This is a genomic window from Bacillus sp. AFS029533 (genome assembly GCF_002585125.1).
Lineage (GTDB): Bacteria > Bacillota > Bacilli > Bacillales > Bacillaceae_G > Gottfriedia > Gottfriedia luciferensis_B.
The window spans coordinates 57,672-115,039 of record NZ_NUQC01000017.1; the positions used below are offsets into that span (position 1 = coordinate 57,672).

General features: G+C 35.1%; 50 protein-coding genes (1 of these 50 only partly in view). 41 read left to right on the forward strand and 9 right to left on the reverse strand.

Annotation, left to right across the window (positions count from 1 at the left end; all coding sequences use genetic code 11):
- A protein-coding gene (locus tag COE53_RS09220) for an amino acid permease (RefSeq protein ID WP_098947876.1) crosses the window boundary here: on the reverse strand, window positions 1-116 show its start. The gene continues 1,306 nt to the left of window position 1, outside the view; the window shows 116 of its 1,422 coding nt (coding positions 1-116); it begins with the start codon at window positions 114-116; its stop codon lies beyond the left edge, outside the window.
- 658 nt (window positions 117-774) lie between these two features.
- Here COE53_RS09220 and COE53_RS09225 point away from each other — a divergent pair.
- The gene (locus COE53_RS09225; protein WP_098947878.1) at window positions 775-2,046 is read left to right on the forward strand and encodes an efflux RND transporter periplasmic adaptor subunit; all 1,272 of its coding nucleotides are present in this window, start codon (window positions 775-777) and stop codon (window positions 2,044-2,046) included.
- Window positions 2,047-2,229: 183 nt separating this feature from the next.
- On the opposite strand, the gene COE53_RS09230 is transcribed toward COE53_RS09225, so the two are convergent.
- Window positions 2,230-3,525: an MFS transporter gene (locus tag COE53_RS09230; RefSeq protein ID WP_098947880.1), complete on the reverse strand. Its 1,296-nt coding sequence runs from the start codon at window positions 3,523-3,525 to the stop codon at window positions 2,230-2,232.
- A gap of 461 nt (window positions 3,526-3,986) precedes the next feature.
- Here COE53_RS09230 and COE53_RS09235 point away from each other — a divergent pair, with 461 nt between their 5' ends.
- From COE53_RS09235 to COE53_RS09310, 16 genes are all read left to right on the forward strand, one after another.
- Entirely contained in the window at window positions 3,987-4,793 is an 807-nt protein-coding gene (locus COE53_RS09235) for an alpha/beta fold hydrolase (RefSeq protein WP_069032672.1), read from the forward strand.
- A gap of 33 nt (window positions 4,794-4,826) precedes the next feature.
- Window positions 4,827-5,630 carry an IclR family transcriptional regulator gene (locus tag COE53_RS09240; RefSeq protein WP_069032673.1) on the forward strand — a complete coding sequence of 268 codons (804 nt, stop codon included), beginning with the start codon at window positions 4,827-4,829 and terminating at the stop codon, window positions 5,628-5,630.
- Between the two features lie 270 nt (window positions 5,631-5,900).
- Window positions 5,901-6,434 carry a cupin domain-containing protein gene (locus COE53_RS09245; RefSeq protein ID WP_091024698.1) on the forward strand — a complete coding sequence of 178 codons (534 nt, stop codon included), beginning with the start codon at window positions 5,901-5,903 and terminating at the stop codon, window positions 6,432-6,434.
- A gap of 110 nt (window positions 6,435-6,544) precedes the next feature.
- Entirely contained in the window at window positions 6,545-7,465 is a 921-nt protein-coding gene (locus COE53_RS09250; RefSeq protein ID WP_069032675.1) for a VOC family protein, read from the forward strand.
- A 63-nt stretch (window positions 7,466-7,528) separates the two neighbouring features.
- A complete protein-coding gene (locus COE53_RS09255) occupies window positions 7,529-8,320 on the forward strand; it encodes an SDR family oxidoreductase (protein WP_069032676.1) in 792 nt (263 codons plus the stop codon).
- A gap of 31 nt (window positions 8,321-8,351) precedes the next feature.
- Entirely contained in the window at window positions 8,352-10,040 is a 1,689-nt protein-coding gene (locus COE53_RS09260) for a thiamine pyrophosphate-binding protein (RefSeq protein WP_091024697.1), read from the forward strand.
- A 12-nt stretch (window positions 10,041-10,052) separates the two neighbouring features.
- Window positions 10,053-11,498 carry an aldehyde dehydrogenase family protein gene (locus tag COE53_RS09265; protein WP_069032678.1) on the forward strand — a complete coding sequence of 482 codons (1,446 nt, stop codon included), beginning with the start codon at window positions 10,053-10,055 and terminating at the stop codon, window positions 11,496-11,498.
- Window positions 11,499-11,513: 15 nt separating this feature from the next.
- Window positions 11,514-12,296: an aspartate dehydrogenase gene (gene nadX, locus COE53_RS09270; RefSeq protein ID WP_069032679.1), complete on the forward strand. Its 783-nt coding sequence runs from the start codon at window positions 11,514-11,516 to the stop codon at window positions 12,294-12,296.
- Between the two features lie 31 nt (window positions 12,297-12,327).
- Window positions 12,328-13,629, forward strand: coding sequence for an aromatic ring-hydroxylating oxygenase subunit alpha (locus COE53_RS09275; protein ID WP_091024695.1), 1,302 nt, complete (start codon window positions 12,328-12,330; stop codon window positions 13,627-13,629).
- Between the two features lie 20 nt (window positions 13,630-13,649).
- On the forward strand, window positions 13,650-14,159 hold the full coding sequence (locus COE53_RS09280; RefSeq protein WP_069032680.1) for an aromatic-ring-hydroxylating dioxygenase subunit beta: 510 nt from the start codon (window positions 13,650-13,652) through the stop codon (window positions 14,157-14,159).
- A gap of 23 nt (window positions 14,160-14,182) precedes the next feature.
- Window positions 14,183-14,965 (forward strand): SDR family NAD(P)-dependent oxidoreductase, encoded by a 783-nt coding sequence (locus tag COE53_RS09285; protein ID WP_069032681.1) that lies wholly within the window; start codon window positions 14,183-14,185, stop codon window positions 14,963-14,965.
- 979 nt (window positions 14,966-15,944) lie between these two features.
- Window positions 15,945-16,190, forward strand: coding sequence for a spore gernimation protein GerQ (locus COE53_RS09290; protein ID WP_069032682.1), 246 nt, complete (start codon window positions 15,945-15,947; stop codon window positions 16,188-16,190).
- A 15-nt stretch (window positions 16,191-16,205) separates the two neighbouring features.
- Window positions 16,206-16,574: a spore coat protein gene (locus COE53_RS09295; protein ID WP_069032683.1), complete on the forward strand. Its 369-nt coding sequence runs from the start codon at window positions 16,206-16,208 to the stop codon at window positions 16,572-16,574.
- 19 nt (window positions 16,575-16,593) lie between these two features.
- A complete protein-coding gene (locus tag COE53_RS09300) occupies window positions 16,594-17,730 on the forward strand; it encodes a zinc-dependent alcohol dehydrogenase (protein ID WP_069032684.1) in 1,137 nt (378 codons plus the stop codon).
- Window positions 17,731-17,746: 16 nt separating this feature from the next.
- On the forward strand, window positions 17,747-17,941 hold the full coding sequence (locus COE53_RS09305; RefSeq protein WP_069032685.1) for a hypothetical protein: 195 nt from the start codon (window positions 17,747-17,749) through the stop codon (window positions 17,939-17,941).
- An 18-nt stretch (window positions 17,942-17,959) separates the two neighbouring features.
- The gene (locus COE53_RS09310) at window positions 17,960-18,259 is read left to right on the forward strand and encodes a spore coat protein (protein WP_069032686.1); all 300 of its coding nucleotides are present in this window, start codon (window positions 17,960-17,962) and stop codon (window positions 18,257-18,259) included.
- Between the two features lie 137 nt (window positions 18,260-18,396).
- On the opposite strand, the gene COE53_RS09315 is transcribed toward COE53_RS09310, so the two are convergent.
- The gene (locus tag COE53_RS09315; protein WP_091024688.1) at window positions 18,397-19,494 is read right to left on the reverse strand and encodes an L-dopachrome tautomerase-related protein; all 1,098 of its coding nucleotides are present in this window, start codon (window positions 19,492-19,494) and stop codon (window positions 18,397-18,399) included.
- A gap of 191 nt (window positions 19,495-19,685) precedes the next feature.
- Window positions 19,686-20,471 carry an alpha/beta fold hydrolase gene (locus COE53_RS09320; RefSeq protein WP_069032688.1) on the reverse strand — a complete coding sequence of 262 codons (786 nt, stop codon included), beginning with the start codon at window positions 20,469-20,471 and terminating at the stop codon, window positions 19,686-19,688.
- A 564-nt stretch (window positions 20,472-21,035) separates the two neighbouring features.
- Between COE53_RS09320 and nfsA the strand changes: the two genes are divergently transcribed.
- Complete coding sequence (nfsA, locus tag COE53_RS09325) at window positions 21,036-21,785, forward strand: oxygen-insensitive NADPH nitroreductase (RefSeq protein WP_069032689.1); 750 nt, start codon at window positions 21,036-21,038, stop codon at window positions 21,783-21,785.
- A gap of 197 nt (window positions 21,786-21,982) precedes the next feature.
- Here the strand turns inward: nfsA and COE53_RS09330 are convergent, their stop codons facing one another.
- The 3 genes from COE53_RS09330 to COE53_RS09340 form a co-directional block, all read right to left on the reverse strand.
- Complete coding sequence (locus tag COE53_RS09330) at window positions 21,983-22,249, reverse strand: zinc ribbon domain-containing protein (protein ID WP_069032788.1); 267 nt, start codon at window positions 22,247-22,249, stop codon at window positions 21,983-21,985.
- A gap of 361 nt (window positions 22,250-22,610) precedes the next feature.
- A complete protein-coding gene (locus tag COE53_RS09335; protein WP_069032690.1) occupies window positions 22,611-22,910 on the reverse strand; it encodes a hypothetical protein in 300 nt (99 codons plus the stop codon).
- A 122-nt stretch (window positions 22,911-23,032) separates the two neighbouring features.
- Window positions 23,033-24,874, reverse strand: coding sequence for a terpene cyclase/mutase family protein (locus COE53_RS09340; RefSeq protein WP_069032691.1), 1,842 nt, complete (start codon window positions 24,872-24,874; stop codon window positions 23,033-23,035).
- Window positions 24,875-25,272: 398 nt separating this feature from the next.
- Between COE53_RS09340 and COE53_RS09345 the strand changes: the two genes are divergently transcribed.
- From COE53_RS09345 to COE53_RS09400, 12 genes are all read left to right on the forward strand, one after another.
- Window positions 25,273-26,607: an aspartate aminotransferase family protein gene (locus COE53_RS09345; RefSeq protein ID WP_084006772.1), complete on the forward strand. Its 1,335-nt coding sequence runs from the start codon at window positions 25,273-25,275 to the stop codon at window positions 26,605-26,607.
- A complete protein-coding gene (locus COE53_RS09350; RefSeq protein ID WP_069032692.1) occupies window positions 26,604-27,302 on the forward strand; it encodes a CoA transferase subunit A in 699 nt (232 codons plus the stop codon). Before COE53_RS09345 ends, COE53_RS09350 begins: the two co-directional genes overlap by 4 nt.
- Window positions 27,287-27,949 carry a 3-oxoacid CoA-transferase subunit B gene (locus tag COE53_RS09355; RefSeq protein WP_069032693.1) on the forward strand — a complete coding sequence of 221 codons (663 nt, stop codon included), beginning with the start codon at window positions 27,287-27,289 and terminating at the stop codon, window positions 27,947-27,949. The genes COE53_RS09350 and COE53_RS09355 overlap by 16 nt, the downstream gene beginning before the upstream one ends.
- Window positions 27,950-27,964: 15 nt before the next feature.
- The gene (locus COE53_RS09360; RefSeq protein ID WP_069032694.1) at window positions 27,965-29,278 is read left to right on the forward strand and encodes a peptidase; all 1,314 of its coding nucleotides are present in this window, start codon (window positions 27,965-27,967) and stop codon (window positions 29,276-29,278) included.
- The gene (gene ablB / locus COE53_RS09365; protein ID WP_069032695.1) at window positions 29,256-30,119 is read left to right on the forward strand and encodes a putative beta-lysine N-acetyltransferase; all 864 of its coding nucleotides are present in this window, start codon (window positions 29,256-29,258) and stop codon (window positions 30,117-30,119) included. Before COE53_RS09360 ends, ablB begins: the two co-directional genes overlap by 23 nt.
- A gap of 65 nt (window positions 30,120-30,184) precedes the next feature.
- On the forward strand, window positions 30,185-31,573 hold the full coding sequence (locus COE53_RS09370) for a sigma-54 interaction domain-containing protein (RefSeq protein ID WP_098947882.1): 1,389 nt from the start codon (window positions 30,185-30,187) through the stop codon (window positions 31,571-31,573).
- Between the two features lie 254 nt (window positions 31,574-31,827).
- Window positions 31,828-33,258 carry a lysine 2,3-aminomutase gene (gene kamA, locus COE53_RS09375; protein WP_069032697.1) on the forward strand — a complete coding sequence of 477 codons (1,431 nt, stop codon included), beginning with the start codon at window positions 31,828-31,830 and terminating at the stop codon, window positions 33,256-33,258.
- Window positions 33,258-33,536, forward strand: coding sequence for a YokU family protein (locus tag COE53_RS09380; RefSeq protein WP_069032790.1), 279 nt, complete (start codon window positions 33,258-33,260; stop codon window positions 33,534-33,536). Before kamA ends, COE53_RS09380 begins: the two co-directional genes overlap by 1 nt.
- 184 nt (window positions 33,537-33,720) lie before the next feature.
- The gene (locus tag COE53_RS09385) at window positions 33,721-35,148 is read left to right on the forward strand and encodes an amino acid permease (protein ID WP_069032791.1); all 1,428 of its coding nucleotides are present in this window, start codon (window positions 33,721-33,723) and stop codon (window positions 35,146-35,148) included.
- A gap of 514 nt (window positions 35,149-35,662) precedes the next feature.
- On the forward strand, window positions 35,663-36,496 hold the full coding sequence (licT, locus tag COE53_RS09390) for a BglG family transcription antiterminator LicT (protein WP_069032698.1): 834 nt from the start codon (window positions 35,663-35,665) through the stop codon (window positions 36,494-36,496).
- Window positions 36,497-36,903: 407 nt separating this feature from the next.
- Window positions 36,904-38,766, forward strand: a complete 1,863-nt coding sequence (locus tag COE53_RS09395; protein WP_069032699.1) for a beta-glucoside-specific PTS transporter subunit IIABC — start codon at window positions 36,904-36,906, stop codon at window positions 38,764-38,766.
- 77 nt (window positions 38,767-38,843) lie between these two features.
- The gene (locus COE53_RS09400) at window positions 38,844-40,286 is read left to right on the forward strand and encodes a glycoside hydrolase family 1 protein (RefSeq protein ID WP_069032700.1); all 1,443 of its coding nucleotides are present in this window, start codon (window positions 38,844-38,846) and stop codon (window positions 40,284-40,286) included.
- 88 nt (window positions 40,287-40,374) lie between these two features.
- Here the strand turns inward: COE53_RS09400 and COE53_RS09405 are convergent, their stop codons facing one another.
- A complete protein-coding gene (locus COE53_RS09405; RefSeq protein WP_069032701.1) occupies window positions 40,375-41,808 on the reverse strand; it encodes an APC family permease in 1,434 nt (477 codons plus the stop codon).
- A 528-nt stretch (window positions 41,809-42,336) separates the two neighbouring features.
- On the opposite strand from COE53_RS09405, the gene COE53_RS09410 reads away from it, so the two are divergent.
- The 5 genes from COE53_RS09410 (at window position 42,337) to COE53_RS09430 (ending at window position 48,421) form a co-directional block, all read left to right on the forward strand.
- Complete coding sequence (locus COE53_RS09410) at window positions 42,337-43,674, forward strand: APC family permease (RefSeq protein ID WP_069032702.1); 1,338 nt, start codon at window positions 42,337-42,339, stop codon at window positions 43,672-43,674.
- A 362-nt stretch (window positions 43,675-44,036) separates the two neighbouring features.
- Window positions 44,037-45,335: a Glu/Leu/Phe/Val family dehydrogenase gene (locus tag COE53_RS09415; protein ID WP_069032703.1), complete on the forward strand. Its 1,299-nt coding sequence runs from the start codon at window positions 44,037-44,039 to the stop codon at window positions 45,333-45,335.
- 20 nt (window positions 45,336-45,355) lie between these two features.
- The gene (locus COE53_RS09420; protein ID WP_069032704.1) at window positions 45,356-45,640 is read left to right on the forward strand and encodes an SAV0927 family protein; all 285 of its coding nucleotides are present in this window, start codon (window positions 45,356-45,358) and stop codon (window positions 45,638-45,640) included.
- Window positions 45,641-45,805: 165 nt separating this feature from the next.
- On the forward strand, window positions 45,806-46,054 hold the full coding sequence (locus tag COE53_RS09425) for a biotin/lipoyl attachment domain-containing protein (RefSeq protein ID WP_069032705.1): 249 nt from the start codon (window positions 45,806-45,808) through the stop codon (window positions 46,052-46,054).
- Between the two features lie 234 nt (window positions 46,055-46,288).
- Complete coding sequence (locus COE53_RS09430) at window positions 46,289-48,421, forward strand: sigma 54-interacting transcriptional regulator (RefSeq protein WP_069032706.1); 2,133 nt, start codon at window positions 46,289-46,291, stop codon at window positions 48,419-48,421.
- Window positions 48,422-48,444: 23 nt separating this feature from the next.
- Here the strand turns inward: COE53_RS09430 and COE53_RS24300 are convergent, their stop codons facing one another.
- Window positions 48,445-48,579 carry a hypothetical protein gene (locus COE53_RS24300; protein WP_286143741.1) on the reverse strand — a complete coding sequence of 45 codons (135 nt, stop codon included), beginning with the start codon at window positions 48,577-48,579 and terminating at the stop codon, window positions 48,445-48,447.
- 263 nt (window positions 48,580-48,842) lie between these two features.
- On the opposite strand from COE53_RS24300, the gene COE53_RS09435 reads away from it, so the two are divergent.
- The 6 genes from COE53_RS09435 (at window position 48,843) to COE53_RS09460 (ending at window position 57,212) form a co-directional block, all read left to right on the forward strand.
- Window positions 48,843-50,336: an aldehyde dehydrogenase family protein gene (locus COE53_RS09435; protein WP_069032707.1), complete on the forward strand. Its 1,494-nt coding sequence runs from the start codon at window positions 48,843-48,845 to the stop codon at window positions 50,334-50,336.
- Between the two features lie 71 nt (window positions 50,337-50,407).
- Window positions 50,408-51,778 (forward strand): putrescine aminotransferase, encoded by a 1,371-nt coding sequence (locus COE53_RS09440; protein ID WP_069032708.1) that lies wholly within the window; start codon window positions 50,408-50,410, stop codon window positions 51,776-51,778.
- Window positions 51,779-51,860: 82 nt separating this feature from the next.
- Entirely contained in the window at window positions 51,861-53,231 is a 1,371-nt protein-coding gene (gabT, locus tag COE53_RS09445) for a 4-aminobutyrate--2-oxoglutarate transaminase (protein WP_098947884.1), read from the forward strand.
- Window positions 53,228-54,685, forward strand: a complete 1,458-nt coding sequence (locus COE53_RS09450) for an NAD-dependent succinate-semialdehyde dehydrogenase (RefSeq protein WP_069032710.1) — start codon at window positions 53,228-53,230, stop codon at window positions 54,683-54,685. The genes gabT and COE53_RS09450 overlap by 4 nt, the downstream gene beginning before the upstream one ends.
- Window positions 54,686-54,796: 111 nt before the next feature.
- On the forward strand, window positions 54,797-55,981 hold the full coding sequence (locus COE53_RS09455; RefSeq protein WP_069032711.1) for a CaiB/BaiF CoA transferase family protein: 1,185 nt from the start codon (window positions 54,797-54,799) through the stop codon (window positions 55,979-55,981).
- Between the two features lie 13 nt (window positions 55,982-55,994).
- The gene (locus tag COE53_RS09460) at window positions 55,995-57,212 is read left to right on the forward strand and encodes an acyl-CoA dehydrogenase family protein (protein ID WP_069032712.1); all 1,218 of its coding nucleotides are present in this window, start codon (window positions 55,995-55,997) and stop codon (window positions 57,210-57,212) included.
- Window positions 57,213-57,368: the final 156 nt, after the last annotated feature.

The window sequence follows — 57,368 nt, forward strand, 5'->3', positions numbered from 1 at the left end:
CCGCCTAAACCAATGGCAGTCAGTTGCCATAAACCTAGAACGCGATTAAGTCCGGTATTTTTAGCCCCATCCTGTTGAAGCTGTTCAATCGACTTTTTCCTGAAAAAAGCATTCATCCAAAGACTCCCCCTTTTTATGAATAATCTGTATTTTTAGTAAATAAATACACACTGCTTAAAAGAGTGCGTAGTAACTAATCAATTTGTAACGGGAGAGTTGTATCAATTCCCATAATTGAAAGAAAAAGACTTTTAATTCCTCGAAATTATCGTAAGCGTTTTCCAATGCGTATAAGAAATACTTTTAGTAGAAGAAAAATCCTTTTCTACAAAGATATTTTTTGTATTGTAACATAGTTCAATAATACTACGCAATAATAGTATGAATGTTTTAAATTTTATACTTTAATCTAATAAAATCTAAATTTTAATTAAATTAATGAAAGTATGTGCGAAAATACATAGATTTATCAAAGGGTTCTGTGACTTTTTTAGTAGACACTAATTATTCGTTTTTTCGGGTAAAAATTAAAATATTAACAATAAAATTATTTTTTTAAAATTAAAATTTGAATATTCTGAAATAATATAAATCTGCCCAAATCAACCTAATAATCCATTCAAAAGGACAAATAGATTGTTTATTAAAAAAAACATATCAAATATTTATCATTTTCTAAAAAATCTCCTTGAAACGCTTTTTAAAACAATAGACAATAGATATAGGAGAAGTCGTATTAAGTTTTTGGCAAGATAAGGAAGGGGCAAGAGTTTTATGGAAACGGCGAAAAGAATTGACGAAGAAAAAGAACAAGTAAAAGTAATTACGCCACGTCAGAAGAAATTTATTTTAATGGGGATCATTGTTCTTTTAATCGTTTCTGTGGTTCTTAGCGTAGCGGTAGTAGAAATTAAAAAAAGTAAATCTAAAACATTACAGTTTATCAGTCCAACGGTAAAAAGTTTTACGAAAACTGAAACTGTGTCTGGTCGTGTAGTACAAAGCCATACTGAAACTATTTACGTTAATCCAACTAAAGGTTCTATAAATGAGATATTTGTTAAAGAAGGAGATACTGTCACTAAAGGGCAAAAACTTTTTTCTTATGAAGATACAACTATAGCAGCTGAAATAGGACAAGCAGAAGTAAATAAGAAGCTAGCGGAAACAACTGTTACGCAGAAAAACGACCAAATAGCATCAATAGAGAAAGACATTCAAAATGTTATTTCAGCGTCAACACCAACACCTAATACAACAGATGCAAATAATACAGATAAAAATACAACAAATACAACAAGGACAACAAGTACTCCGGAGATTCAATCCCTGCAAGCTGAACTTAATACTGCAAAGGAAGAGCTTAATGCTGCACAGCTAAAAGTAGAACAATATACTCTAGAAGCTGAAAAGTTGAAAGCACAACAAGAATCATTAACTGTTAACAGTAATAATGATGGGGTAGTTCTTAATTTGAACAAAAGTATCGGTCAAGGTTATAAAGCTACAGATAAACAGCAAATCTCAATTATGCAAATTGCTTCAAATGAACCGTTTCAAATTGAAGGAAAGCTAACAGAAGAAGAGAAAGCAAAAGTAGAGCCAGGGCAAGCAATTAAAGTCACTTCAAAGGTTGTTACCGATAAGAGCTGGAAAGGAAGCGTTTCAGAGGTAAGTAACTATCCTATGAGTGATCAATCTACCAACCAAGCTAAGAATTCCAAAAAAGAAGCTATACCATATTACACTTTTAGAGCAACTTTAGATTCACAAGAGAATCTATATCCTGGCTATGAAACAAATCTTGAAGTAGTAGTACAATCAAAGGAATTGTTAGCAATACCTGAGACGAGCGTTAAAGGATCAGGAAAATCAAAATATGTGTATGTACTTAAAAAAGGAACTATTTATAAACAAAGTGTAAAAACTGGCCAAAAACAAGGGAAATATATTGCCATTCTTAAAGGAGTAAAAGAAGGGGATAAAGTAGGGAAAAATCCATCCTGGACTGTCCGCCCTGGAACTAAAATTGATTTAGATAAGTAATAAGAATAGACGATCACTGTAGAAAATTCATTTTACTATAGTGATCGTCTATTTATTTTCTTAAATTGTTGAAAGGCGCTGCAATCAATCTAAAAATCGAGCTTTTAGTACTTTGTCTACACAAAGAGAGAGCCCATTATAAGCTCTCTCTTCCTTTTTATAAAAGCGTTTTCAAAAAATAGATTAAGCATTTATTTTTTGTGGAGGTAGGGGAACTGCGCGTAGTTCGGTTGCTTCTTCTTTTATAGAAAATAAATAAGCAATCAAACCTAAAAGAGCCGTAATGATTAACATAATAATTGAGGAAGTGAAATTACCTCCTGATGAATCACGTAACCAGCCCATAATATAGCTAGAAAAGCCACCCATTAAGTTTGTAAATCCAATTAAACCTGCTGCACGACCAGCCGTCTCTTGGGTTGAATATTTTACTAAAAACATATTACTAAGATGGAAGACACCACCTTGACATCCCATTGCAAGTCCCATACATATCCCTGCTAATACTGGATTTGGAACAAGAACCGCCGTTGTTAAAAATATAGCAGTCAGTGAAAATAATATGGATGCCATTAAACTTGGGCGTCTTGTTTTATCGGCAAGAAAACCACATACGAGAACAAACCCAAGTGCAAATAACCACGATAGAGAAGTTATGCTTGTCATTCCTTCACGATTAAACCCTTTTGCTTCAATCAAGTACGTTGGCAACCAAATGCTTATTCCGAAGAAAAGGAAAGAACAAACTAACATACCAAACCATACAATCCAGAAACGATAATCTTGAATAAAATTTTTATTCTCATTTGTACTACTTACTTGTTGTGCTACTGAGTCCACTGGACTTTGAATGAGAGCCAACTCTTCCTTGCTAACCCACGGATGCTCCTCAGGTTTATTTCTAGTAAGAAAAATAAACATTGGGATATTGATTAAAAAGTTAAATCCAGCGAGCAAAAAGAAAGCAGCTTGCCAATGAAGTGATGAGATAACAAGTACTAATATGACTGCCCCAATTGCTGGACCTAAATAATTACCCGTAAGCCAAGAAGCTTGAGCGCGTCCTAATTCTCGTTTGTTGAACCAAGCAGAAATAAATTTCCCTGAAACAGGAATCATCATCCCTTCACCAAATCCAAGAATAATTCGACTAATAATAAATGCTTCATATGTAGTAGAGAGGCCAGACGAAAACATAGTAAGAGACCAAACAAATAATCCAGCTATAGCGGTTTTTCTCGCACCAAATTTATCAATAATGAATCCCCAAAATAGATTCGAAACTCCATAAGCAATTGTAAAAACAAATGAAAGAAGACCAATTTTTGCATTTTTGTCAACGCCAGTCATTCCGAGTGCTTTCAAAAACTCTGGATCCGTTTGAATGACAGAAATTCCAACTTTATCAATTTGTCCGAAGAACCAAAAGAAAAAGATCGGTAAAGCAATTAAAATCCATCTTTTTTGTCTATGTAGCATTAAAATTCTCTCTCCTTTTAAAATCAAGTAATTGCGTTTAAAATTTGGAAGGAAAAAGCAGAAACTACGTTTACCTAATAGACATGAAGATCAAAAAAATGTTTTGATACTTCACGTTTTAATTTTGCATGAGATTGTTCGACCACTCCTTTCAAAAAAGCGTAAATGTTTTAAATATAAAACGGTGTTTCATATTTTAACAATGAAACTCTTTTAAAGATAAAATAATTAGAAAAGTTTGTCAATTGTGATTTTACAGAAAAATTTTCCAGTTTAATATTCAAATGCAATTATCTATATTTGTCTATCCATTGAAAAATAGAGTTGTTGACAATAAATTCTGACAAATCTATAATTCAAGTTGAAAAACTGTTTTTTATATGAAACACGATGTTTTTGAAGCATTGTGTGATAGTCAGGTTTGTAGATTTTGTGTAAAAAATGGAGTGGAGGTACTATGGATGCCAATTAGTCATTTAAAAGAGTTATCGATTCATTTTCAAGAATCTGGTGAAGGACAAGCCCTTGTCATTCTACATGGATTGGGAAACAATTCTCAGTCATGGAAGCATCAATTAAATGAATTGAAGGAACAGTATAGAGTAATCGTTTGGGATGCTCCAGGTTATGGTGGAAGTTCCGATCTAAAAGAGGAGTTTCGGGATTTTTCTGAGTTTGCTAATGTTCTTAAAGAGTTTTTAGATAGTCTAGGGCTAGATTCTATCTATTTACTAGGTCATTCAATGGGATCGGCAATTGCAATTGATTTTACGAGTCGTTTTCCACATATGGTCGATGCGTTAATTATTTCAGATGCAACACGTGGAGCAGCTGGATTAAGTAGAGAAGAAAACGAGAAAAAACTTCAAAATAGATTAAACTCCATTGAAAATCTACATCCAACTGAACTAGCAAGAAAAAGAGTCAAAGCATTACTTGCTCCGAATGCATCGGCTGAGGTTATAAAAGAGGCTGAACGGATTATGTCACAAGTACGTCTATCTGGTTACCGTTCTGTTTCCTACTCATTATCGAACTTAAACCAAATGGAGATACTGTCTTCATTATCTGTTCCAACACTTGTTATGTGTGGGGAGTTAGATCAAGTAACTCCAGTAAGTGAATCCCAAATATTTCACGAGTTGATTCCAAATTCGGAATTTGTTATCGTTCCAAATACAGGACATCTATGCTATCAAGAAGATCCTAAACTATTTAATCAATCCGTGTTAAACTTTTTAAAGAACCAACCGATAAGTCAAAAGTAGAATTGAATCTATGTATTAGGAGAGGTTTGCTCGATGGATAATGTAGAAAAAGAAAAATATAGCGCCAATTCTTTAGTTAGGGGTTTAGAAATTATTAAGCTTTTTAATGAGGAACATCCTAGTTTGTCACTTTCCGAGATTGCAAAAAAGTTAGGGGTAAGCAGAACAGTACCTTATCGATTACTTTATACATTGCAGTCAATCGGGTATTTAACACAGGATGAAAATACAAAACAATATTCGTTAACTCCGAAAGTTCTTGAATTAGGTTTTAGTTATATAAATAGCTTGAAAATACCTGAAATTGCGCAGCCTTATATGGAATCATTACGTGATGAAATAGGTGCTTCTTGTCATTTGTCAATTTTAGATGGACATGAAGTAGTTTATGTAGGGAGTGCTCCAGTTAGAGGAGTATCAGCAGTTAATGTCAATATTGGTTTAAGACTACCAGCTCATGCAACTGCAAATGGAAAGCTACTGCTTGCATACGAGCCAAAGGATAGTCTTATGCAGCTGTTCCAAGTTACAAATTTAACACCTTATACAGATAAAACGTTAACGACGCCTGGAGAGTTTTTGGATCAATTAGAAAAAATACGTCAAAATGGCTATTCAATGACTAGTGGAGAATTTCACCAAGGTATTCATTCAATCGCTGCACCTATTTATGGTAGAACAGGAAAAGTATTGGCAGCACTGAATATCGTAGCGACTGAATTATCTTATCAGGAAGACTTCATGAATAAAGTTGCATTGCCTAAACTTCTAGATGTCTCTGTTTTACTATCGAACTATATGGGTTACAATGGCAGAGTTTCAAATCAAGTAAAATAGTCTAAGTTAAAAATATGGGTTCCCAAACTAAGGGAATCCATATTTTTTTTTGCAAAAAAAACTAGTTATAAACCTTGAAAATACAATGTTTTTTTATATTTAACTTTTATGACATATCAAAATTTTCTAAAAACTATGTTGACACAAAGAACAATCCGTCCTAGAATTATTTTATAGATAAAACACTGTTTTGTATATAAAACGCATTCGACGGTAAATACAAAACATTTTGTTTAAAAAAAGAAAACCAATACAGGGAGGATTTTTAAAATGACAAATGAAACTTTTTCAGTTAAAGAATTTGAAAAAAAATACGTGGCTCGCTTAGAAGACCGTACGCTAGATTGGAATGTATTAAAGTTTCAAGAGGAAATTGATCCGAGATATAAACGTGCTCAAATGCGTTATATTGGACGCGGTGCGACAGCGAATAATGATTCAAATGTAATTACAGCAGAACATTTTACATTAAGTACAATGGTTCTACCTCCTGGCTGTATTGGACCTTTACATCTACACGATGATGTAGAAGAAGTATTTTTTATTCTTGAGGGAGAAGTTACTGCTTTAATTCAAGAAGTTGGTAAAGATGAAGTACATGAAATTAAATTAAATGCTAGAGATTGTATCAGTTCTCCTCCTGGTGTTCATCGAGGCATTCGAAATGATGGAGATACTGAAGCACGTATGTTAGTTATGCTTGGAGCAGTGAAACCGAACCTTCCAACTTATCCAGAGGGTAGCGAGCTTGAAGAACTTCGTAAACAACGTGCTAAAGAAAGAGAAGCAATCATCAAAGGTTAATTAAAAAAAATGAAAAAGGGTCAGCTGCATTTTAAATAAATTGCAGCTGCCTTTTTCAATAGAGTTAATAAAAGAAAGCGCTTTAAATAGATAAGTGGGAGGGATTGTTGGTGCTAGGAATTACTCATTTAAGACATATAAGTTTGATCACACCAAACTTTGACGAACAAGTGAACTTTTACGAAAAGGTTTGGGGTTTGGATCGTGTAAATGTTTCAGATGACAATATTGCATATTTTCGAGGGGCAGGTCCGGAGCATCATATACTAAGCCTTCGAAAGGGCGATAAATGTGGTTTGCATCATATCGCATTTGGTATGGTCGATAAAAATGCAGTTGATCGTGCAGCGGAAATCCTACATTCAAAAGGTGTACATATTGTTGAAGAGCCAGGTTATTTAGATGAAGCTGGTGGAGGATATGGACTTCGATTTGTTGATCCAGAAAACCGCGTAATTGAACTTTCCGCTTGGGTAGAGGTTCAAACATCGATTTGGACTAATAAAAACGTTGATCCCGTGAAATTAAACCATGTAGTTATGAACACAAAAGATTTAGATATGATCGTGGAGTTTTATACTGATGTACTTGGATTCAAAGTGACTGATTGGAGTGAGCACCAAATGTCCTTCTTAAGATGTAATCGAAAACATCACTCGATTGCATTTAACCAAGATGTACACGCTTCAGTTAATCATATTGCTTACGAGGTTGATTCGGTGGATGAACTAATGCGAGGCATTAGTAATGTTAGGAAAGCAGGACTAAATGAGTTATGGGGTCCTGGTCGACATGGTCCTGGTAATAATATCTTTTGTTATTTTCAAGACCTCGGAGGATTTGTCATGGAATACACATGTTATCTTGAAACAATTGAAGATGAAGCTGAATGGAGAGCGCGAGTTTGGAAACGTGTGCCACATCTAATGGATCAATGGGGAATTGCTGGTCCACCAAAACCAGAAGCTCGTAAAGCGATGGGCGGAGAGGCGGACATTGGCTGGGTAGATACAAGTGTTAATGTACGTTAAAAATTTTAACTAAAATTGCTTTAAGGAATACGAAACATGAAAGCTTTAATAAGGGGTGACAGGATGGATCTTGGATTAAAGGGAAAAGTTGCAGTAATTATGGGTGGTACCTCTGGTGTTGGACTGAAGACAGCTGAATTATTTTTAGGTGAAGGCGCTAAAGTAGCCATTTGCGGCAGAAGCAAGGAGCGTGCAGATAAAGCATTAAAGCATTTACTCTCATATGGCAAAAGCGAAGATCTATTTGCTGCGACCTGTGATGTTACATCAAAAGAGGAAGTTAATTCGTTTATTCAACAAACAGCAGAAAAGTTTGGTGGAATTGATACGTTAGTAAATGCAGCTGGTCAAAGTGTTATGGGGTATTTTTTCGATATTACTGATGAACAGTGGCAGGAACAAATTCAATTAAAGTATTTCGCAATTATCTATGCAGTTCGTGCAGCTCATCCTTATTTAGTGAAAAGAGGAGGGGGCCGAATTATTAATATAAATGCAACCCTAGCGAAAGAGCCTGAGCGTCATATGGTAGCAACAGCAGCGACACGTGCAGGACTTTTAAATTTAAGCAAAACATTGTCTCAAGAATTAGCATCCGACAATATTTTAGTAAATTCAGTAAGTCTTGGATTGATTCGAACCGATCAATGGGAGCGAAGAAGATTGAAAAATGCTCCTGATATGGATCCAGAAGAATATTATAAAGATCTTGCGATAAAAAGAAATATTCCACTAGGTCGTGTAGGTGAAGCGGAGGAAGTGGCTAGTGTTATTGTTTTTCTTGCTTCGGATAAAGCGAGTTATGTAGCTGGCTCTACAATTGAAACTGCAGGTGCAATCGGTAAAGCACTTTAAATAAATTATTTGAAAAAGGTAGGATACTAAGATGAAAATTCAAGAAGAAATCGTATTTACTACTGCGGATGCCGTCGTAAAAGAGTTAGTTCAAGCAGGCGTAGAAGTCGCTTTTGGAATTGTAAGTATTCATAATATGCCCATTTATGATGCGATTTTAAGGGATGGAAATATCAAGCTAATCTGTTCACGTGGCGAAAGTGGAGCAGTCAATATGGCAGATGGTTATGCACGTGCCACAGGGAAATTAGGTGTTGTGATTACTAGTACAGGAACAGGAGCTGGAAACGCTGCTGGTTCATTAGTAGAAGCATGGGCAGCGGGAGTTCCACTACTTCATCTAACTGGAGAGGTAGCATCACCTTATCTTGGTACAGGTAAAGGGTACATACATGAATGCAAAGACCAGCTGTCAATGATGAGCGGTGCTTGTAAAAATGCTGTAAGACTTAGAAGACCAGAACAAACAGCTGGTGTAGTAAGAAAAGCGATTGAAGAAGCATTAACTGCTCCAACAGGACCAGTTAGTTTAGAAATTCCAATAGACTTTCAATCAGCAATTATTGAGGACGTTTCAATCGATAAAGTACAGGTAGATATTTTTAAACCGCAACTAACTACTGTTATACCAGATATCGCAATTTCAAAAATTTCAGAAGCACGTCGTCCAGTTATTTGGGCCGGTGGCGGTGTTATTTCTGCCAATGCCTCAAAAGAATTAACAAATTTAGCAGAAATTCTTGGTGCTGCTGTCATTACAAGCCAATCCGGAAAAGGCTCAATACCAGAGGATCATGAGCAATGTATCGGTCATTTTGCAGCCAACGAATCAACAAAAGAGTTTTTGAGAAATGCAGATTTATTGATTAGTGTAGGTGTACGATTCAGAGGAAATGAAACCTCTAACTGGAAAGTACCTGTACCAGAAGAACATATTTCAATTGATGCAGATTTTAATGCAATCAATCGTAATTATAAAGCAACAGTTGGGTTAGTCGGAGATGCAAAAGATATTTTATCGGCTCTAATTAATAAAATTGATGAAAAGTCTATTTCGGTTTTACCTTCTTATATAGAAGAAGTACGTTCATTAAGAAATGAAGTGCGAGGACAACTTCGTAAAACACTTGGTCCGTTCGAACAATTTGTAGATGGTATGAGAGAGATTTTACCGAGGGATACGATTTTAGTTCGAGATGTAACAGTACAAGCAAATGTCTGGGGTAGTAGAATATTCGACATTTATGAACCAAGAACATCAATTCACGCATCCGGTGGCGGGATCGGTCAAGGTCTTCCTACAGCTATAGGTGCTCAATTGGGTTGCCCTCACCAAACGGTCGTATTAATGGCTGGAGATGGTGGGTTTATGGTTAATGTAGGTGAAATGGTGACTGCAGCTGAAGAAAATCTTCCAATTATTGTTGTGTTATTTGATGATTCTGGCTATGGGGTTCTTCGTAATATTCAAGAAGCGGCATATGGACGCCAAGTAGCAGTGAATTTATTAAGTCCAGACTTTGTAAAATTAGCTGAGTCAATGCATTTTGAATCAGCACGTATTGGATCTGGAGATGAATTTGTTACAGAACTAAAGAAGGCAACTGAAAGAAGAAAGCCAACAATGATCGTTGTAGATATGGAAGCAGTTGGACCTATGGCAAAACCTTTTGGTGGACCTCCAGGAGCAGCTGAAAGCTTTAAGCCAAAAAAATTATAAAGGAGATTCAATATGATTTCGACATATCCAGTTGTATCAGGAAGATATCTCATAAATGGTGATTGGAAAGAAAGTAATGAAACATCAAATATTATTAATCCTGCAAATAAGTCGGAAGTAATCGGCAAAGTTGGATTATGTACTGAGGAAATCGTAAACGAAGCAATTAATGCTGCAGCCAATGCATTTAAACTTTGGTCACAGAGTGAGATTCAGGATCGTGTAGAAAGAATGAAAGCAGCGGCGTGGGAACTTTCTAAAATCATTGAAGAAAATGTTTCATTATTTGTTCGTGAAAATGGAAAAACACTAGTAGAAGCTAAAAAAGACTTATTACGCTGTGTGGAAGTAATGAATGGTGGAGCAGATGAACTACTTAAATGGTGGAATCCTGAATTACTTCAAGGAAATCAAAAAGTTCAAGTAAGAAGAAGAGCAAGAGGGGTTACTGCAGTTATTACTCCTTGGAATTCGCCTATGATCTTAACCTTTAAGCGAGTAATACCGGCTGTTTTAGCAGGAAATACAGTCGTCGTAAAACCGGCGACAAATTGTCCACTTACCATTATGACTTGTTTAAAAGTAGTGGCTGAATATTTTCCGCCTGGCGTAATCAATATTGTAACAGGATCAGGAAAAATGATTGGTGACAAGCTTTGTTCTGATTCACGTGTTCGTACAATTGCTTTTGTAGGAAGTACACAAACAGGTAAAGATATTATGAAAAAGTCTTCAGGAAATCTTCAAAAAGTATATATGGAGCTTGGTGGGAATGACCCAGCAATTATATTAGAAGATGCAAACTTAGATGAAGAAGCTATTAAGCGATTAAGAATAAGTATTTTAAAAGCGGCTGGCCAAGTATGTTCGGCGATTAAGCGCGTATATGTACAAGAATCTAGATATGTTGAATTAGTAAAAAAACTAAAGAAAGAATTTGAGCGTACTGTTGTAGGTGATGGTATTCAACCTGATGTAACAATGGGCCCATTAAATAATAAAGCTCAGTATGACTATGTTAACGGATTAATTGAGCGAACTGAAAAAGCAGGTGCAAATGTAATAACAGCTGGAATTCAACTGAATCCTGAAATGTGGGATCAAGGATATTACATCTTACCAACAATTGTAACAGGTGTTGATCAACAAAGTGAGATCGTTCGTGCAGAACAATTCGGACCAGTAATTCCTATTCTACCTTTTTCATCTATTGACGAAGCTATCAAACTAGCAAATGATAGTGAATTTGGCTTAAGGGCTTCTGTTTGGACTGAAAATGAAGAATTAGCAGTTGAAATGGCAGATCGATTAGAAGCAGGCGCAGTTTTTTATAATAATCATACCATCTTTAGTGATTTAGCATTGGATTTTCCAGGTTTAAAAGAGAGCGGTGTTTCAAGAGAAACAAGACACTGTGGATTGGAATTCTTTGCAGACTCATATGGATTTGCAAATTAAGGATGGTGAATACGTATGAAACTAGGACTAATCGGCTGCGGTAATATTGGTCAATTTCTTCTTCAAGCAATTAATAAAGATGGGATGTTACCAGGTGGAAAGATTGTTTCAATTTATACGCGTTGCGAAGAATCAGCCGTTCAGCTTGCTAAAGAATTTGAAACAGAAGCATATCAAAGTGTAGAAACGCTCCTTCTTTCTGATCTAGATTTAGTCATTGAAGCTGCAACAGTTGAAGCAGCAAAGGAGTACGCTATAAAAGTTCTTGAAGGTGGAAAAGACTTATTGCTAAGCAGCATTGGGGTCATGGCTGATTCTGCATTTGAAGAAAGAGTTCGAGAGGTATGTACAAGATATGGTATAAACATTTACTTACCTTCAGGAGCAATAGGTGGATTAGATATTTTAAAATCAGCAAAAGCTGCGAATGGTCTAGAGACTGTTTCTATTACAACTAGAAAACCACCTGGAGCATTATCGGGAGAAGGATTAGATAAAGAAACGATTTTGTTTGAAGGCTCAGCAGCTGAAGCAATCAAGCTATATCCAAGAAATATTAATGTGGCGATTGTATTATCCTTAGCTGGACTCGGTGCTAACAATACAAAAGTGAAGATTATTGCTGATCCGATTGCCGTAAAAAATAGCCATACAATTGAAGCATCTGGCTCGTTCGGGAAACTTAAACTTGAGATCGAAAATGATCCTATGCCAAATAATCCTAAAACAAGTTATTTAGCAGCGCTAAGTGTTTTGGCAAATTTACAAAACAAAGATAAATATGTACAGATTGGATAAAGAATTAAAAATATGAAGGGAGAGTGCGTGTGTGATTATAACAGAAAAAACGTTAGATGAATTGTCAAAAGAGCAACTAGTAAATTACTTAAACGAAACAGTCAAACCAGATGAAGGAATCATCCCTGCATATCTTCTAGGCGACAAGGCTGTTTACGAATTAGAGCATGAAAAAGTATTTTTAAAAACATGGGTTTTTCTTGGACATGAATCTGAAATTCCAAATCCAGGGGACTTTATGACTCGTGAGCTTGCAGGATATTCAATCATTATCTCACGCGAAAGTATGGGAGAAATTAATGCATTTTACAATATGTGTACTCACCGTGGTATGAAGCTTTGCCGTGCCGATAAAGGTAATAAAACTTTATTTACATGTCCATACCATGGATTTAACTTTAAAAATACAGGTGAGCTTGTTGGAGTACCGCTTCAAAAAGATATTTATGGGGAACGACTCGACCGAACTAAAATGGGTCTTCACAAAGTAAAGTTAGAATCATATAAAGGACTTTTATTTGGAAATTGGGACGAAAATGCAGAGCCTCTTGAAGAGTTTCTCGGTGATTTTAAGTGGTATTTAGATATCGTAGTAGGACGTGCTGAGATGGAAGTAATTGGAGCTCCGCAACGATTTATTGTTAAATCAAACTGGAAGGTTGGTTCTGATAACTTTGTAGGAGATTCATACCACACGATGGTTACTCACGGTTCAATTGCAAAATTAGGCATGGTCCCAAATGCAACATATTCGAAGCGCGGTTTTCAAATTCACACTGAAAACGGACACGGATTAAACCTTGGAACACCAAATCCAGACTTTGCTTTTCCTGAAGAATTGAAGGATGAGTATAAAAGTAATTTGTCAGAAGAACAATATGAAGTTCTATCAAACTTAAAAAATATGATTGGGAATGCTTTTCCGAATATGTCATTTTTAATATCTCACACAAAAATTAAGGGCGAATTAATTTCGAATACTTCAATTAGAATGTGGAGACCACTTAGTCATAATAAAATGGAAGTCATTGCATGGTTACTAGTAGAAAAAAATGCTTCTCAGGAATGGAAGAATCGATCAAGAGATTCCTTTATCTTAACATTTAGCCCATCTGGTATTTTTGAGCAGGATGATACTGAGGTATTTACAGACATAACGGAAGCAGCCCAAGGTCCAATGCCATTTCAAAAGAATTTAACTTATAACTATACAATGGGACTACATCGTAAACCCGTCGATTTTATCGGACCTGGGGTAGCCTATGATGATAAATTTACAGAAGCGAGTCAACGGAATTTCTATCAATACTGGCTTGAATTAATGACAAATTAATAAAGGGGGGAGGAAGGGAAATGAACGTTGAAAAATTATTAGCGAAGTTAGAATTTGAACAGTGGTTAATTGATGAAGCAAAATTACTTGATGATATTGAGTTTGATGATTGGTTTAATTTAATGCATTCGAATTTAATCTATCAAATGCCTGTACGCGTAAATAAAGAAGGAACTGAGCGCCCAGACTATTCTACTGAAATGTTTACATTTAATGATGATATTGAATTATTAAAGCTTCGAGTAGATCGATTGAAAACCGATTATGCATGGGCTGAAATTCCTCCTTCAAGAACCCGCCGTTTTGTAAGCAATATTAGCGTAAAAGAGCTAGTTAAAGAAGAGAAGGCAGTAGTTAATAGTTATTTACTAATCTATCGTAGCCGTAGCACAGATATTCATCATGATCTAATTTCCGGAGAACGTCATGACGAGTTTACATATGAAGATGGGAAGTGGAAGCTTTCCAAGAGGGTATTTATTGTAGATCAAACAACAATTAATACTAGAAATCTTGCAATCTTTGTTTAATAGAAGAAAAAGGAGGCAAAGTGATGTTATTAAAAGATAAAGTAGTGTTAATTACAGGAGGCGCATCTGGAATAGGAGCGGCCGTTACAAGACGATTCATTCAAGAAGGAGCAAAGGTAAGTATTATAGGTCGCTCACTTGAAACACTAGAACAAATGAAAGAAGAATTTAATGACAATCTCCTTATCATTCAAGGTGACGTAAGCAAATATGAAGACAACGAGCGCGCTGTAAAAGCGACTGTTGAACAGTTTGGTAAACTAGATGTATTTATTGCGAATGCAGGCGTTTTCGATGGATTTGCAAAATTCGCTGATGTGACACCCGATGCCCTATCAGATGCATATGATTATCTTTTAAATATAAACGTAAAAGGATCATTTTTTGGTGCAAAAGCAGCTTTAGAAGAATTACAAAAAACAAATGGTAATATTATTTTTACAGTATCTGGTGCAAGCTTCTACCCAGACGGTGGTGGAGTTTGGTACACGGCTAGTAAGCATGCCCAAATCGGATTAATGCGTCAACTTGCTTTTGAACTAGCACCAACTATACGCGTAAATGCAGTAGCGCCAGGAGGGACTTTAACAGCACTAACTGTCATTCCACCTTTACGTACATTTACTAAATCCGTGGATAATGATACAAAAGCTAGCAATATAAAAAGAAGAAATCCACTTCAACTAGCACAAATGCCTGAAGATCATGTTGCAGCATATGTACTCTTAGCATCTGATCAATCACGTGCAATAACTGGTGAAGTCATTTCTAGTGATGGTGGATTATCGGTTCGAGGACTTGGTTAAGAAATTTTTGGTTAAGCATAGGGTGTCTTAAAAGGGTGACTTTTTAAGGACACTCTCTTTTTTTATTAGTGTTAATAAATTGTAAGTGGTAGGAGATCAAACAGTATATACGATAAGTTTTATAGAGACCAGTTATATGATAAGTCGTTTAGAAGAACTGCTTTACGTTTGTAATATAAAAGGATCTAAGTTATTGATTTAGTTGAATAAGGTTTGTTTTTACTGACCTGAATCATTTGGCTTACTAAACAATATTAATAAAAAGCTGATAGCAAGTAAGATAAGAGGTATTCCTTGAATCATCATGAACATAGAGTTAAACTCAGCATCCCCATGACTTCATCATACGTTGCCATAAAAAATGCAATAGGTAACGCCCCTCCATTTATTAATAAAAAAAATAGAAGAACTTTTTTTATTTTACGATTTTTCTTATATGGAGGTTGTTAATCAACAATAAGAGTCAAAAAGAATATAGGAACATTTCGAGAATGATTAAATCTGCATATTTGTTTCAATTATCCACTATTTTTTCTCTACATTAACCTAAATAACCTACTGATTCTTTTAATAAGCACCGAAAACGGTCGTTTATGGATATGAAGCACTCAGAACATAAAAAGCCCTGATTTTTCTGCTTAGCATAAGAAAATCAGCGGCTTTTCCTTCCCAAAAATGTTTTAGCGTATAATATACCAGTTTTGTCGGCGGGACCCCAATAATAGACACTTTTAAATAGATACAACTTGATGTTTTCATTTTCTTTTCCTAAGTTGTATGGGTTAACGCTATGCCCTTTTAATCAAAATATACATATTTATTAGCGATAACTTATGTATGAATTTTCAATACATTATGATTAGTCCAGCCATTTAATCGTTTTTCCTACCTCTTTAAAAAAACGATTAAAGAATGATTCATTGTATATTTGGAATAATACCTTTGTATTTCTTTAGTTAATCAAAAAGGTGGGACCCAAATGGATAATCAAAAATTAGCCGATCATGAATCATTGGATTTACATGAAGTTATTAATTTTAAAACCCTTTGTTTAGCGAAATCAAAACTAATGCAAGGATTGGTATTTGATGATGATTTGAGAGCATTAATGCAAAAAGATGTTGAACAATCCATGCAAGCACTAGGAGAATTACAGTCAATTTATCAACGTGCACCTTTTGAAGCTCCTGTTCCTCAAAACCGCCCAACACCAATAATAGATTAAAAGGAGGCAAATTCATTGAATAATGACTATTTAGACCCAATAAACTCGCTACATGTACCTGAGCTAGCAGATACCACATTTGCGATGGATTTTCTTATTCGCGCTAAAGAAGGTGTTCGCAATATTGCGGTCGCATTAACAGAGTCAGCATCACCTGATGTTAGAACGCTCTTACGAAGCCATTTAATGCAAGGGATTGCTATGCACCAAGAAATTACAGATCTAATGATTAGTAAAAAATGGTTCCATCCATACGAACTAAGTGAACAATACCAATTAGATCAGCTGTCTGCCAACAATACATTAATGATTGGCAAAATGAATCTATTTCCTGCTGATAACAATAGAAAAGGCTTGTTTGACCGAACACCTGATGAACATTAACACTGGAGGCTTGTAACCAATGAAGGCAGTAACTTATCAAGGTATTAAAAATGTAGAAGTGAAAGAAGTTCCAGATCCGAAGATTGAAAAACCAGATGACATGATTATAAAAGTAACAAGTACAGCTATTTGTGGGTCTGATCTTCACCTAATTCATGGCATGATTCCTAACCTGCAGGAAAATTATATTATAGGCCATGAACCGATGGGAATCGTAGAAGAAATAGGCCCAGGTGTGACTAACCTAAAAAAGGGAGATCGAGTAATTATCCCTTTTAATATAGCGTGCGGTGAATGCCATTACTGTAAAACAAATTTGGAAAGCCAATGTGATAATTCTAATGATAATGGTGATATGGGTGCCTATTTCGGATATTCTGGTACGACGGGTGGCTATCCAGGTGGGCAAGCCGAATATTTAAGAGTTCCATTTGCCAACTTTACCCATTTCAAAATTCCAGAGTCTTGTGAAGAACCAGATGAAAAGTTAGCAGTTATTGCCGATGCGATGACTACTGGTTTTTGGAGTGTTGACAATGCAGGCGTAAAGGGTGGAGATACAGTTATTGTTCTTGGCTGTGGTCCAGTTGGTCTTTTTGCTCAAAAATTTTGTTGGCTAAAAGGAGCGAAGCGTGTCATTGCCGTAGATTATGTAGACTATCGTTTGCAACACGCCAAACGTACCAACAAAGTGGAGATTGTAAATTTCGAACACTTTGAAAATGTAGGAATGCATTTGAAAGAAATAACAAAGGGCGGCGCTGATGTTGTCATAGATGCAGTTGGAATGGACGGTAAAATGACTGATTTAGAGTTCCTGGCAAGCGGATTGAAACTTCATGGTGGAGCATTAGGTGCGTTTATCACGGCTACACAAGCAGTTCGTAAAGGCGGGACAATTCAAGTTACTGGTGTTTACGGTGGGAAATATAATGGATTCCCAATGGGAGATATTATGAACCGAAACGTCAATATTCGATCCGGACAAGCACCTGTGATTCATTATATGCCATATATGTTTGAATTAGTGACGACCGGGAAAATTGACCCAGGTGATGTCGTAAGTCACGTACTGCCACTTAGTGAAGCAAAGCGTGGCTATGAGATTTTTGACACAAAAATGGATAATTGTATAAAAGTCCTGTTGAAACCTTGAGGAAGGAGGTATAAAAATGAACTACGCCTTACATGAAGTTCTTGAGGTCCATGAGATAGCTGCATTTAAGACCACTTGTTTAACAAAATCCAAAACGATGAAAGCGTTAGTCACAGATCAGCTATTAAAAGATATTATGCAGCAAGACATTGATCTATCTACTAGACAATTACAAGAATATGCTTCAATCCTTTCCAACGCTAAGAAGTAAATTAGGAGATGAATAAACATGAATCCAATTATTGAAACTTTAACTGGCATGGACGCAATAACGGATCAAGTGGTTGCAATGGATCTACTCATTTCAGCTAAAAGTGGTATTAGAAATTATGCCATGGCAGTTACAGAGGCAGGAACACCGGAAATTAAAGAAATTCTCACTCGCCATTTAGAAGAAGCTCTTAATATGCATGAACAAATATCCACATATATGGCAGAAAAAGGATGGTACCATGCATGGGATACAAACGAACAGATCAGCTTAGATTTAAATAATATCAATACAGCATTGAACTTACCGACATTATAAAAAGTTTCCAGGAACAGTTAAACACTTACCAAATAAACTGTTCCTATTTTTCATTTTGTGTTTATTTAGCAGAAGTAAATACAATTAATACTTCATGTTTACTCGTGCTTGTTTTACAAATTAATTCACTATTTTTATTATGAAAATGTCGGAGCAGGGAATTCATCAATTTTGATACGAAGTAAACTATAAGGTTTTTGTCGTAAGTCTTCTCCATAATGAAATCTAGGCTGTCGATGTAACTGGTTTACAATGAAATACAAATATTGATCCGGACCTATTGAAAAAGTATCTGGCCACAAAATTCTCGGATCATGTGCGATAGTTTCCATTATTCCATTTGGAAATATCTTACGGATACAGTTGTTTTCATAATCTCCAGCATAAACAGTTCCCTTTGCATCTGTGATCATTCCATCAGATGCACCTTTTTCTCCCCAATGCCTCACATGATAAGATATATCCATGTCCGGTATCGTTCTGTCTCTCAGGGTTTCTGTTGAAATCGAGAACAAGTGACGACTGGTTAGTGGAGCAAAAAATAATATCTTTCCATCGGGAGAAATGGCAAGACTATCAGAAGCCAATCTAAATGGAGAAGTTGAACCGTCTTTGTTTCGATTCATTAAAATTTGACCTTCTACTTTCGGTAAAAAATAGGGATCAGGTGAAGTTGAATTTGCCCCATTTAACCGTCTAAACGCGTTTCCATTTGATAAATCTACGACGATAATAGCTCCTGGTCCTCTTGAAGATGAATCCGTTATATAAGCATAACCTGCTTTTCCAACACGAAAATCAAAGCGGACATCATTCAGATAAGTTGTAGGCAGTACAACCTCTTCTGTAAAGGTATATACTTTACTAATTGTATTAGTTTCTAAATCTACAGCGACTAATTTTGCCCCTCCTTTAATTGGTTCAGAAAAATTGGGTGCCGCTGTATCTAATATCCAAAGTGTTCCCCTTCCATCAGCAACTACACTTTGGACACTGATGAAAGTCATTGTGATATTCTCGGGGTTAACCAAATTGGCTTGTAAATTAGGATAAGGCTGCAATTTATTTTCTACAATTTCCCCCACCGTAAATTTAACATCGTCTCCCCATTTCGGAAAGCAAATGAAAATACGACCGGTTTCTGAAACAGTAACACCTGTAGGCATAGCTCCATAAAAAGCATAAACTAGTTCTAAATTACCGAAATATTTTTCACTAGGTAACATAGGTTTCATAATATCCTCCTCAAGCATTCAAACGGGATATCACCTATATATGATTTATATTTTTTCTAGTGCATGTTTCTTAATAAGTTTTTCTATACGAAAAGATGATTGAATTGATTGTTTTCGAAATTTAATAAGTCTGTCAGAAAATTCGATTAACGACACTCGAGCTACTTTCAAACTTGGATTAATAATTTTTATTATCTAATAAATTGGTTTAATAGTTGATTAAATTTATCCCGTTCTTCCCAAAATGAACCATGACCACTGTTTTGAAATGGGACAAGTTGTGAATTTCTTATTTTTTGATTAACTTCCTGAGCTTGCGAAAATGGAATCACATTGTCGTGTATTCCGTGAACGATTAAGGTTGGAACCGATATTTTCGGCAGGTCATCATATACATTCTCATCCCTTAGCATAACTACGATTGCAGCAGTTGACCAACCTGCTGCCTGTAAACCCAATTGAAAAAACCAGTCTGAGTATGGATTTGTTATATACTGAAAGAAAAAGGTTTCTGTTATTTCCCGCATCAGCTTTGGCCGGTCATTTAATGCTTGATTAAGCATTTGATTAGCATGATCTTTATTCGCAAAACCAACGGGAGCTGCAGCGTCTATAAGAACAAGATTAGATACTCCGTAGCTGTTGTGTCGAGCCATGTATCTAATTGCTATTGCTCCTCCTGTAGAATGCCCAGCAAGTATAAAGTTATTTAATTGAAGTACGTCGATCACATTGCGAATATCGTCTGCCAGTCGGTCCAGTGTGTACCCGTGAAATGGCTTATCCGAATTACCAAAACCTCTCCAGTCTATTCCTATACAACGGTATCCAAATGAGGGCAGAACATTAAACTGATATTCAAATTGTTTATGGCTTAATGGCCAACCATGTAAAAATACTATAGTCTTGCTCCCCCCAGGATTTATATCCTCCACATATAAATTCACACCTTGATCTACATTAACGTAGTATCCCACGTGGTTACCTCCAAAATTGTTAAAGTAGTTTAAAATATAAATTACTCACTTTAGTAATTTTATATGATTAATTTTTGAGAATAAATTTTAAGTATATTTCGTCACAATCTTTCTATTGAGAACCAAACTGTTATTAAAAAATGTAGTTTGGGACAGATTAGTTATTATAATTATTGATTAAAGTTTGAGGTATAGTTTAATACTGGGGTGATTATGAATATCCAACTAACAAGGAAGAAAGCTACCTATTACTGTTTTAATCTTATTAATCACAGTAAACAGTGTTTTTGCATAACCCCACAAGACTACTAATTTATAAAGAAAAAGTATTTATTGAAACTGTAGATCAATTTTATGAAGCATTAAGGAAGGAGTTATCCTGCTCATCAGAATTTTTACAGAAAACATCTAGAGTTTTACAAAAGACATAAGAATACAAATGGAAGAAATACCTGATGCATCAGTAAATATTAGAAAAAAGTTACTGTTTAATGATGGTCGAAAGATTTAAATAGATAACTTAACTTAATAATCATTTTCAAATCAGAAAGGAAGTATTATTCCATGAATGATGTTATATCGACAATAATTGAACACCGTTCTATCCGTTATTTTGAGGATAAGCCTCTATCGGATGAACAAATAAAAACGATTGTTTCTTGTGCTCAATCAGCCGCAACTTCTAGTTATATGCAGGCATACTCAATCATCGGTGTAAAAGATAAACTCTGTAAGAAAAAGTTAGCTGAGCTAGCTGGTAACCAGGAGTATGTTGAGAAAAATGGTCACTTTTTCGTATTTTGCGCCGATCTTTACCGCCATTCCGTTATAGGAGAAAATGAAAAGAAAAATGTCCTTCCATCAATAGAAAGCACTGAGAATTTTATGGTTGCATTGATCGATGCATCTTTAGCTGCACAAAATGCTGCAATTGCAGCAGAATCCATGGGGCTGGGAATTTGTTATATTGGAGGAATCCGAAATAACCTTGAAGAAGTGAAAACATTGTTAAAAACGCCTGAGCGAGTTTTACCTTTGTTTGGAATTGCAGTGGGATATCCGAAACAAATTACAGACCACAAACCGAGATTGCCGTTCGAACATATTTACCATGAGAACGAATATCAGCAAGATAAAGAAGTCTATGTAAAGCAGTTACAAGAGTTCGATGAAGTAGTCTCAAGTTATTATGAACAAAGAACCGGCGGTAAAAGAAAAGACCGATGGACAGAACAAATGGCAGTTATGCTTGAAAGACCAAACAGAGTGTATATGAAAGACTTTGTGCAAATAAATAAACTGGATCTCAAATAGAAAAGGCAAAAAATCCTTCCTTTATGGAAGGATTTTTGCAGAGTGTTGAAATATAAAATGGTCAATAGGGAAAACGGACATTAAATGAACATTTAATAATGATGAAATTATCATTTTTTTGGATGTTCTTTTAATGGTTTTAAATGTTAATATGTTTACTCATTTAAGAAACGAAATATTAGTCACCCAATTATTTACTATTTTACTCTATCCCATCGTTCAAGCTTATGAATATTTCTAGTAAAAAGCGTTGCGATAAACTTAGGCATACCAAATTCCACGATCTTTTGTTTCACTCTAGCTTTCATTTCATCAACGGTAAGATTAGGTAAAGTGAATTCACCGTTCATGTAGCAATGACTACAATATTTTTCACTTTTCGTTCCATTTCTTTCTGTCCCACTGCCAAGCTCATCTTTTGCTAATGGCATTCCGCAGCTTTGACAATTCTTATATTTTTTCATTTTAACTTTTCCTTTCACGTATGCTAGCTTGTTCCTTTTTCAAAAGTCTCTACTCCTTTTGGAAAATTATACTTTGAATAGATTTAAAAATGAAAGAGGTAATATAATTTAAAATTTAGATTTCAAAATTCCCTTAATTGAGCAATAGCTTTATTCCAAAATATGGTCCAATTACTGAGAAAGCTAATACCGCTTATTCAACTAAATTGCCATTAGTTGAATAAAGAAACTATCGTATATTCATATTTTTGTATAAAATCATCCACACAAAGAGGCCTATAAAATTCCCCTTATTAATTCAAAAGAGGAAGCTTATAGGCCTTTTATATAAAAAATATTAAAAATTACAGTATGCAATTAATTAAAACCAAGAACGTCTTCTACTGCTTTTTATCATATTCCACATTTCTCTTTGGTGATCAGGATCTTGTGGGTTTACGTCACAATTCATTAGCCATTGAGCTGCGTTTTCGCGTTGTTCCGGAGTGATTGATACACTACAGCAATCCGATAGTCTATCAATCATATGGCATGCACCTTCTCGGCTTTTTAAATCATTTTTACGGTATGATCGAAGAATACTATAAATGCGTGGAAACTTGCGAGGATCACAAATTTTACCACAAAATTCTCTCATTAAGCTTGGGTCAAGATTTCCCATAAAGCCACTCCTTTATTGTTTAAACCATTAACTAAAATGACATGCACACAAATATTTTTTCAACAATGTATTATATGCCGTTAAAGAAAATAGGGACGAGGCGTTTAACTAGAAATCATAAATTAGTCACTTGTCTTATACTTTTTTAGATAATGACTTAATGTCAATAAGGGCCAAATATAACGGTAGCTATGGTAATTTATATAAAAATGACCTGGTAATCCTCCACCTGTCGGATAGGTCAATCGCTTATCATGGATATTTAACCAGTTTAAAATGTTTGATATTCCATCGTCAATTTCACTAGTAGGATAATCGTTGATTGAAATGAGCGTATCCACAACCCATGATGTATGAACAATTGTCGAATAAGAAAGAGGGATATACTTTCTTTCTATATCGCTTTTACAAGACTCACCCCAGCCACCATCTTCGTTTTTTATATTGAGTAACCAGTTATTAGCTTTTTGAATGCTAGGGTGATTTGAGGGGATACCGACCGATTTCATACCAGTAATAGCGGCCCATGTTCCATAAATATATGAAATCCCCCAACGACCGTACCATGAACCATCTTCGTGTTGATGATGGATTAACCAATTAACTCCATCATCAATTCTTGGATGAACTTTATTTAATTTTAATTTAGATCCTAGAAATTCGATTGTTCTTCCAGTCAAATCTGCTGTAGATGGATCAACAGCAGTATCAACAAAATTTTGGATAGGAAAGATGAGTTTTAAGTACTTGCTACTGTTTTTTTCAAATGAGGCCCATCCGCCGTCCTTATTTTGCATATCCAATAACCATTTCACCCCAGCGTTCCAAGACTTTCGATAACCATCATCTATTAAAGAGAAATCAGTTGTTGCTCTTAAGACTGCTTGTGTATCATCTACATCCGGATTTTGAGTATTACTTTCCGTAAAACCCCATCCTCCTAAACAAATCCTATGATCTTTCTCGACTACCGTATGTTGGAGGGAGACTAAGTAGTTAGAAGCGGACTCAATCACTTTATCAGTTATTGGCACACCTGCTTCCTGCAATGCATAACTAGTAAGTGCTGTATCCCATATTGTCGAAGGGGAATTTTGGATATGAAGGGAATCTTCCAATTCAAATAGGAAAGATTTTATACCTAAAATAGCATTTTGAATGACGGGAGAAGTAGCTTGATAACCTAATGAAAGAAGTGCATAAATTCCAATAAAAGTAGCGCTGGCATAACTAGATAATGTTCCATCTCCTTCAATATTTTGAAGAATATATTGCTCGGCCTTCTTAATAGCCATTTTGGATAAAGTTTTTTTGAAAGGTATTTTAAAATATGGGAAATTCCGCTTTTTGTTCATCGCTTTAAATTTATTGTTTGTAAATAAATGTTGTATAGTAGGTGTCCATTTATTTTTAATCGTAAATTTTTTATGTCCTAATATTAAAAGTGGAGCAAAGTGGAATCGAACATAAGAACTAAATTTAAAGAAGGAGAAAGGAAGAAACTTTGGTAAATTCATCAAAAGGAGAGGGACTGGAAAAAATCTAGGCCATGGATACAATTCATGTAAGGCAAGCATAAATTTAGTGGAGACGTGTACACTCTCTAATCCCCCATTTTGACGAATGAACGTTTCTGCTTTCTTCATTTTTTTATCAGTAGTTTCTATATAACCCGAGAAAAGCAATGCAGTGTAAGCTTCTACAGTTACCGATAAATTTCCTGAGTCATCATCAAAAAGTTTCCACGCCCCACTGTCGTCTTGCTTTATTAATAAACGATTTACCAGCTTCTTAATTAGTTCTTCATCATGGCATTCAATCGTTCTTAAAATAATAATCATATAGGCATCTGTCATAGGACCGCTCTCGAAGCAATATCTCCATGATCCATCATCACTCTGATCCAATTTAATTTTATCTATTAGACTATCTATCTCAGCTCTAACTTTCTCCGATAAATCCATTTTTGATCTTCACCGCCAACTGATTGTGATACATATTTTTTCTCGTTAAAAATTATAAATTGGCAGCAGGGAATCTTACTCGACGTGGTTGCCAATTTTAGGAGTTAAGTATAAGTGCAACTACGCTTCTGACTTAACCAAAAAGGATCATCAGTCGACGAGTTTTCTTTTATATAGATATGTATATGGCCATCAATTGGGGCGGGCAACTATCTGTACAAATCTTTAGTTAAGAAGTAAAAACAGCTAATTAATTTTTAGTTACAGAGATTAAGTGAAAAAAATAAAAAGGAAGTATCTCAGAAAGCAAGAATACTAAAAAATACCCTCTATTTAAATTTCCAATATTTAGTAGTGTGGCTTTTTGCGTTTTACATCAGGAAGGATGGGGATAAAAAGTGGAAAGAGATTATTTAATTAAACCATTACTTGGCCAGCATTATCCTATGATTTCTCATGGAAAGGGTGTGTACCTATATGATCAAGATGGTAATAGGTACATTGATGGTTCATCCGGAGCAATTACTGTGGGAATTGGTCATGGGGTTGAAGAAATCATTGATGTTATGACTGAACAAGCAAAACAAGTTTCTTTTGTTTATCGTTCACAGTTTACGAGTGAACCTGCTGAGAAGCTAGCAAAGAAGCTGAGTGATATCACTCAAGGTGATTTAAATTGGACGTTCTTTGTTAATAGTGGTACTGAAGCAACAGAAACTGCTATGAAACTAGCGATACAGCATTACCAAGAAAAGGGAATGAAGGGGAAGAATAAAATCCTCTCACGTTGGATGAGTTACCATGGCATAACAATTGGAGCTTTATCTATGTCTGGTCACCCTTTAAGACGTCAAAGATTTGTACCAATTCTGGAGGATTACCCTTCAGTTTCACCACCATATTGCTATCGATGTCCTTTCAACTTAGAACATCCATCTTGTGATTTAGCGTGTGCATCTGAATTAGAAACAGCCATTGATCGAATTGGCCCTGAACATATTGCTGCATTTATTGCTGAACCAATTATCGGTGCTGCAGGCGGTGCGATTGTACCATCTAAAGGTTATTACCAAAGAATTAAAGCTATTTGTGAAAAGTACGATATTTTACTGATTGCAGACGAGGTTATGACTGGTCTTGGACGTACTGGGAAAATGTTTGCAATGGAGCATTGGGGTGTTCAGCCTGATATCGTTACGCTAGGAAAAGGATTAACATCTGGCTATACACCAATGGCTGCAATGATTGCTAGTGATCGAGTTATGGAACCGATTATGCAAGGTTCAAAACTTGTTATGAGTGGACATACTTTTAGTGCTAACCCACTATCAGCTGCTGTTTCATTAGCCGTAATTGAGTATGTTGAGAAACATAATTTAGTACAAGCCGCAGAAGAAAAAGGTAATTATCTGTTGAATAAGCTCCAAGGATTAAAAGAGAAATTTCCATTCATTGGAGATGTTAGAGGAAAAGGTTTGTTAATCGGCATTGAATTTATTCACGGTATTAAATCAAGTTCCTTTATTCAAAAAGTAATGAGTAAGGGGCTACTTTTATACCCTTCTGTTGCTGGAAAAAACGGAAAAGAAGATTCAGCTTTCATGATTGCGCCACCTTTAACGATTACATATGGGGAAATGGATGAATTGCTTCAAATTCTTACAGATGGTTTAAAGGAATTGGAAATGGAACAATCCCATCTTACTTTTACAGCTAAGGGGGAAACAGTATGAATTTAGTTGAAAATACTTATAAAAAAATAGCAACTATAGAACAAATTCTTCAATTTTTTCATGATGACATGACACTAATGGTTGGAGGATTTGGAGGAGTCGGTTCACCGCCAACTTTACTTCAAGCATTATTTGATAGTGGAGTTAAGGATCTTCACTTAATTAGCAATGATACTGGATTTCCGGATATTGGTATCGGAAGGATGGTAAGGAATGAAAGAATCAAATCAATTGTGACATCTCATATAGGATCGAATCCGTTTGCCGGAAAATTAATGACGGAAGGAAAGCTCAAAGTAGAATTTTCTCCGCAGGGTACTTTAGCAGAGCGTATCCGTGCTGGAGGAATGGGACTTGGAGGAGTTTTAGTAGATGTAGGTCTTGATAGTATGACAGAAGACGGTAAAGAGAAAGTGTTTGTAAAAGGTAAACAATTTCTAGTTGAAGAAGCTCTTAAAGCAGAAGTTAGTATTATTTTTGCAAAGAAAGCTGATCCATTTGGAAACTTGGTTTTTGACAAGAGTGCAAGGAATATGAATCCTCATATGGCTATGGCAGGAGATATTACGATTGTAGAAGCGGAAGAAATCGTTCCACTTGGCTCGTTGAATCCTGAGGAAATCGTAACTCCAGGTGTGTTTGTTGATTACATAATTTCATCAGAAGGAGTGAACTGGAAATGGGCATGGGAATAGACTTTCGTCAAAAAATTGCGATGCGAGCTGCTAAGGAAATAAAAAACGGAATGATCGTAAATTTAGGAATTGGAATTCCATCCATTGTTCCCGATTACTTACCAGAAGATGTACATGTTATGTTCCATGCGGAAAATGGTGTTATGGGAATTGGACCGAGTCCCGAAAAAGGGAAAGAGGATGAAAATTTATGTAATGCAGGTGGTTTCCCAATCACTGTTTTAAAAGGTTCTAGCTATTTTGATAGTGCTACTGCTTTTGGCATTATACGAAGAGGTTTACTAGATTTAACGGTTCTAGGGGCATTACAAGTTAGTGAAAAAGGAGATTTAGCAAACTGGATTGTACCTGGAAAGCGTGTACCAGGAATAGGTGGAGCAATGGATTTAGCTCAAAAGGCTAAGAGAGTAATAGTCGTTATGAATCATACCGACAAAGCTGGGAATCCAAAAATTGTGAAAGAATGTAGTTTGCCATTAACTTCTAAGTCTTGTGTTGATTTAATCATAACGGAAATGGCTGTCATTGAAGTAGTCGATGATACTTTAGTGCTTAAAGAACTAATGAGTCCATATACTGTAGAGGATGTAATTGAAAAGACTGGTGCGAAACTAGAAATTAGTACGGATTTAAAAATGTTTATATAGAAAAGGGTGAAGAGGATGAGTCATTACAAAAAAGTTATTCAAGATTATATAAGCAATCATAAAGATAAAACAGTTGATCTTCTTAAACAGCTAGTAATGGAAAATAGTGTGTCTGGTAATGAGAGTAAGGCACAAGCAATTGTCCTTGAAAAACTAAGAGAACTTGATTTGGATTTAGACGTATGGGAACCAGATCTAAAAGAAATGAAAGAGCATCCTTATTTTATTTCAACAAGAGACAGTTTTACTGGTAGTCCTAATATTGTCGCTACGCTTAAAGGAACGAGCGGAGGAAAGTCTATGATCCTAAATGGACATATAGATGTTGTTCCAGAAGGAAATATTCAGCAATGGACATACGCTCCTTACAGTGCAACAGTTGTAGATAACAAGCTTTATGGGCGTGGAGCAACTGATATGAAGGGCGGAAATGTTGCGCTAATTTTAGCAATAGAAGCAATAAAACGAAGTGGTATTACACTAAAAGGAAATGTTTATTTTCAAAGTGTAATCGAGGAAGAGAGTGGTGGTGCTGGTACACTTGCTACTATATTGCGAGGATACTCAGCTGATGGTGTTATTATACCTGAACCAACAAATATGAAATTTTTCATTAAGCAGCAAGGATCAATGTGGTTCCGTCTCAAAGTAAAAGGTAAGGTAGCACATGGAGGTACTCGTTACGAAGGTGTAAGCGCTATTGAAAAAAGCGTACTTATCATTCAACAAATCCAAAAACTTGAGCAATTACGAAATGAACGAATAGCTGATCCGTTATATGATGGAGTACCGATTCCAATTCCAATCAATATTGGAACAATTCACGGTGGAACATGGCCATCTTCTGTATCTGATTTAGTGACTTTAGAAGGAAGATTCGGAGTTGCGCCAAATGAGAGATTAGAAGATGCGAAAATAGAATTTGAGAATTGGATAGATAATATTAAAAATCTTGATGATTGGTTCGTAGAAAATCCTGTAGAAGTAGAGTGGTTTGGAGCAAGATGGGTTCCTGGTACTGTTGAAGCTGATAGTGAATTAGTACAAACTTTGCAACAAAACTATCTTGAAACAATGAAACAAAACCCAGTAGTTGAAGCTGCACCATGGGGAACTGATGGAGGATTATTTACACAAATTTTAAATATTCCAATGATTGTTTTTGGACCAGGAGAGACAAAAGTAGCTCACTACCCAGATGAATTTATTGATTTAGATCAAATGTTTTTAGCTGCAGAAATCATTGCCTGTACATTAATTGACTGGTGTGGAGTTGAGGGCCAACAACATGAAGGTGAGGGAGCATATGAAAACGAAAAAGTATTATGAAACAATTAAAGTTCAACAGGAAAACTATTATTTCGAAGGTGCTTTAGATTATTTTAATGAGCGAATTCGAGTTGATTTTTACTTAGGGAATGTATCACTACTAATTGAGAGAATAGAAAAATTAGCAAAAGAAAACAAATTTACTAAGCTAATTATTAAAGCAAGAAGTGAACATTTATATTCCTTCTTACAATCAGGATATATGATTGAATCTGCACTGAAAGGCTATTTTCAAGGTAGTGATGGCTTTTTCGTTACGAAATATGCTAGCCAGGATAGAAGAAATAGTCTTTATTGGGACGCTGGAGATGACATTTTAGATGCTGTTTTAAAGAGTGATCGATCAAAAGAAAAGGTAATTCCGAACGATTATGTTTTACGAAGAGCTGAAAAAAATGACTCAACTAAACTTGCTAAATTATATGGTCAAGTTTTTAAGGTATATCCTACACCTTTAAATGAATCCGCCTATGTTGAAAAGACGATGGATGAAGGGACTATTTATTGGGTTTATGAGAAAGATGGAAATATTGTAAGCGCAGCATCTGCTGAAGTGGACTTCAGTCAAAGAAATGCTGAGCTAACAAATTGTGCAACACTTGAAGAGCATCGTAAGCATGGATTGATGAAGGAGCTAATGAAGAAGTTAGAACAGGATTTAGTAAGCCAATCAGTTTATTGCTCTTATACGATCGCGCGAGCATTATCATATGGAATGAATGCAGCCTTTCATCAATTAGGGTATAAGTACACTGGAAGAATGACAAACAACTGCTATATCTTTGATAAATTAGAAGATATGAACGTATGGGTGAAAGATCTTTCAAAAATAGTCTTTTAATGTCAAACTGCCGAAAATTGAGCGTCAAATCGCCAAGTTTTCGGCAGTGAAAGGATGGTTATGAAATGAACGCAACAATTCCAACTAATGAAATGATTAGTGCCATATTAAATAGTATCGATGAATCAATTCACGCAGTCGACAAAAATGGAATGACTATATTTTATAATCAAGTTGCGGCTGACCATGACGGTGTTTCAGTTGAGGAGGTTCTGGGAAAGCATGTACTAGAAGCTTTCCCTTCTTTAACGAAAGAAACAAGTACCTTATTGAAAGTACTAGAAACAAAACAAGCGATTATTCAACAGCCTCAACGCTATGAAAATATTAAAGGCCAATTTATTGATACTGTTAACACGACAATTCCGATCATTTTGGATGATCAATTGATCGGTGCGGTTGAAATTGCAAAGGATTATTCTACAATTAAATCGCTTGGTGAGAAGGTATTAGACTTACAAGCGAGGATTAAAACGCAAGTAAAAAAAGGAAAAGCTAAACAAGTTCACTCATATACGATCACAGATATATTAACAAATGACCCTGCTTTAATGGCCGTAAAAAATCAAGTTGAAAAGGTAGCAAATGCAGACTCTGCAGTACTGGTAGTTGGTGAAACTGGAACTGGAAAAGAACTTTTTGTCCAGTCAATTCACCATAGTTCAAATAGAAGTGAAAGCCCTTTTATTGCTCAAAACTGTGCTGCTTTACCAGAATCATTACTGGAAAGTATACTATTTGGTACGACAAAAGGTAGTTATACGGGAGCGATTGATCGAGCAGGGTTATTTGAACTTGCCGATGGTGGAAGCTTGTTTTTAGATGAACTAAATTCGATGCCATTAGAGCTTCAAGCCAAGCTACTAAGAGTACTAGAGGATGGAGTTGTTCGCCGAATAGGTGATCAAAAGACTCGTAAAGTTAATGTAAGAGTAATCGCTGCAATTAATGAATCACCTTTAGATTGCGTTCAAAACGGTATTATGCGACCGGATTTGTATTATCGTTTGAATGTGTTTTCTTTGTTCATACCTCCGTTAAGAGAAAGGAATTATGATATCGAGCTGCTCACGTCTCATTTTGTTGAGCAATTCAATGAACGTTTTTCAAAGAATATCCGAAATGTAGAACATACTGTATTTGAGTTATTCCATCAGTATAATTGGCCTGGTAATGTTCGGGAACTAAAGCATACGATTGAGCATGCTATGATTATGGTAGAAGGTCATACTCTTACAGTCAAACATCTACCGATTCAACTACAACAAATTAAGAAAAGTACTGAAACAAAAGGAGTTCAGCCTTTACGTTCGGCAATGCAGGAAATGGAAATTTCACTCATTAAACAAGCTTTACTACAAACGAATTCTAATATTCAACAAGCTTCAGCACTACTTGAAATACCTAGGCAAACTCTTCAATATAAGATTCAAAAGTTAAATATCGTAGTATAAACAACAATTTAATCTTCTAAAAAATTTAGTTTTAGCACTTCATTCAATAGCCAAGCCGCCTAATTTTAGGCGGTTTTATTATTTTTAATTCCTCTTAGGAAGATACCAACTTAAGATTTTAGCTTTAAAAAATAAAAAAACAGGCTAAATAGTTTGAATTTTCTATATTTGTGGCGTTTTTATTAAATAATTGTAAATTTTTGGCACGGCTCTTGCTATATATTAAAACAAACAGTTTGAAAGGGGATGTAAGTATGGTAAATGCAGTCTATGCTCCAAAAAGACATTGGAAAGAAGTTGAATTATGGAAAGATGTAACAGATGAACAATGGAATGATTGGGTTTGGCAACTTACAAACACCATCAAATCATTGGATGAGTTAAAGCAAGTAATTAATCTCACGCCAGACGAAGAAGATGGGGTACGAATTGCGACAAAAACAATTCCACTAAACATTACCCCATATTATGCATCGTTAATGAATCCGGATGACCCACGTTGTCCAGTTCGTATGCAATCAGTACCAATCTCTGCGGAGATTCATAAAACTAAGTATGATTTAGAGGACCCACTTCATGAGGATGAAGATTCTCCTGTACCAGGTTTAACACATCGTTATCCAGATCGTGTCCTATTTTTAGTAACAAATCAATGCTCAATGTACTGTCGTTACTGTACTAGACGTCGTTTCTCAGGACAAATTGGAATGGGAGTGCCAAAGAAACAGCTTGATGCTGCTATTAATTACATTAGCAAAAATCCTCAAGTACGAGATGTACTTATTTCAGGTGGAGACGGTCTTTTAATTAACGATAATATTTTAGAGTATATTTTAAAAAATTTACGTGATATTCCACATGTGGAAATTATCCGTATTGGTACAAGGGCACCTGTAGTATTCCCGCAACGTATTACTGAAAATCTTTGTAATATCTTAAAAAAATATCATCCGGTTTGGTTAAATACTCACTTTAATACTTCAATTGAAATTACAGAGGAATCGAAACGAGCTTGCGAAATGCTTGCAAATGCTGGTGTACCATTAGGAAACCAAGCCGTAATCTTAGCTGGAATTAACGACAGTGTACCAATTATGAAAAAGCTAATGCATGATTTAGTTAAAATTCGTGTTCGTCCATATTATATTTATCAATGTGATTTATCAGAAGGAATTGGTCACTTCCGTGCGCCTGTTTCAAAAGGTTTAGAAATTATGGAAGGATTACGCGGCCATACTTCTGGATATGCAGTACCAACATTTGTAGTAGACGCACCGGGTGGTGGAGGAAAAATTTCTCTTCAACCAAATTACTTAATTTCGCAAAGTGCTGATAAAGTTGTTCTTCGTAATTTTGAAGGTGTAATTACTACTTATCCAGAACCACAAAACTACGTACCAGGAAGAGCAGAAGCATACTTTAAAGAAATTTATCCTAATATGGATGAAAAACGTTCCAATGCAGGAATCGCTGGATTAATGAATGAAACAAAATTCAATCTTGTACCAGAAGGTTTACAACGTATGGAAGTTCGTAAAACATATGCAACAAACCCAGAGCATGCTTCTTTAAAAGATAAGCGCGATAAACGCGACGAATTAAAAGAAAAGAAATTCCAAGCACAGCTTACAAAAATCCAAGTTAGTGAAAAGCTAGTAGGAAGTGCACAAGGAGACACTGAATGATGAAATGTCAGTGGTGCGAATCAGCTAACATAGTTGAATCAACAAATACAGTCTACTGGGAACTTCCTGATGGTACGAAGGCAATTGAGATTAAAGAAACACCATGTATCATTTGCTTAGATTGTAAAATAACATATCAAACAGATGATACTGTTAGTGCAATTGAGGAGCAATTATATTTAATTGACACGAAGCTGCTTGGTAAATCGACTTCATATAATGGGTTGATCGAGCAACAAAGATTATTAAAGAGGAATTATTTCGACTTTTCCAAATAAGAAATGAGAAGCGACCATTCGCTTCTCATTTTCTCTAATGTTCAAACTTTTCCTAAACCCGCCAATGGACGTTTAAAAAAAGCAGAAAATTATCGAATCCAAAAAACGACTGAAAAGGAGTATTTTAATGAAAAATACGGTAAACACAATAACAGTCATTGATTCTGAGAGTCATATTCCTTCCATGCCTCAAGAGTTGAAGCGTGGATTAAAACCTCGCCATATTACAATGATTTCACTAGGAGGAACAATTGGAACAGGTCTATTTTTGGCAAGTGGAGGAGCAATCCATAATGCAGGGCCAGGTGGTGTTCTAGCAGCTTACATAGCTATTGGAATAATGGTGTACTTTTTAATGACAAGCCTTGCTGAGATGGCTACATATATGCCAGTTGCAGGATCTTTTAGTACATACGCAACAAAATTCGTTGACCCTGCACTTGGTTTTGCACTTGGCTGGAATTACTGGTATAACTGGGCAATTACGATAGCAGCTGAATTAGCCGCAGTTACAATGGTTATGAAATTCTGGTTGCCACATACATCCTCACTCTTATGGAGTTCATTATTTTTAGCTATTATCTTTCTGTTAAACTATCTGTCTGTTAAAGGGTTTGGGGAATCTGAATACTGGTTTTCTATTATAAAAGTTGTTACAGTAATCATTTTTTTAATTTCGGGATTTTTAATGATTTTTGGAATTATTGGTGGAGATGCAGTAGGGTTTAAAAACTTTACAGTTGGTGATGCTCCGTTTCATGGAGGATTCATGGCGACACTTGGCATTTTTATGGCAGCTGGATTTTCTTTCCAAGGTACTGAGTTATTAGGGGTAGCTGCTGGGGAGAGTGAGGAACCAGAGCGAAATATTCCTCGTGCGGCTCGCCAAATCTTTTGGCGTATTTTATTATTTTACGTATTATCCATATTTGTAATAGGTCTGTTAATACCATATACAAATCATAATCTAGCAAGTGGAGATGTAGCTGTTAGTCCATTTACGCTAGTTTTTGATAAAGCTGGCATTGCATTTGCAGCGTCTGTAATGAATGCAGTAATCTTAACGGCAGTTTTATCAGCTGGAAACTCTGGAATGTATGCTTCAGCTCGAATGCTGTGGGATATGGCTCGCCAAGGGAAAGCTCCAAAAGCATTAGGTAGGTTAAATAAAAGGGGTGTACCTGTTAATGCATTAATCATTACAGCGGCAGTCGGTACATTAGCATTTTTAGCTTCTCTATTTGGCGACGGAGTTGTTTACGTTTGGTTACTTAATGCTTCAGGTATGTCTGGTTTTATTGCTTGGCTTGGAATAGCAATTTGTCATTACCGATTCCGTAAAGCATACGTAGCACAAGGAAAGGATTTAAATGACCTACCGTATAAAGCGAAATGGTTCCCGTTCGGACCAATATTTGCTTTTGTACTATGTGGGGTCGTTATTCTTGGACAAAACTATTCAGCATTTATGGGCAAAGCAATTGACTGGAACGGTGTACTTGTTTCATATATAGGGCTGCCATTATTCCTTATTTTATGGATTGGATATAAACTAATAAAAAGAACAAAAATTGTTCAGCTTAATGAGTGTGATTTGGAGAATGAAGCGTGAATGACATATTTTAATTGATAAAAAGATCTAACTTTTAATTGAATCGTAATTGTTTGGAGATGTAATTCGTATGAGAATTAGCATCTCTTTTTTTATCTGAAAATTCATTATATTTTATAATTTAAATTGCTGATATAGATTTTTTAGCAGACACCAGAGAGTACTCAGTCGTTCATCCAACTGAAGAATTTGGAATAAACTAGCAGAGCAAAATAGTAAAAAGTACACTGGTCTTTATGTATGTATAGCAATCCTATACTCTTACAGAATCAAAAAATAAAAATATCTTGTTAATAAATATGATATTTTTTATAATTATCTGTATCTTATAAGTAAAAGGATTGTTACTGCAATGCAGGCAAAACCTAGATGATTAATGTCTTAATGTTAGACATTGGTTATTTAGGTTTTTTTTACCTATAGATGTAGTAAAATTGACCTGTAAAAAAAGAAGCTTTAGTATAGAAAGAATAAATGGTATCGCAAATAATCCTTCGCAAGAGAGGTGAAATAGATGATCATCCATAAAGTGATTAATAACAATGTAGTAAGCGTTTTGAATGAGCAAAATAAAGAAATGGTTGTTATGGGGAGAGGGCTAGCCTTTAAGAAAAAACCAGGTGATCCTGTTGATGAGCAACTGATTGAAAAGGTTTTCAAGTTGGATAACAAGGATTTATCGGAGCATTTTAAGAAGCTGCTTGAAGAAATTCCTTTACAATATATGGAACTGTCAGATGAAATTATCCGCTTTGCAAAAGAGACATTGGGAAAAAAATTAAGTGAAAGTATTTATGTGTCTCTGACAGATCATATTCATTTTGCCTTATATAGACAGAAAAATGGACTCGAAATCAAGAACCCGTTACTTTGGGAAGTAAAACGACTGTATAAGGAAGAATTTTCGGTTGGTAAACATGCTTTAAATATTATTGAGCAAAAAACAGGGATCCGTTTACCTGAGGATGAAGCAGGTTTTATTGCTTTGCATGTAGTAAACGCGGAATTGAATGAGGAAATGACGAATATTGTAAATATTACAAAGTTCATTCAAGAAATATTAACTATTGTAAAATATCATTTTAAAATTGAGTTTGATGAGGAATCTTTAAACTATTATCGATTTGTCACACATCTTAAATTTTTTGCTCAAAGGATTTTTAGTAAGACATATTTAAATAATGAGGAAGATTTTCTGTTCAATACAATAAAAGAGAAATATAAAGATGCCTCAATATGTACAGAAAAAATCAAAGATTTTGTTCTAAAAAAATATGAATATGAATTAAGTACAGAAGAAAAACTTTATCTAACAATTCATATTGCTCGCGTTGTTAATAGAAATTAATTTTTTGATGAAAGCGTTGACAATGTTAATTTACAGTGATAATATCAAATTATCAATTAAATACATCCGATTTTATAGGATTGTTACTGGTCGTGCAGGCAAAACCTAAATTGTCGTCTCTTATGTTTTTTAAGAGGTTGCAGTTTAGGTTTTTTGTTTTCTTGGGACACTTTTGATCCGGACGAAGGAAGTCAAGATAGGCCAGTTTACATATCGCTGTATTTAATTAAAATTAAATAACAAAATTCAGGATTGTTACTGGTCATGCAGGCAAAACCTAAATTACAAGAGTGTATGATGATTTTTCATGCTTCTGTAGTTTAGGTTTTTTTTATTTTACTAAAATAATAACTAGGAAGATGTTTTAATTATTTTTGGAATTTTCCATAATTTGAGGAGGGGTATTTATGGATTATAAACGAACTGCTAGTGAGATTATTGATTTAGTCGGTGGGGAAAAAAATATAACCAATTTAATTCATTGTATTACTAGGCTTCGATTTAATTTGAACGATGATAGCATAGCAGATAAAAACAAAGCTAAAATCGAAGCAATTGATGGTGTTATGGGAGTAAACAGAAGTGGCACTCAATTTCAAGTAATCATTGGAAACGATGTTGTAAAAGTATTTGATGAAATAAATAAAAGTGCCAATATTAATTCTAGTAATTCAGATGGTAATAAAAAAGCTAAAGGTAAAGGGATAGGAAGTATTTTTGATGTAATATCTGGAACATTTGCACCAATATTACCTGCAATCACTGGAGCGGGTATGATCAAAGCAATTCTTGCAATTCTTTTGACATTCCACTGGATTTCAGACAAAAGTCAAGCATATATCATAATGAATGCAATCGGAGACGGTGCATTCTACTTCATACCGTTCTTAGTTGCTTTTAGTGCAGCGAAAAAATTCGGTTCCAATCAATTTGTTGCAGTTTCAATCGCTGGTGCGATTATGCATCCGTCCATTACAGCTTTATTAAGTAGTGGCAAACCAGTTCATTTTATCGGACTTCCTGTAACGGCTGTAACATATGCTTCGTCCGTTATTCCAATCTTATTGGCAATTTGGATTGCATCTTATGTAGAAAAATGGACTGATCGTGTAACTCCGAGCATGGTTAAACTAATAATTGTACCGACTATTACTCTATTGGTAATGGTTCCGATCACTTTAATTGCTGTTGGTCCACTTGGTGTATTCATTGGTACTGGTCTTTCTAAAGGTGTTACGTTCCTATATGCTCATACAGGTATTTTTGCAGGGCTTCTGCTTGGAGGTACATTCTCTTTAATCGTTATGACTGGTATGCACTACGCGTTTCTTCCAATTGTAGTTGGAAACTTAAGCACAAAAGGATACGATACAATCCTTCCAGCAATGTTCATGGCTAATATGGGGCAAGCTGGAGCGGCTTTTGCAGTATTCTTAAAATCAAAAAATAAATCATTTAAATCATTAGCACTTTCAGTTAGTATGACAGCTTTAATGGGTGTAACAGAACCAGCGATGTATGGTGTAAATATGAGACTTAAAAAGCCATTCATTGGGGCTTTAGTAGGTGGAGCAATCGGTGGAGCTTACTATGCATTGATGGCCGTAAAACTATACGTTATTCCAAGTAACGCTGGTCTACCAGGAATTCCTTTCTTTATTGGTGAAACATTTGTTTATGCGTTGATCGGTTTACCGATTGCGTTTATCGCAGGTACAGTTGCTGCATACTTTATTGGCTTCGAGGATGTAAAAGTAAAAGAAGACAAAAAGGAAGAAAAAGTAGTAAATGAAGTAAAAAACGTTGATCAAAACCGTATTCAAGAAGTAGTAAGTCCTATAAAAGGAAAAGTTGTACCTTTAACTGATGTTAAGGATGCTACATTCTCAAGTGAAGCTTTAGGTAAAGGTATTGCCATCGAACCTCAAGAGGGAAAAGTTGTTTCTCCTGTAGATGGTGTTGTTACAACTTTATTTAGAACGAAGCACGCGATTGGCATTACATCTGAAAATGGAATTGAAATTCTAATTCACGTTGGAATGGACACAGTTAAATTAGATGGTGAATTTTTCACAGCACATATTAGCCAAGGTGACGTTGTGAAAGCTGGGGACTTACTAGTTGAATTTGATTTAGTAAAAATTAAAGAAGCAGGCTACGAGGTTACAACTCCTATCGTTATTACAAATAGTACTAATTATCTAGAAATTAATGCCGTAAATAAAGAAAACGTTAAAGAAAATGAAACACTTTTAACGATTTGTGGTTAATTTAGAAAACGATTCTGACTGCCGTCTTTAAAGTCAGCAGTCAGAATATTTTAATAAAAATTGTGGAGGGGAACATTATGACAAAAAACTATTCATTTCCTAAAGGATTTTTATGGGGCGGAGCAACTGCTGCCAATCAATTAGAAGGTGCTTACCAAGAAGGTGGAAAAGGGTTAAATTTAGCAGATGTTATGCCTGGAGGAAAAGTAAGATTAAAAGTTATTCAAGAACCGGGATTTGATTTTAAAATAAATAAAGAAAAATATGTCTATCCGAATCATGATGGAATTGACTTCTATCACCGTTATAAAGAAGATATTGCACTTTTTGCAGAAATGGGATTTAAAACATATCGTATGAGTATTGCATGGAGTCGTATCTTTCCAAAAGGCGATGAATTAGAGCCAAACGAAGCAGGTTTAGCTTTCTATGATCGTGTGTTTGATGAACTAAAAAAATATAATATTGAACCAGTTGTAACAATTTCTCACTACGAAATTCCATTACACTTAATTACAGAATATGGTGGCTGGCGTAACCGTAAAGTAATCGAATTCTTTAATCGATATGCAACAACATTATTCGAATACTATAAAAACAAAGTAAAATACTGGTTAACTTTTAACGAAATTAATGGTGCAACGCATTTACCACTATTAGGTCTTGGATTTTCTCCTGAAAGTAAAGAAACACAATTGCAGGATAGCTTCCAAGGACTTCATCACCAATTTGTAGCAAGTGCATTAGCTGTAAAGGCAGGTCATGAGATCATTCCGGGTAGCCAAATTGGTTGTATGCTTGTATATGTCCCGACTTACAATTACGACTCAAACCCTGAAAATGTAATGTATGCTCTACAAGAGTCTCGCCTTTGGAATAACTACTGTGGAGATGTTCAAGTTAGAGGTGCATATCCAGCATTTGCAAAACGCTTCTGGAAAGATAATGATATCAACTTAGCTATTCAAGACGGTGACTTAGAAATTATTAAAGAAGGAACAGTTGATTTCATATCGTTAAGCTACTATATGTCTCGCACTGAGAAAAAACATAAAACGAACGAAGAAAGTAGCCAAGGTAATTTAGTTGGTGGTGTTAAAAATCCATTTTTAAAAGAAAGTGATTGGGGATGGGAAATCGATCCAACTGGTCTTCGCATTGGATTAAATCAATTATATGACCACTACCAAAAACCATTATTCATCGTAGAAAATGGTCTTGGAGCATATGATCAAATTGAAGAAGATGGTTCGATTAACGATGATTACCGTATTGATTACCTACGTAGTCATATTGAGGCTATTGGTGAGGCAATCGAGGATGGAGTTGAACTAATGGGTTACACTCCATGGGGATGCATTGACTTAGTAAGTGCGTCTACAGGTGAAATGTCTAAACGTTACGGCTTTATTTACGTAGATAAACAAGATGATGGAAGCGGAACTTTAGAGCGCAAAAAGAAAAAATCATTTTATTGGTACCAAAATGTTATTCAAACTAATGGGGAACAACTTGATTAATTATGAAAGAAAAATAGAAGAAACGTACATATTTTGAAATAAATATGTACGTTTTTTCTATTAATCTATTATTTTATAACTTCATACTTTACACATCCAAATCCTTCTCTAAATTAATACCAATTTTCCCTTCCTGTATTCTAGATCTGAATAGAGCCCAGTAAATAACAATCCCAGCAAGAAATAAATAAAGGATTACTTTAGTTGTTGGTAGGAAATCTTTTGGGAGTGTTAAAATACCAACTTCAAATACTAGCCAAATAATCGCAAGAATCGTAACAGGTAGTCGCCATTTTCCTAGCTTAAAACCATCTGTATCCGGTAAAGTTTTAATTTTAGTAGCGTATGCAATTACAGTAATTAAGTAAATTATGGCCGGAAGTGCCGCAGAAGTACCTATTAATAATGATAGTTTCCCAAAATAGAAAACAGCAATAATGCCTAATACAGAAACTAAAATTATCGCATTGTACGGTACATTATGTTTTTTATCTACCTTTTTAAACACATTTGAAGCAAAAAACACATTGTCTCTTGAAAGGGCATAAATAAGTCGAGATGCAGAAGCCATAATGATTAATCCACAAGCAAAAATTGAAACAATCACTAATGCAAGGAAGAAGTCAGCAACTGCAGTGCCCAAACGTGATTGTAAAATATCAGAAATAGGGGAAGCAGAAGCCATGATACTATTAATATCTTTAATTCCCGAAGTAACAATGATTAAGAAAACAAATCCAATTACACCTGCAAGTAACATTGAGTAAACGATGGCTTTAGGTACGGTTTTATTAGCATCAACTGTTTCTTCTGCTAGATTTGCCGCAGCTTCAAAGCCTACTAAAGTATAAGAGCCCATTACGACTGATAGTACAAATGCTGTTAAATAGCTTCCATTTGAGCCAACTTTGTGAGCAGTGTAAGTTAATAATGAAAAATCTGCTCCTTTGAAAAATAAGACAAAACTTAAAATAATAATAATGCCAATAAATCCAATTACCTCTGTATAAACAGCTGAATTATTAATAATTGTAGCAATCCTTACTCCGTAAATATTTAATAATGCTTGTATAACGATTGTAATTAATACGACTGTTGTAAGAACTGTAGTAGTACTCTTAATACCAATTAAATCAAGAAAAATCGGTGCTACACCATAATCAACAGTAGGTACAACAATAATTAAGTAACATAAAGCTGCCCAACCTGTAAACCAACCAAATCCCCGATTCGTTAAACGGCTAACCCATTGGTATACATAGCCACTTAAAGGAATTTTGCTTGATAGATCTGCAAATATTAAGGCTACAAGTAAATGTCCCACCATAACAAATGGCCAAGTCCAAATACCAGCAGGTCCGGCTGCTCCTAAAGCAAGACTATAAGAGCTAAAAATACCAGTTGTTATTGAGATAAATGAGAATGCAACTGCAAATGAACTAAAAAATTTTAATGAACGCTGTAATTCCTGTTTGTAGTTAAACGATTGTAAAGCATCTGAATCAATACCTTGTTTACTCATAAATCATCTCCTCCAAATTCGAATTTATTTACAGAATTTTCTTATAATTAAACCCATAGTTAGTCCTATTAGATTAACTAAAAGTTTTATTATCGATCGGGTAAAAAATCTACATATTTTCTTGTACCTAAAATTGGGCAGAGTGATAGTTTACCGTTAACAATGCAACTTCCGTGCCAGTCTAATAGATGTGAGTAATTTTAGAGATTCATATAAAAAGAGAAGAAAATCTTATGAGTTCTTGAATAATGTATGCAGTACTGAATAACAACTAGACCAATCATAAAAGTAGATATAAGTAAAAGGAATTTCGTTTTTTCTATTAATACTTATTAATTTCAAAGCAATAGTAGCTGTTCTTTATAACGTTTACAAAAAATTAATAATTTGGCATAAAACTTGCAGTTCTAGAAAAAGACTTATTTAAATATTCAAAAAAAGGAGGTTTCTGTCGGAAAAGTAAGAATTATAAGGAAGTAGTAATAATGGTGTAAGCGCTTAATCTAAAAAACGAAGGGGATATGATAGGTGGAAAATAAAACACAATTAAAAAGATCCTTAAAGTTATGGCAAGTAGTTATGATGGGGTTAGCCTATATGACCCCTATGGTTGTTTTCGACACATTTGGAATTGTCTCTGATGTAACTAATGGTCACGTACCAAGTGCATATATAGTAGCTCTAATAGGAATGTTATTTACAGCTGTTAGCTACGGCAAGTTAGTAAGAGTATTTCCTGAAGCTGGGTCTGCATATACGTACACCCAGAAGGCAATTAGTGGTCACTTAGGCTTCCTTGTTGGATGGTCATCTTTACTGGATTACTTGTTCCTTCCTATGGTAAATGCTTTATTAACTAAAATTTACTTAAACGCACTTTTTCCAAATGTTCCAACTTGGATATGGGTAGTTGGGTTTGTAGGGCTAGTAACTTTCTTAAACTTAAGAAGTATCAATATGCTGGCGAATTTTAATACTCTTTTTGTATTAGTTCAACTTGTGATTATGGTAGTCTTTATCATTCTAGTTATTCAAGGATTACATCACGGAGAAGGATACGGCGGATTCAGTATTAAACCACTTTTTAATGCCGGAATGCATTTTGGTACATTAGTAACTGGTGCAACAATCCTTTGCTTCTCATTTTTAGGATTTGATGCAGTTTCTACTTTATCAGAAGAAGCAATAAACCCTGCAAAAACAATTCCTAAAGCAATTCTTTATACAGCTCTTTGGGGAGGCGTAATCTTCACAGTTACATCATTTTTCATTCAATTATACTATCCGGACATATCTAGATTTAAACATCCAGATGCTGCATCACCAGAGATTGCACTCTATGTAGGTGGTAAATTATTTCAATCAATTTTCTTATGCATTACTTTTATTAACACACTTGCTTCTGCATTGGCTTCACATGCGAGTGTCTCACGTTTGTTATTTGTAATGGGTCGTGACAAAGTTTTCCCAGATAAATGGTTCGGATTTGTTCATCCGAAATGGAAAACACCAGCGTTTAACGTAATTTTTGTCGGTGTGATTTCATTATCAGCAATCTTTTTCAACTTAGTAACAGCTACTTCATTAATTAACTTTGGAGCATTAATGGCATTTACTTTTGTAAATTTATCAGTCATTAACCATTTTTACATTAGAGGAAAACATAGATCATTCAAGGGCTTCTTTTCTTACTTGCTTTTGCCTTTAATTGGAGCCGGCTCTGTAGCAATACTATGGTTTAATATTGAAAAAAGCTCGCTAATAATGGGAACAATTTGGTTCGTCGTTGGGTTATTGTATTTAATTTACTTAACTAAGGCATTCCAAATTGCACCTCCTAAATATGAAGAAGAGGCTGCTGTATAGCAGACTCACAATGAAGAAAAGTCACAAGGAAATTTACTCCTTGTGACTTTTTTGTCTACTCTGGAATATTTTGTTCGTATTTCCCTTTTCTTTGATCATGCATTTTAAGTAATTCAATTTTGAATAATGATTAATGCAAAATTGAATAATTCATGCATTCAATCATATTTTCACTAAATGATTGAATAGGTCATTGAAGGAAAAACACTAAAAAGTTTCGTTCAAAAAAATATACGAAGGTCTTGTAATTGCCTCTCTAATAAGCTTTTGTCTATTTTATCACTTCACAAAATAATGATTTGAATTCAAGTTGGCACAGGAATTGCTATTAAATTTTTAAAATAACTAATGAGGTGTGTAAAATGAGCTCAAATTTAGCTAAAGTAGAACAAAATGAAAAGAGTAGTGAACAGTTAGAAATAGATGATTCCCTTCAGGAGTTTAGAGAAACATTAAATGAAGCAATCGGAATAATGAACTATCCGAGTCAAGTATTTGAATTCCTTAAAACACCAATGCGATTTTTAGAATTTAGTATTCCCGTTCAAATGGATAATGGTGAGACAAAGGTATTTCAAGGATATCGAGCTCAACATAACGATGCATTAGGACCTACAAAAGGGGGAATCAGATTTCATCCTGATGTAACGCCAGAGGAAGTAAAAGCATTAGCTGGATGGATGAGCTTAAAGTGTAGTATTACTGATTTACCTTATGGGGGAGCAAAAGGTGGAGTTGTTTGTGACCCAAGACTATTAAGTATGAATGAGTTAGAAAAATTAAGTAGAGGTTATGTAAGAGCTGTAAGCCAAATTGTGGGACCTACTAAAGATATTCCTGCACCTGATATGTATACAAACGCACAAGTAATGGCTTGGATGCTAGATGAATATGACCATATTAGAGAGTTTGATTCACCAAGCTTTATTACTGGTAAACCTCTAACTTTAGGGGGTTCAGTAGGTCGTGAGACGGCAACTTCAAAAGGAGTATTTTATGCTCTCGAGTTAATTAGTGAAATACAGAAAATCGAGATTAAAAATATGAAGGTCATTATTCAAGGATTTGGAAATGTTGGTAGTTACCTAGCACAATACTTGCATGAAGCTGGAGCAAAAGTTGTTGGGGTTTCAGATGTACTCGGAGCAGTCTATGATCCAAAAGGCTTAGACATTCCATATCTATTAGACAATCGCGATTCATTTGGAGTTGTTTCTAACCTATTTAAAAATGCGATATCGAATCAAGAGTTATTAGAAAAAGAATGTGATGTTTTAATTCCAGCAGCAATAAGTGGAGTTATTAACAACCGTAATGCGGATAAATTGAAATGTAAGATTGTTGTTGAAGCAGCGAATGGACCGACTACTAAAGAAGCCCTAGAAATTCTTGATCAAAAAGAGATTTTAGTCGTTCCCGATATTTTAGCTAACTCAGGTGGAGTTGTTGTTTCATATTTTGAATGGTGTCAAAATATGCAAGGTTATTATTGGACTGAGAGTACTGTAGATGAGAGATTAAAAGAAAAAATGACAGATAGCTTTTTAAAAGTTTATAAAACATCACAAAAATATAATGTAAACATGAAAATAGCAGCTTATATCGAAGGAATTCGTAAAATCGCTGAAGCTTGTCGCTTGAGAGGTTGGGTAAAATACTAAAACAAAAGGAGAGATCTAGAATGATTGATATTATTTCTGAATCAACGGAAAAACAGCTTGTACACCATTATTGTTTATTAACGCAGAACAATCGATATGATTTATCAATTGCCTTTTCAAACCACTTTTATGGAAAATCAATGGTTACATCAATTCAATCTAGTAAAATGGCATTATTATGTTTAGAAGATATTCATTCTGAACATTATTGGGCTCCTAAATTAGGTATAGCTGAAGAGGATATTTCTGAAATCCAAAATTTCTTTAGCATGGTTTTACCATCAAAACACATCTGTGAGCTATAATATCAGGAATTATTTTTAAAGTAGGATCGCTGATTGGCAAGCTTAAAGACGAAGACGTGGGTGAAGTTGCAAATAATCTAAATTACTAAAATTTGTAACTAAGTCGAGACACTTTCTTCGCTACAAATATTACATTCTTAATGTGCAAAAAAAGGAGTGAGCTTTATGTATTATGGAGTCATTGTCAGTGACTACCATGGAACAGTTGAAGAGACTGCTATTCAGAAAGATTCAAGAATTTATGAATGGGAGCCTTTATTCTTTATTAAAACTACAGATGGAATTACAAAAGTTATTCATCAAGGAATAAGTGGCGAAGTTGTTTCATTGGAGGTCTCAAAAGGAGACAAAATAGTTCCTGGAATGGTTCTTGCGTATGTTAAAGAAGATTTGTTTGTTACCGCTAGCGATTGAGTAAAGTGTGATTAAGATTTCTAGGATCTACAAATAACAACTTTGATTCAATTAACGCGTTCTCTTTTCTAACAAATAAAGGGGTGTCTCTGGTCGAATAGACTTAAGAGACTGCCCTTTCTTTTTGTTTTTGTGAAATAGATTAGCAAATTATAATTTTTGATTTTTATGATAAATATAAAAATTCTGCTAAAATAGGAATGTATAATGGTTTAGACATAAGGGGGGAAAGTAATGTTATCAATAAATGAGAAACAAATAAGACCAGTCATCACAATAGATATCGATCAATTTAAAGAAAATGATGAAATTGATTTATCCAATATAAATGAACCCTTTTTATTCTTACGTAAGCAAAATCAGATTGTTGGTTATGTTCAATTAAATAATATTACTCAAAGTAGTAATAAAAAGAAAGATATAGCAATCTCAAAGATTACTAGCCTTTCTCAATCAATTACTAGTGTATATCGCTTAAGTGAGCAAATTTCATTAACGGATCTATTTCAAATTATTGGTGAACCGATCTCAATTGTAAAAGAAGATGAAGACATGCCAATAGGTTACATACTTCGCGAAGATATATTAGCGGAGCTTTTCAAACAAGAAAATAAAAGTGTGGATTTATTAAAGAGCATTTTAACATCGATACCAATGGGAACATTTGTAGTAGATAAAAATAAAGTAATTGTAAATTGCAATGATGCTGGGTTGAAAATGATTAAATCAACATCCGAAAAAGTAATTAATACAAAAGCAGAAACTATTTTTAGCGGTGAACAAGTTGAAATTGTATTTGATACAGGTAAAACAATTCTTAATCAAATCCAAATAAATGATGATATAGGTGTTCTTGTCGATTATAGCCCAATCTTCGTTGATAACGAGGTTGAAGGAGTAATTATTGTTGTACAAGATCTCCCAATGGTTGAAGAAATGGCCTCTGAAATTGAATACGTAAAGGATTTAAATAAAGATTTGAATGCTATTTTATCGAGTATTTATGATGAAATCCTTGTTGTAAACCGTAAAGGAGAACTAATTCGTTACAGTGAGAATATAATTCCTGGATTTTGGAATGTAGATTTAAAGGAATTACTTGGGAAGAGTATCTTAGAATTTGGAAACCAGGGACTTTTTACACCATCAGTTACAAAGTTAGTTTTAGAAAAGAAGAAAAAAGTATCGATCGTTCAAGAAACAATAAATGGACGTAAAGTACTTGCTGTAGGAAATCCGGTTTTTGACGAGAATATGGAGATTGAACGTATTATTATTGCATCTAGAGATATTACGGAAACTTCACGCCTTAAAACTGAATTAAAAGAAATGAAAAAGATTTCTGAGCAATATAAAAAAGAACTTGAAGATATTAAAAGCAAAGATCGTTTTGTTAAAAGACTGATTTATTGTAGCCCTAAAATGGAGCAAATTCTTAATCAAGCAAAAAAGATTGCAGATTTTTCTTCCACTGTATTACTACATGGAGAGTCCGGGGTAGGAAAGGAAGTCATTGCACAGGCGATCCATCAGTTAGGAAATCGTTCTTCAAAACCATTTCTAAAGCTAAATTGTGGTGCAATACCTGAAAATCTTCTGGAAAGTGAGCTTTTTGGCTATATTAAAGGAGCGTTTACAGGAGCAGATCAAAATAAGGACGGCTATTTTAAGCAAGCAGATGAAGGCGTTTTATTTTTAGATGAAATTGGTGAAATGCCACTACATTTACAAGTTAAATTGCTTAGAGTCCTTCAAGAGCAAGAGGTAATTCCGGTTGGAAGTACAAAACCAGTTAAAGTGAATGTTCAAATTATTGCTGCTACAAATAAAAGATTAGAAAAAATGGTTGAAGAACGTACATTTAGGGAGGATTTATATTATCGCTTAAATGTTATACCTTTAAATATTCCACCGTTAAGAGAACGAAATGAAGATATCTCATTATTAGCTTTCCATTTCTTGCAGCAATTAAATGAAAAATATAATAAGAGTTTTCATCTTACACCAGATGCAATTAACGTATTAGAATTTTATTCATGGCCAGGTAATGTCAGAGAACTTCAAAACATCATAGAAAGATTAGTTGTCTCTGCTGAAGATCAAATTATTAATGCAGAAGATGTTAATCAATTTTTACCAAATAGCTATGACTTTAATAAATCTAAACCAGTCATTAATAAAGTTATTCCTCTCCAAGAAGCGATTGATTATGTTGAGGAGCAACTTATCATGCTTGCGATGAAGCAATATAAAACAACAACGAAGGCTGCACAGGTTTTAGGTATTAGTCAGTCCTCGGTTAGTCGTAAGTATCAGAAAATAATGAATGAAAAAAATATGAATAGTGACTTTATGTCATTTAAATAAAAAAACGCACAGAGTGCGTTTTTTTATTTCTCTAAATCCCCTATATTTTCAACATTACTATCAATTACTTCAGTCATACTAACTTGATCCCTCGAGAGACTAATAGCCATGAATATGATGATGAGTCCAACTGCAATGCATGTTCCTGCAAGCAACATAATATCTTCCTCCTTTCATGGTGTTCTAGCCTATGCAATGAATTTTCTTAATATGTCGGTTTACAGAAATAGTTTTAAAAACGTTTAATGATCGCGGAATTTTAACGAGTTTCAAAGATTATGCAAAGTGTAATAGTGTTATGCAAAATTGAATAATAATCTACAGGAGATTGAAGGGAAACCCTTATAAATAGGTGTAATAAAGTTGGCACAGTTCTTGCAATCTAATAAATTGTAAAGTAATTAAGGAGGGTTTATATACAATGGTCGATGTTCAATTTAAAACAATTGATTTAAAGATGTTTATTAATGGCGAATGGAAAGATTCTAGCAATCATGAAAAACGCCCTGTTATTAACCCAGCAAATGGAGAAATCATTGCATATGCTCCAGAAGGAACGGTTGAAGATGCGAAAGAGGCAATTGATGTTGCTCGTAAAGCATTCAATGATGGAAGATGGTCTGATTTATCTGCTCAAGAAAGAGCAACTTACTTATTTAAAATTGCAGACAAAATAGAAGAGTACCAAGAAGAATTAACGAAACTTGAAACGTTAGATAATGGAAAACCAAACCGTGAAGCTGGCTACGATGTAGCTGATGCAGCAGCGTGCTTCCGTTATTATGCGGGGTTAATTACAAAGCCGGATGGGTTTACTTATCATGTAGCAGATCCTATGCAAGCGATGGTTGTTCGTGAACCAATTGGTGTATGTGGATTAATTGTTCCGTGGAACTACCCATTATTAATGAGTGTTTGGAAGCTTGCTCCAGCATTAGCGGCAGGTAATACAGTTGTTTACAAACCATCAGAAGTTACACCAGTTACGCCGAAGAAATTATTTGAGATTTTTGAAGAGGTTGGTCTTCCACACGGTGTAGCAAACATGGTGATGGGTGCAGGTCCAGTAGTTGGAAATGAAATCGCTTCAAATCCTGATGTAGATATGGTTTCATTCACAGGTGGAACAAAAACAGGTAAACATATTATGAAAACAGCTGCCGATACGATGAAAAAAGTATCGCTTGAGCTTGGCGGGAAATCTCCAAACATCATTTTTGCAGATGCAGATTTTGAAACGGCTGTAGATTATGCTCTATTCGGAATTTATGCAGGTTCAGGCCAGGTTTGCTCATCTGGATCAAGAATTTTAGTTGAAGAATCAATTTACGATCGCTTTGTTGAGCGATTTGTAGAGCGTGCTGAGAAAATTAAAGTAGGTCCTGGAGATGCTCCTGAAACAGAAATGGGTCCACTTGTAAGCAAAGAGCATTTAGAAAAAGTTTTAAGTTATATACAAATTGGTAAAGAAGAAGGCGCAAGAGTTGCTTGTGGTGGAAATCGCATTGAAAAAAATGGTTTAGAAAAAGGTTACTTTGTTGAACCGACTGTTTTTGTAGATGTTGAACAAAATATGCGTATCGTTCAAGAAGAAATTTTTGGACCTGTTGTATGTATTCAAAAGTTTAAAACCGAAGAAGAAGCAATAAAACTAGGAAATGGAACTGTTTATGGTTTAGCAGGTGCAGTATTTAGTAAAGATGGAGCGAAAGCTTTAAGAGTGATCAAAAAGTTACGTTCAGGCATTACTTGGATTAACTCATACCACCCAACATACAATGAAGCTCCATGGGGTGGCTACAAACAAAGCGGTGTTGGACGTAGTCTAGGTACATTTGGGCTAGAAGAATTCCAAGAAATTAAGCAAATTAACATTAACTTACAAGTTGAACCAATTGGATGGTTTGCAGATTAATTTTAGGCAGTTATAAGAAGAGACATATAGGAAATAAAAAAATAGATAAAACGACTATAGGAGTGAACAAAATGAGTATCAATTTAAAAAACGAATTAAAAAGTGGAGAAAAAAACGTAACTGAGTACATTAATAAGGTTTTAAGTTTAATAGAAAAAGAGACTGTTACAGAAGAAGATGCTGCATGGATTACAAAGGAAACAGTTGATGGTTTTAGAGAGCATGTAAACCCAGGTTTCCTTGCTTACCGCAAAACTGTTACAGAAGGCGGTCAATTTGCATCTGTTGAATGGTCTGATAGCGGATCTTGCTTTAAAGACGTAAATGGTAAAGAGTATATTGATTGTTTAGGCGGATTTGGAATTTATAATGTTGGGCACCGTCATCCAAAAGTTATCAAAGCAGTTACAGATCAGTTAAAAAGACAGGCACTTCATAGCCAAGATTTATTAGATCCATTACGTGCAATGCTTGCTAAAATTTTAGCAGAGATTACACCTGGTGATTTAAAATTCTCGTTCTTTACAAACAGTGGTACTGAAAGTGTAGAAGCAGCATTAAAGCTTGCAAAAATGTATAGTGAGCGCAGTACATTCATTTCAACTACACGTGCATTCCACGGAAAAAGCTTAGGTTCTTTATCTGGTACTGCAAAAGGAATGTTCCGTAAACCGTTTTTACCGTTAATTCCTGGATTCCGTCATGTTCCATTTGGTGACATTGATATGATGAGAAAAACATTTGAAACTTGCTCTTTAGTAGGCGAAGATGTTGCAGCAGTTATACTTGAGCCAATTCAAGGTGAAGGTGGAATTATTCTTCCTCCTCCAAACTACTTAAAAGAAGTTCGTGAACTATGTGATGAGTACGGAGCTCTATTAATTTTTGACGAAGTTCAAACAGGTATGGGACGTACTGGTAAAATGTTTGCTGCTGATTTATATGAAGTAGTTCCGGACATTATTTGTCTTGCTAAAGCATTTGGCGGCGGAGTTATGCCGGCTGGAGCAGTAGTTGCAAAAGAAGAAGTATTCAAAAGCTGGTTCCCAAATCCATTTATGCATACAACAACATTTGGTGGAAATCCATTAGCATGTGCAGCTGCTATTGCTACAATCAGTGTGCTTCTTGAAGAAAAATTACCTGAAAGAGCAGAAGTAGTTGGGGCTTACTTCTTAGATCAATTAAAAGAAGCAGCAAAAGGACATGAAGATAAAGTTCTAGAAATTCGTGGTCAAGGTTTAATGATTGGAATTGAGTTCCATCAAGATGAAATCGGCTATGAAGTTTCTAAAGGAATGTTTGATAAAGGAATCCTAGTTGCTGGTACATTAATTAACTCAAAAACAATTCGTATCGAGCCTTCTTTAAAAATTAGCTATGAAGAAGTTGATACTGTAGTAAATGCATTTAAAGAAATTTTATCTACTATTGAAGTTTAATACTTTTAGCATGTCATGACTTTAAAATTCATGGCATGCTTTCATTACAGACAATAATCGTTATAGATAGGATGGTGCAATTATGGCAGATCGAAAATTCGTTAAAATCCAAACTTCAATTCCAGGACCAAAATCACAAGAGTTACTTGCTAGAAGAAATATAGTGGTTCCAAAAGGGATTAGTAATAATAGTGAAGCGTTTGTAAAAAAAGCAAAGGGTGCACTTGTTGAGGATATTGATGGTAATACATTTATTGATTTTGCAGGTGCAATTGGAACGTTAAATGTAGGACATTCCCATCCTAGAGTTGTAAGAGCGCTTCAAGCTCAATCCGGTGATTATATTCATACAGGCTTTAATGTCATGATGTATGAATCTTATATTCAACTTGCAGAAAGACTAGCCGATCTTTCTCCTGGTGAGTTTGATAAACAAGTTGCATTTTTTAATAGTGGAGCAGAAGCTGTTGAAAATGCAGTGAAAATTGCAAGAAAGTATACAAAGCGTCAAGGAATCATTTCTTTTACTAGAGGATTCCATGGTCGAACTTTAATGACAATGACGATGACAAGTAAAGTTAAGCCATACAAATATGGATTTGGACCATTTGCTCCTGAAGTATATAAAGCACCATATCCATATGTTTACCGTCGTCCAGATCAAATGGATGAAAAAGAATATAGTAAATTTATCATTGAACAATTTGAACAGTTTTTGATTGCAGAGGTTGCACCAGAAACGATCGCTGCAGTCGTCATGGAACCAATCCAAGGTGAAGGTGGCTTTATTGTTCCTGATCTTGATTTTGTAAAAAGGGTTAGAGAAATCTGTACTCAATATGGAATATTATTTGTAGCAGATGAGATTCAAACTGGTTTTGCTAGAACAGGTAAATATTTTGCAATTGAGCACTTTGGAGTTGAGCCTGATCTAATTACAATTTCAAAATCAATGGGTGCAGGAGTACCTATTAGTGGCGTTATCGGTAGAAAAGAAATAATGGAAGCTTCTGATGCGGGAGAAATAGGCGGAACATACTCTGGTAGTCCACTTGGATGCCGTGCAGCATTAGCAGTACTCGATATCATTGAAGAAGAAGAATTAAATGAACGAGCTGTTGTAATTGGCGAAAAAGTTAATGAGAAAATGCGTGGGTGGGCTAAACAGTTTGAACAAATAGGTGATATTCGCGGAATTGGCGCAATGTGTGCGATGGAGATTGTAACAAATAAGAAAGATAAAACACCAGATAAAGTGACAGTTGGAAAGATTGTAAAAGAAGCTAACAATAGAGGTTTAATGTTGCTAAGCGCAGGTATCTTCGGCAATGTTATTCGTTTGTTAATGCCATTAACGATTACGGATGAACAACTTGAAGAGGGACTAGATATTTTAAGGGAGTCAATTGAAGCGGTATTACTACCAGAATTACAATTGGAGGTAAACTCATGAGCCAAATTAAAGAGAAATATGAAGTCTACCCAATGTATATAGATGGTGCATGGGTTGGGAACGATCATGAATATTATACGAAGGTTACAAATCCTGCAACTGGTGCAGTTGTAGGGGCTATTCCAACGGGTGGAACTTATGAAGCTAAATTAGCTGTTGATGCTGCTCATACAGCATTTAAAACTTGGTCAAAAAAGACAGCAGAAGAAAGATATCATTTATTAATGAATTGGTATCGTCTTATTGATGAAAAGAAAGATGAAATTGCTAAATTAATGACAATTGAGCAAGGTAAACCATTAAAAGAAGCGTTAGGTGAGACTGTTTATGCAAATGGTTTTATTTCTTGGTATGCAGAAGAAGGCAAACGTGTATATGGAGAAACAATTCCTGCATCACAACCTAATAAACGAATTCTAGTTAGGAAAGAACCTGTAGGAGTTGTAGCAGCAATTACTCCTTGGAATTTCCCGGCAGCTATGATTACAAGAAAAGTTGCTCCTGCACTTGCTGCTGGCTGTACAACGGTTATTAAACCAGCTACTCAAACACCTTTAACAGCATTAAAACTTGCGGAGCTTGCTCATGAAGCAGGAATTCCAAAAGGTGTAATTAATGTCGTTACTGGTAAGTCTTCTGAAATTGGCGATGTATGGCTAAAAGATCCGAGAGTAACAAAGATTACATTCACTGGCTCTACTGAAGTTGGCAAAACGCTAATGGTAGGAGCAGCAGAGAATGTCAAAAAGGTTTCGCTAGAGCTTGGTGGAAATGCACCATTTATTGTCATGGATGATGCTAATTTATCAAAAGCAGCGGTTGGCTTAGTTCAGTCAAAATTCCGTAATGCAGGTCAAACTTGTATTTGTACAAATCGTATTTATGTACAGGAAAGTGTAGCTGAAGAATTTACAGCGTTATTTACAAAAGAGCTAGAAAAATTAAAAGTGGGTAACGGCTTAGAAGAAGGAATTGATGTTGGTCCACTAATTGATGATGCAGCTTTAGAAAAGGTAAAAACGCTAGTTGAAGACGCTACTAATAATGGTGGAAAAATCGTATATAGTGGGAATAAACCTTCAGAGGAAAATGGATATTATTATGCACCAACTATTTTAACGGGTATTACGGATGAAATGGCGTGTATGAAGGAAGAAATATTTGGTCCGCTTGCACCAATTACTACGTTTAAAACCGAAGAAGAAGTAATTGAGAGAGCAAATAATTCAAATTACGGTCTAGCTGCATATGTGTATACGGAAAACTTAAGTCGTTCTTTCCGCGTTACAGAAGCACTTGAGTACGGAATTATTGGACTAAACGATGGCACACCTTCTGCTGTACAAGTTCCATTTGGCGGCTATAAAGAGAGCGGTCTTGGAAGAGAAGGCGGTCATTTTGGAATTGAAGAATTTTTAGAAGTTAAATATATATCAATTGGGTTAGACATCTAATAAATCTACTGTTAATACAAAGCGCAGTTGTAAGCCAGTTAAACATTCAATTCAACTATTGTGATTGATCGTTTTACTGGCTTATTAACTAGATTAATAGAGGTGGAAAAATTGCCAGGTGCATTACATGGAATAAAAATCATTGATTTAACAAGAGTACTAGCCGGACCCTTTTGTACGATGATCCTTGGGGATTTAGGAGCAGAGATTATAAAAGTAGAAAGTATAAATAATGGCGATGAAACAAGGGGATGGGGGCCACCTTTCGTTGAAGGTGAAAGCGCTTATTATTTATGTGCGAACCGCAATAAAAAAGGCATAACACTAAACTTAAAAAGTGAGCAAGGAAAAGAAATTTTAAAAAAACTAGTTTCAGAGGCTGATGTAGTTGTTCAAAATTTCAAACCTGGAACAATGACAAAACTAGGTTTTGGGTATGAGGATTTGAAAAAAGTAAAGGAAGACATAATACTGGCGTCCATTAGTGGGTTTGGTAGTGAAGGACCGAATTCAAGTTTACCAGGATATGATTATATCATCCAAGCGATGTCTGGATTAATGAGCATTACTGGTGAGAAAGAGGCAGAGCCAACAAAAGTAGGTGTAGCCATTTCGGATGTTTTAACTGGTCTATTTACATGTATTGGAATTCTTGCATCACTTCAGAATCGAGATCGTACAGGAGAAGGTCAGGAAATCGATATTTCATTGTTTGACTCTCAGCTAGCTGCTTTAGTAAATGTAGCTAGTAACTATTTATGTAGTGGAACTGTTCCTGAACGAATGGGGAATCAACACCCAAATATCGTTCCATATCAAGTCTTTACTGCTAGTGACGGTGAATTAGTCGTAGCGGTAGGTAATGATGAACAATTTAAGAGGTTTGCTTTACTAATTGATGAACCAGACTTATTAGATGAAAAATTTAAGACAAATACTGGCCGTTTACAGCATCGAAAGCAAATAGAGAAATTAATTCAAGATAAGTTGATGATGAAAAGTAAAAATGAGTGGAAACAATTATTAGATCAAATAGGAATTCCAAATGGCCCAATAAATAATGTGAGTGAAGCTCTACAGTCTGAACAAGCTAAATCAAGAGAAATGGTGTTAGATGTAAACCATCCTTTTATAAAAGATCTAAAATTAGTCGGATCACCGTTAAAATTATCAAAAACACCAATTGAAGTATTAAGACACCCACCTTTACATGGTGAGCATACAGAAGAAATAGTAAGTAGCCTAGGATATTCCCGAATTGAAATAGAAGAAATGAAACGAAATAAAACAATTTAAGGAGGAAATAGGAATGGATTTTTCATTATCAGAGGAACAAATTAGTGTAAGGAAAGTTGTCAGGTCATTTGTAGACAAAGAAATTATCCCTTTTATAAAAGAATGGGATGAAAAAGGACATTTTGAAGCTAATATACTAAAACGACTTGCAGATTTACAACTAATGGGTGTATGTATTCCAGAACAGTATGGTGGAGTAGGAATGGATTATAACACATTAGCGATTGTATGTGAGGAATTAGAACGCGGGGATACTGCTTTCCGTACTGCTGTTTCAGTACATACTGGTTTAAATAGCATGACATTACTTCAATGGGGAACTGAAGAACAAAAGAAAAAGTATCTTATTCCTCAAGCACAAGGAAAGAAAATTGGTGCGTTTGGATTAACAGAGCCAAATGCAGGATCAGATGTAGTTGCAATGGCAACAACAGCTGTAAAAGATGGAGATAGTTACATCTTAAACGGATCAAAAACATGGATTTCTTTATGTGATGTAGCTGATCATTTCTTAATTTTTGCGAAAACAAATCATGACTTAAAGCACCATGGAATTTCTTGTTTTATCGTAGAACGTACTTTTGAAGGCGTTTCCACAAAAGCGATCAAAGGAAAAATGGGAATTAGAGCAGGGAATACTGGTGAAGTATTTTTAGATGATGTAAGAGTCCCAGCTGAAAACTTACTAGGTTTTGAAGGTGAAGGGTTTAAAATTGCAATGTCTGCGCTTGATAATGGACGATTCACCGTTGCAGCTGGTGCTTGCGGATTAATCCAGGCATCACTTGAAGCGAGCGTAAAATACTGTAATGAGCGAAAAACATTCGGTAAAGAAATTGGTAAACATCAATTAGTACAACAAATGATCGCGAAAATGTCATCAAACCTTGAAATCTCACGTTTATTAGTTTATAAGGCTGGTTGGTTAAAAAATAATGGAAAGAGAAATACAAGAGAAACATCACTAGCAAAATGGATTTCTTGTAATGCTGCAAACGAAGCAGCAAATGATGCAGTTCAAATTCATGGTGCATATGGATTCTCAAACGAATTCCCGGTAGAACGATACTTAAGAAACTCAAAAGCACCTGTTATCTACGAAGGAACAAGAGAAATTCACACAATTATGCAAGCTGAATATGACCTTGGATATAGAGAAGATAAAGTGTTAAGAAAAATGCTTCCAGCTTGGCCGTTTGAAGAAGTTACGGTTGAAGCGGTAAAGTCTTAAAATTGAATTTTAGATTAAATATATACTAGTAATAAGACTGTCTTTTAAAGACAGTCTTATTTCATGCTGTTGAAAAACAACCTTGTAATTAACTTACCAAATTTTCATAAAGGAGTAGAGTGATGTTGATTTCCACTACAGGATGCTCGCTTTCCA

What these genes read in the sequence shown, in the direction of transcription:
- COE53_RS09290 (WP_069032682.1), top strand. Translation starts at nt 15,945, where the DNA reads ATGGATAATCAAAAATTAGCCGATCATGAATCATTGGATTTACATGAA.
- ablB (WP_069032695.1), top strand. Translation starts at nt 29,256, where the DNA reads ATGAAAACGAAAAAGTATTATGAAACAATTAAAGTTCAACAGGAAAAC.
- COE53_RS09240 (WP_069032673.1), top strand. Translation starts at nt 4,827, where the DNA reads ATGGATAATGTAGAAAAAGAAAAATATAGCGCCAATTCTTTAGTTAGG.
- COE53_RS09440 (WP_069032708.1), top strand. Translation starts at nt 50,408, where the DNA reads ATGAGTATCAATTTAAAAAACGAATTAAAAAGTGGAGAAAAAAACGTA.
- COE53_RS09360 (WP_069032694.1), top strand. Translation starts at nt 27,965, where the DNA reads ATGAGTCATTACAAAAAAGTTATTCAAGATTATATAAGCAATCATAAA.
- kamA (WP_069032697.1), top strand. Translation starts at nt 31,828, where the DNA reads ATGGTAAATGCAGTCTATGCTCCAAAAAGACATTGGAAAGAAGTTGAA.
- COE53_RS09255 (WP_069032676.1), top strand. Translation starts at nt 7,529, where the DNA reads ATGGATCTTGGATTAAAGGGAAAAGTTGCAGTAATTATGGGTGGTACC.
- COE53_RS09405 (WP_069032701.1), bottom strand. Translation starts at nt 41,808, where the DNA reads ATGAGTAAACAAGGTATTGATTCAGATGCTTTACAATCGTTTAACTAC.
- COE53_RS09430 (WP_069032706.1), top strand. Translation starts at nt 46,289, where the DNA reads ATGTTATCAATAAATGAGAAACAAATAAGACCAGTCATCACAATAGAT.
- COE53_RS09395 (WP_069032699.1), top strand. Translation starts at nt 36,904, where the DNA reads ATGGATTATAAACGAACTGCTAGTGAGATTATTGATTTAGTCGGTGGG.
- COE53_RS09385 (WP_069032791.1), top strand. Translation starts at nt 33,721, where the DNA reads ATGCCTCAAGAGTTGAAGCGTGGATTAAAACCTCGCCATATTACAATG.
- COE53_RS09315 (WP_091024688.1), bottom strand. Translation starts at nt 19,494, where the DNA reads ATGAAACCTATGTTACCTAGTGAAAAATATTTCGGTAATTTAGAACTA.
- COE53_RS09225 (WP_098947878.1), top strand. Translation starts at nt 775, where the DNA reads ATGGAAACGGCGAAAAGAATTGACGAAGAAAAAGAACAAGTAAAAGTA.
- COE53_RS09285 (WP_069032681.1), top strand. Translation starts at nt 14,183, where the DNA reads ATGTTATTAAAAGATAAAGTAGTGTTAATTACAGGAGGCGCATCTGGA.
- nadX (WP_069032679.1), top strand. Translation starts at nt 11,514, where the DNA reads ATGAAACTAGGACTAATCGGCTGCGGTAATATTGGTCAATTTCTTCTT.
- gabT (WP_098947884.1), top strand. Translation starts at nt 51,861, where the DNA reads ATGGCAGATCGAAAATTCGTTAAAATCCAAACTTCAATTCCAGGACCA.
- COE53_RS09400 (WP_069032700.1), top strand. Translation starts at nt 38,844, where the DNA reads ATGACAAAAAACTATTCATTTCCTAAAGGATTTTTATGGGGCGGAGCA.
- COE53_RS09300 (WP_069032684.1), top strand. Translation starts at nt 16,594, where the DNA reads ATGAAGGCAGTAACTTATCAAGGTATTAAAAATGTAGAAGTGAAAGAA.
- COE53_RS09310 (WP_069032686.1), top strand. Translation starts at nt 17,960, where the DNA reads ATGAATCCAATTATTGAAACTTTAACTGGCATGGACGCAATAACGGAT.
- COE53_RS09305 (WP_069032685.1), top strand. Translation starts at nt 17,747, where the DNA reads ATGAACTACGCCTTACATGAAGTTCTTGAGGTCCATGAGATAGCTGCA.
- COE53_RS09460 (WP_069032712.1), top strand. Translation starts at nt 55,995, where the DNA reads ATGGATTTTTCATTATCAGAGGAACAAATTAGTGTAAGGAAAGTTGTC.
- COE53_RS09230 (WP_098947880.1), bottom strand. Translation starts at nt 3,525, where the DNA reads ATGCTACATAGACAAAAAAGATGGATTTTAATTGCTTTACCGATCTTT.
- COE53_RS09355 (WP_069032693.1), top strand. Translation starts at nt 27,287, where the DNA reads ATGGGCATGGGAATAGACTTTCGTCAAAAAATTGCGATGCGAGCTGCT.
- COE53_RS09245 (WP_091024698.1), top strand. Translation starts at nt 5,901, where the DNA reads ATGACAAATGAAACTTTTTCAGTTAAAGAATTTGAAAAAAAATACGTG.
- COE53_RS09330 (WP_069032788.1), bottom strand. Translation starts at nt 22,249, where the DNA reads ATGAAAAAATATAAGAATTGTCAAAGCTGCGGAATGCCATTAGCAAAA.
- COE53_RS09425 (WP_069032705.1), top strand. Translation starts at nt 45,806, where the DNA reads ATGTATTATGGAGTCATTGTCAGTGACTACCATGGAACAGTTGAAGAG.
- COE53_RS09265 (WP_069032678.1), top strand. Translation starts at nt 10,053, where the DNA reads ATGATTTCGACATATCCAGTTGTATCAGGAAGATATCTCATAAATGGT.
- licT (WP_069032698.1), top strand. Translation starts at nt 35,663, where the DNA reads ATGATCATCCATAAAGTGATTAATAACAATGTAGTAAGCGTTTTGAAT.
- COE53_RS09450 (WP_069032710.1), top strand. Translation starts at nt 53,228, where the DNA reads ATGAGCCAAATTAAAGAGAAATATGAAGTCTACCCAATGTATATAGAT.
- COE53_RS09280 (WP_069032680.1), top strand. Translation starts at nt 13,650, where the DNA reads ATGAACGTTGAAAAATTATTAGCGAAGTTAGAATTTGAACAGTGGTTA.
- COE53_RS09370 (WP_098947882.1), top strand. Translation starts at nt 30,185, where the DNA reads ATGAACGCAACAATTCCAACTAATGAAATGATTAGTGCCATATTAAAT.
- COE53_RS09435 (WP_069032707.1), top strand. Translation starts at nt 48,843, where the DNA reads ATGGTCGATGTTCAATTTAAAACAATTGATTTAAAGATGTTTATTAAT.
- nfsA (WP_069032689.1), top strand. Translation starts at nt 21,036, where the DNA reads ATGAATGATGTTATATCGACAATAATTGAACACCGTTCTATCCGTTAT.
- COE53_RS09350 (WP_069032692.1), top strand. Translation starts at nt 26,604, where the DNA reads ATGAATTTAGTTGAAAATACTTATAAAAAAATAGCAACTATAGAACAA.
- COE53_RS24300 (WP_286143741.1), bottom strand. Translation starts at nt 48,579, where the DNA reads ATGTTGCTTGCAGGAACATGCATTGCAGTTGGACTCATCATCATATTC.
- COE53_RS09335 (WP_069032690.1), bottom strand. Translation starts at nt 22,910, where the DNA reads ATGGGAAATCTTGACCCAAGCTTAATGAGAGAATTTTGTGGTAAAATT.
- COE53_RS09380 (WP_069032790.1), top strand. Translation starts at nt 33,258, where the DNA reads ATGAAATGTCAGTGGTGCGAATCAGCTAACATAGTTGAATCAACAAAT.
- COE53_RS09340 (WP_069032691.1), bottom strand. Translation starts at nt 24,874, where the DNA reads ATGGATTTATCGGAGAAAGTTAGAGCTGAGATAGATAGTCTAATAGAT.
- COE53_RS09420 (WP_069032704.1), top strand. Translation starts at nt 45,356, where the DNA reads ATGATTGATATTATTTCTGAATCAACGGAAAAACAGCTTGTACACCAT.
- COE53_RS09235 (WP_069032672.1), top strand. Translation starts at nt 3,987, where the DNA reads ATGCCAATTAGTCATTTAAAAGAGTTATCGATTCATTTTCAAGAATCT.
- COE53_RS09415 (WP_069032703.1), top strand. Translation starts at nt 44,037, where the DNA reads ATGAGCTCAAATTTAGCTAAAGTAGAACAAAATGAAAAGAGTAGTGAA.
- COE53_RS09260 (WP_091024697.1), top strand. Translation starts at nt 8,352, where the DNA reads ATGAAAATTCAAGAAGAAATCGTATTTACTACTGCGGATGCCGTCGTA.